Origin of the sequence: Emticicia agri (assembly GCF_004168285.1) — a bacterium.
Taxonomy (GTDB): Bacteria; Bacteroidota; Bacteroidia; order Cytophagales; family Spirosomataceae; genus Emticicia; species Emticicia agri.
This window is the reverse complement of the sequence record NZ_SEWF01000017.1, coordinates 57,672-115,342: the sequence shown is the minus strand read 5'-3', so window position 1 is coordinate 115,342 and position 57,671 is coordinate 57,672. Positions and strand designations below refer to the sequence as shown.

The window sequence follows — 57,671 nt, the reverse complement described above, 5'->3', positions numbered from 1 at the left end:
ATTAACTTTCTTTGATAAAACACGATTTTTGCACTGAATTGATAGATATGAAAGGTTTTTGGTAGAAACATATTCAAATTTTAATGTTTCTTATTTGAAAAATTTTATTCTTATTTTTTTTGGCATGAAAACTGCTTAAAATAGTACAAAATAACTGATTTTAGGAGGGGAGAATTTTTTTTTTCAATATTATGATACTTTCTTTGGAAAATACAAAAAAATAAAATAAAATTTGTAATCAGTCTATCCTTAGACTGATTACAGCAAAAGTTGTTTTAGAAAGTCGTAAGATTTTATCTTACGATTTTTCTTTTTTATAGACTGCCTATTACTCATCAATAAAAAAGCCAAAGCCCTGTTTTTATACAGGCTTTGGCTTGCTTTGTTTTCTGGCGATTCGGATTGGCAAAGCTAAAAAATCAGCTCACTTTCTATGATTAGCAAAAGTCATTTGAGAAAATCGTCGGGTCAACACAAGTCATCTCATCTACAAAATTTAGTTTTTTATTTTAAAAAAACAACAATTTGTCGTATTTTTTTAAGTACTTCTTGTTAAGTTTTATGCAAGACTGTAGGAGCTACGGAAGGAATTGGTATATATACGTATTCTGTCTTTGAATAGTTATAAATATGCTATCAAACCCGTTAATTTCTATGGGTATGCTGCCTATTCAAATCAGAAATTTATCAAGTGAAACGAAACCTTTTTTATTGAACAGTTGTAACTTATTTAATAGGAGTAAAACCTCATGACAACTTTTCTACCATTGAGTCTTTAGCCTATTATTACTAATTTTATATGAATAAATACCAACTTGCTGAAATTAATATTGCCCGTATGAAAGGGGTGAATATCAATGACCCCGTGATGAAGGAATTTGTTGATAATTTAGATGCCATTAATGCGCTGGCTGAAAACAGCGAGGGTTTTGTATGGAGACTAAAAGACGATAACAATAATGCTACTAACATTAATCCTTATGACGATGAGCGGGTAATTATCAATGTATCGGTATGGGAGTCAGTAGAGACGCTTGAAAGATATGTTTATAAGAGCCTGCATACTGATTTTCTGAAACGCAGAAAAGAATGGTTTCATCATTTCGGGAAGGTTTATACAGCCCTATGGTGGATACCTGCCGGACAATACCCAGCAGTAGAAGAAGCAGTAGCAAAACTGGATTACCTGCAAAAAAATGGAGCATCTTCTTTAGTTTTTGATTTCAGAAATAGATTTTTACCGGATACTCAGTGAAAGGGGAGGCTATCAAGTAGAGGCTACTATGTAATTAGCTGTAATCTCTAAAATTCAGAAAACTTTATATACAAACGCTAAATCTCACAATGAAAAACCTGATAATAAGACCTGCACAAAAAGAGGAAATAGACATACTTATAACCTTTGAACAAGGCATTGTTGAAACCGAACGCCCGATGGACAGCACCTTGAAAGACGATGAAATCCATTATTACGATTTAACCTATTTAATAGAAACACCCATTGCTGAGGTGGTAGTAGCTGAAATAGACGGCCAGTTAGTGGGTTCGGGTTATGCCTTAATAAAAGAAGCCAAGCCTTATCAGAAACATACACATTATGCCTATCTCGGATTTATGTACGTAAAACCCGAATACAGAGGGAAAGGTGTAAATAAGGCTATTTTAGAATCGCTCAAACAATGGGCTATTAATAAAAATATCAGAGAGATTCGTCTGGAAGTATATCAAGAGAATATAGGGGCAAAAAAGGCGTATGAAAAAGCAGGATTTAAAGGCAATTTATTAGAAATGCGTATGAGTTTAGAGTAGATACTGAGGAGGTCAATGATTTTAAAGCAATTCAGATGGAAAAAGATTTTATACCAGTTGACAAGCAAAATGCCTCGCATTATTTGTGGGGAGATAGTTGTGATAGCTGGGTATTGGTTGACAGTGCAGGTTTATCGGTCAAGCAGGAGGCTATGCCCGGTGGTACGAGAGAAAAATTGCATTTTCATACCAAGGCCCAACAGTTTTTCTTTATTCTGAAAGGTACCGCTACATTTTATCCGGCAGGAGAAAAGATACTGGTGAGTGAGCAAAAAGGTTTGCTGATAAAGGCGGGTACTGAGCATTATATTGCCAATGAAACGAATGAGTTGCTTGAATTTCTGGTGATTTCTCAACCAACTACCAATAACGACAGAACCACACTTGAATAGCCTGAGCGTATATTCAACAAAAGTAAGAAGAAAAGCCAAACAGGAAACAGAGGGGGGCTGACAGATTTATTAAACGAATCGGTTTCTTGTTCACTTGATATAGAAAAAATCTGTATAAAAGTAAAAGCTGTTGGCTTTGTTCACAATGCCAACAGCTTTTGTTTATGGTTTGCCTCTTTATGCTAAAAATCAGCTGTAGAATTTACTATCAAAGACCTATAGATGATGCTTTTATTAACGCCTCCACCTGTACCCATTACCACGTTATCGGGGTAGTTGCCACCTAAAATAATTACTCTTCCATTATTAGGTGTATTGGTTTGAGCCTGAGAAAAATTGTAATAGGGTCTGGTTGTTAAGCCTGTAGTATTGCTAGCTCCTCTATACATATATCTGGTACCAGTAGCGTGATTATATAAAAACAACCCTCCGTTTCCATAAACATTATCAACTCCCCCTGCTCCCCAATCTTTATACAATTGCGCTTTTCTTAAAAGAATTTGCCTGACCCCACTGGCATCTAAATAAGAATTGGCCGACCAGAATGCCGCAGCCATACCGGCTGCATTTGGCGTTGCACAACTGGTACCGCCAAAATCGCCACCATAAACAAAGGTAGTTGTATTGGTGGGTGCACTTATTTTTGGAGCTAAATTACCACTATTGGTAGGCCCCTGGCTACTATAACCTGCTATAATGCCCGTTGTACCCGAAGCAGAGCCATACGATAGTCTGGGAACAGCACCCACCGAAAGTACATTGGCATTGGTTGAATTGGAAGGAGAAGTATTAGAGCCTGCCTCTACTGCATATTGATAGGCTGAACCATCGTCATGGCTGAATATTTCGAATACAGGAGAGGCACTGCCAATCTTACGGACAGCTATACCTATACTAACAGACGAACCAGTGCTATTAGTCCAGCCTGCCGCCTCAAAAGTAAGACCTGAATTAGTGCTTGAGGCAAGAATAGCATTGTCAGAGATTCGATAGATATAAACATCATAATCAGAATTAGCTACAGGATTCCAGGCTAAAGTAACACCGGCATAACCACCATTAGGTACTGTTCTGGTATTTAGTTCGTCTGTCCCGGAAAATTGATGCCATCCATTACCATTACCATCGCTGAAATTACCTTCCCAATGCGTATCAGCTCTATTGCCACAAGAGGTAAAGAAAAGTATGCCATTGTTGCCTGCGTCAGCAGCAGCAGCACAGGCAGCACCTGTATTGTCAGCCCAACCGGTATTATAAGTAGATAACGACATAGAAATTACATCAACTCCATGTGCTTTGCATAACGTTACAGCAGCACCTTTTTCTGTATCATTGGCTACATCATATAATTCATAGACTGAGTCTGGTGCATGGTCGAATACCGTTTCAACACAGGCCGTGCCGTGTACTGAACCAACACTCATAGCCGCTACTGTATTTATCTGGGAGCCACTACGCCACATATAGGCAGGCGTAGGACAGTGGCCGTTAGTAACAGCAGAAGAAAGACTTCCAAATCCTGAATCAAAGATGGCAATCCTGATACCAGAACCTCCTACCGATGAATAACTATCAGAGTTCATCAAGGTTGGCCCCTGATTGTCATGGTAAATTTTCCGTACAGCAAACATGAAATAGTCTTTGTCAAGTTTACTACCCAGGGTCATTATTTCGTTTGCTTTCAGCCATATACTGGCCCGGTTTTTCCATTGCGTTTCTACTTTAAACCCAAGTTTTTCCAGATATTCAACACTGATTTCGTCTTTTATTTCTTCGGCGGCATAATCGTTTTTATAGACAATTTCTACATTTACGTATTTTTCTCCTAACTCATTTTGTCTGGTACGTAATCCGCTATCCTGCATTCTAAGTTCAGCATTGGCCACACTTGTAAGAGCTATCTGCCCAATCTGGTATAATGAAGCATCAATTCTTAGATTTTCGGGAACATTTTGTAGTGTCGGGGCATTTGTTAAAGTCTGTGCATAACTCCCCATGCAGATGCTCATACTTATTGCTATGATGAATTTTTTCATGGTTGGTTACATTATTATTTTACACCTAAAAGAACTAACACCAAGCCTGTATTATTATCTAAGCCAGTAAGCGCTTTACCAATAATAGCTCCCTGGGCTTTTTTATAATTTGAGACTTTCATGGCATAGCCGGCTTTATCCGAAGTAGTCAGTAAATCGCCGGGTTTGATAGCCGCCTTAGAGGCGTCAGCTTTTACATATACACGGCCATTAATAGCAATCGGATAATCGCCGCTTACGGCCTGATTGTCTTTCTGATGGAGCATCAACCCTGCTGATACACCATTAGCCCCACTTACAATACCTACCACATTTTTATCATAAGCTTTGCCGGAAATGCCAAGATTACCGCTATTATCGCTTAAAACAGATACTACTGTGCCTGCCTCTACTTTTTCTTCAGCTTTGATATTAAAGTATTCGGCTAAATCAGCCCCTCCTTTTATCTGAAGTTCATCAACCACAATTCGGCTTTTGCCACTACCACTCCAGTCGCCGTCTATTTCAAGGGTTCTTGCACCTGTTGATGGGACATAAAAATTCATTTCTCCGGCGCTGGCTGCTGCATCAGAGGCTCTTATCTCTACCGATTTTACGCCGGTATTAGTGTACATAATCATTTCCCCGGCACTTCCTGTTCCAAGTGCTTTAACCAATACTTTATCTGTTGAGCTGGTTTCTAATAGTAAATTCCCATCTCTTATATTTAATTTTTCTGATGGTGTAGAAGCTCCTAATCCTACATTGCCATTACCTACGGCATTAATTACGTAGGGCAAGTTATTATATTCTATTCTCCAATAATTAGAGGCCTCGCTTGCGCTATTCAGGTAACTTTGCGCAACCCATCTGTTCGAATTTTCATCAGTTGTCCAGTTTATTCTTGAGAAACTACCACCTGTTGAATTAATTCTTATATGCGGATTAACATCACTACCTGCATGGTTAATATGCAATTTAGCTACCGGGCTAAATGTGCCAATACCTACTGATTTGTTTACTAAGTCGAATGTCGCCACATTTACACTGTCGCCAATAAAATTAAATTTATCACCTACGTCTGCATATTGCAATCCCCAATCTGTGTTGAAGGGACTATGTTGAAGCACCATTTTTGGGGGGTTTGAAATACCAGTTTTGAAGATATTTACTACTGGTTTTGTGCCAGAGTTAGAAAGGATATTACCTTCGTTTGTATCACCGGGCAAAATTGTTACTGATTGGGCATCTGAAAAATAGATAACACCAAAATAACATAAAGCGAGTAGAAATGATTTTTTCATAAGAATATTGTAGATTTGAGTAAATACTTGCACAAATATTCTATAATGTTTATCGCATTTGCCGTTATTATTTATTAAATGGCAAAAGTATTTACTTAATGGTTGAAGAAAAGTGAGGTTTTGTCGCTGTATTAAATTGGTTCATCTGGTTTTAAACAGATATACTGAAAGTTATAGTGTGGTTATTAAGGCTAAAATAAGGTATTGTCTTTAGTAAAGTCAGCCCATAAAAAAGGTAAAGACGCAAAAATAGCGTCTTTACGAAGTAAACAAACTTTTAAAACAAAACTACGAGAATTATAAAGAGAAAGTTTTATAGCATATTGTTTAATTGGCTAAAGCAATACTATGAAAATAGTATTGCTCATTCAGTATAAAATTAGGTTAATAAAGGAGCAAATCACGTTTGCAACCTGCTTCTTTTGTAAATATAAAAAAGTTAAAGCGGTTTAGTAAATTTCAAGAGATTTTTCTTTGAAAAAATTATTAAAGGGTTTTGTTGCCCTAAGAATCCTATACTATTGACAAAGTTGTTCAGGATTTTAATTTCTTTTTAAAATTGAGATGTTTTGAGGGGTCTAAATCATTAGTACTGCATCATTTGCAAACACATGAAGCTAAAAGAGGGAAATAGGCTGAAATTGAGCAGTTTTGCTTGATAGAGTCAACAGATAGAAGTAAATTTAGGTATAATAACGATACAGCCTATACGCTAAATTATATAAAGTTTTAAGGCAATACAGCACTTTCGGCATCGCTTAGAATTTTCGCTAATGTCTTTTCATCTATCTTAGACAACTTTTCTAAGGCTTTTATATAAATATCATTTTCATTGATTCGCTCAAAGTCTCCGTTTACAAAGTGGCCTTTGTTTTCTTTCTTCAAAACACTGAGAATAGATTTAGGATTCATATTAATTACTTTCATTTTATCGCCGTGAAAAACTAAGTAATAAATTTCTTTATTGCCGATTTCTCCATCATATTTCTGATTACTTCTGCCATAGCCACTCCCGGCAATAGAATTATTGATTAATACAGGAACTAAACTACGCTCATATCGTTTCAAAAACTTTACCTTCCCGCCAAAGAGTTGCTCATAATACCGGTCTTTAATATTTACAAATTCGTGTCCGGCAAGTGTGAAATTTATTCTTCTGAGTGGTGTGATTTTGTCTGCCAATTGAGCCAGAATTTCATCATTTGCCAGATTTAATAGAACAGGTGCAGTAATCGGGGCAGTAGAGCTATCAACAGAAAAAGTAACAGGCTGAAAAGTATCGATAAAAAACGGACTGCCCAAAAAAGAAACTGAACGAGGTGCCAGGCTCGACCCTGAGTCTCCTGTCTGGGCTTTTACCTCAACTGTTGTTACTTTTTTCCCATCTATTATTTCTACTTTGGGCATCTGTGAGCTTAAAAGAACATTGAGATTTTGGGCATAAGTGCCCGAAAATGCCATAAAAGCTATCAGCAAAAATAGTATCTTGTTCATACGTTTTTTCGTTTTTATTGTTTTAACCAGGTGAATGCTTCCTGAATATATCTTTGCTGGTCTACATCGGTAACATCAGGTTCAATTTTTTTGCCGTAAATTTTCTTTGTTCTGTCAACCATAGTCGAAACCGTCAGAAACAGTACAGCTCCGTCGCTCATATTGTAGCTCTGGTTGGCTGTTGAAAGTCCACAGGTGGCCATACCAAAAAATTTTGTCTCCGGTCTGGCTTTAAAAGCCACAGCTATTGCTTCTCCCGAGCTTGCAGTACCCTCATCAATAAACACAGCAACTCTCGGATTAGGTTTTTTCAAAATATAAGGATTACTCATCTGAAAGCCGAGTGTATTGCCATTTTTGTAGCCCCACTCAATAATATTATTTAGCGGATCAATAAAATACCCTGCTACTCCCTCGCCTAAAATAGGACCAATCCCACCCATCATTGGCCACATATTGCCACCACGGTTTCCTCTCAGATCTACAATCCAGCCTTTGAGTGACTCACTATCTGCCGCTTTAATAGCATTCTGGATAGCCTGTGCAAAATCATCGGCTTGCTGTTGTGTACCTGAAAACGCTCCGACTTTCACATATCCTATTTCCTTATCTGCAGCAGGTGTAACTGGTATGCTACCGGCACAGGTAGGATTATTTGCGCCAAAGGTATATGCCCCCTTGGCATTTATAAAGAAGCTATGATTATCTTTCAACTGGGTAAGTGCAACATAAATAGCTTCAGACGTCTTAATATCATTTACATCTTTCGCTCCCTTGGCTGTTTCCAGTACAGTTTTTCTGAAAACAGCCCAGTCAATGTTTCTTTTGTTCACAGAATAAGTCTGCATAATTACCATTAGTTCATTAAGATATGCTTCAATAGCAGAATTTAATTTTAATGGCTCGGGTTCTTTTTGGCAAGCATTGTTTAGCAGAACAACCGATACAAGAATAAGCAATAAGAGTTTTTTCATACGTTTTGTGTCATTTTCAGTCACGGAATATAGAGGCTTTGTTGCCCTTATAATATCAGAGTGAAAAAATACAACAAAAAGTTGAATCAATCCAAATTTTTTATTTAACTCTATTGACTATACTTCTGATTTTCCAGCTTAAAACGCTTCATTTATCAGTTCATGATTCACCATTGCTCCGGCTGCCGATCCTGATGCTACGGCCATTGCCACCGAGCGCATAGGGTTTGAGTTATCACCACAAGCAAAAACATCTGCCACATTTGTCTTCTGAAAATTATCAATTTTTATTAACCCATTTTCAGTTAGTTCGCAACCTAACGCCTCAGGAATACCTGAATGTTGTACAAATGCAGGTCGTGAATAAATTGCATCAAGGGCAATAGTTGAGCCATCTGTCAGAGCCATTTTCTCAATTTTACCTGCTGTATGTATCAACCTTTCTATGGGCGTATCCACAATCTTTATCTGATGTTTTTTAATCTTTGCCTGTTGTTCTTCACTGAGTGTTGATGCCCCATTCGTAAAGATAGTCAGGTCTTTTGTCCAGTTATTAATTAATTGTGCATAATGAAAAGCAGCATCACCATTGGCAATAACACCCGTTTTCTGGTGATGTATTTCATAGCCATGACAATACGGGCAATGAACAACTGAAATACCCCAACAAGCTGCAAAGCCCTCTATATCAGGCATCAGGTCTTTCAGACCCGTAGCAAATATTAATTTTTTAGCATGAAAAACCACTTCATTTTCTACGTCAACCACAAATCCTTTGGCAGTTTTTGTCGCATGAGTAGCTAACCCTTTATAGAATTGTACAGTCTTGTAAGCAGCTATCTGAGCCAAAGCAATATTGGCTATTTCCTGTGGCTTTTGTCCATCTTGGGTAAGAAAATTATGTGAGTGAGGGGTTTGGCGGTTACAAGGTTGCCCGCCATCAATCACTAAAACCTTTCTGAGAGCACGCCCTAAGCTCATAGCTGCCGATAACCCCGCATAGCTACCACCTATAATCATTACTTCAAACTCCTGACTATCTGCCATTTTACTGGATATGTTTTAAAACTATTGAATCATTATTGTATAAATATTCTAATAATTTCATAAATGCAATATTGTTGCAAATGGTTCCTTTGAAGATACTTAATTTTTCATCTATATGATAGATTATAGATTAAAAGATATGCTTGTATTGAAAAGCTGATAGCGACCTAAGCAAGCCTAAGCGTATAGAAAAATAAAGGCAGAGTAAGTAAAAAGGGGGTCTGGCATACTATTTTAGCATGAATTGATACATAACAAACCATAAAATTCATGTACAGATTTTTGATTTTTCTTTTCCTGCTGTTGTCAGCTACTACTTATGGGCAAAAAGTTGCCAATTTCTCCTATAAAAAATTTAGTGCCAAAGACTTTGAAGCCTATGGTTTCTGGGTAAATGCCAATCAGGTAGGCGATATTAACTATTCTTATAAAACACCTGAAGGCGATATAAAAAGTATGAAATTGCAGTATGAGGGTACAGATATGCTAAAGGGTGAAAAGGCATTTAAAGTCCTTTTTCCAAATAATCTACGCTTATATGTGATTCCGAGAAAAAACAATACTTTAAAAATTGCAAGTCTTGACGGCAAATATTCCAAGACTTTTACCTGGCTATATGAAGGTCCGGTTGAGGGTAGGGGTACTTTTTGTGAACCTTGTGCAGAAAATGCCGAGGAAGCTACAAAGTTGTTGAAAGCGTATTATCTGAAGTAGGTACTTACTAAATTATATAGGAGCGAAGCATGAAGACTTATTCATGCTTCGCTCTATTTTCTTTATTTAGTATTCAGAATAAGTACAGATGATTTCAGGTTTCCCAAACCTATTATCATAAATTTATTCTCACTCATTTTAGCTAAAGCCGTAAATTTGAAAGCAACCGAACCACCAAAGGTTTTAGTCTCCCGGTTTTTCCAGCCATCATTTGTAATATAAATATCGCCGTAAGGAAAGAAGCCCATATCTTCATAGTGCATTCCTACGCCTATGGCCTGCTTCTGATTAATAAAATACATCTTGAATACATCAGGTATTTTCCGGATAGTATAATCGTTTTTTGAGTTTACATAAACTATAGTAGTATCTCCTTTCAGGACAGGGGTATTATCTGCAAAATAGATTTCATGAAACTGATTATCAACAGACGCCTTGAATGGTAGCCAGTTTTTACCACCATCTTGTGTGGTATAATAAGCACCTTTAGACCCGGCAATTACTCCTTCATTACCGTATCTGAAATTGACAGAAGTGCCTGACACCCCATCCGGTAAAGTGTATTTAATTATACTCTTCAGGTTATGGTCAATTTTCCATAAAGCCTTGCCTCCTTCAAGCATATAGGCATTCGACTCCGCAGGAAACGAAATAGATAGAGGTTCAATCGCCGCACTTTCTTCAACTATCTGCCATGTTTTGCCTGCGTCTTCAGATTTCAAAACCACTCCTCCTGAATTGTCAGCACCAATAATATACCCTACTCTTTTATTGGAACTGAATTGAATACTTTTCAGAAACTTAGTAGTTGGCGATTCAAGTTTAGTCCAGTTTTTCCCTCCATTGGTAGTTCTGAAAATATTTCCACCATTGGTAATAGCAACACCTGTAGAGTCGTTGGCAAAACTTAAGTCCATAAAATTACCCACAGGCAAGTCTGATTCTATCTGCACGAGCTTGTCAAAAGAGAGGTTTCTGGCAGGAGCAGGTTCCTGACTATTACAACTGATTAACAGGAGCCATAAAGTGGCTAACAAAAAAATGGTTTGTTTCATGAGTATTCATATGCTTGTTTAGCTATGAGATACTTCAGAGCCATAAAACGTTGCGACGAGCAGGTGTTTTTGTATGGAATTTTAGGTAACGGTAGGGGTAGGGGTGCAAAAGATTATTGGGCATCATCCTTTTATGATAATTCCGCTATCCACGATAACTCATGCGTTTAAGCAATTTTAGGTGCGAGACAATACCACCCCAATAGGTTGTTTGATTCGGTTGTATATGGTGTTCTTGCAAAATGGCATATAAAATCCTGTTAAGTTGAGGATAATGTATATGATGATAATGAGGAAATAAATGATGTGCAATATGGTTATTAAAACCTCCAAGAATAAAATTAGCTGTTGAACTGAAAGGGTGCATATCATTAGAACTCTTAATCTGATTCATTAACCATGAGGTATTAATATACCCATTAGCGTCAGTTTTAGGATATTGCGTTTCTTCTACATGATGGGTCATAAAAAAAGTAAACAGCAAAAACAAAGATTGAAAAATATGCATACAGAAAAAGCCAGTTAAAACAACAGACCAATGTTGCAGAGAAAAAAGAATAGGCAATAAAAGAACGAGACTGATGTAGCATATCTTTTGTAACCAGAATAAAACATGATACCGGAACCCTTTATTAGAGGTATAGCTGTCTTTTGAAAAAAGAATAACAAAATCTTTGATAAATATCCAGAATAAAGAATAAGTAGTATAGGCTAAAGGTGCATACCAATGTTGATATTGATGATACCAATAATGCTGACTATCAGGAATGACACGAATCAATTTTGAGATTTTCAGGTCTGAATCATAATCTTCTACATTAGGGGCATAGTGATGCGAATTAATATGTCTTTGTTTCCACGCTTCTGCATGTGCACCTACAATTGTATAAATAATAATAAAGCAAATATTGTTGAGGTTTTTGCTTTTAAATATAGTATTGTGCGAAAAGTCATGAGAGAAGTTAAAGGCCAATAAGAGAGAGGCAAACCCATAAAAAATAAAGCAAAGAATAAAGCTAACAGGATTGATAATTTTATATAATGCTGTGTAACTTATGCCCATCAAAAACACATAGAAAGCAAATTTTAGCCATATAGTAAATAGAAAGTTTGTCTTATCTATAACAAGTTTTTCGGCAACCTGTGCATAGATAATTTTTAGCAACTCACTGTCTTGCGGAATATGTATATGCTTATCTCTCAAATGGTATAGGTTGAGTTTTTTGCTGAGTTCCCATTGCCTTCAGGAACCTGAAATGAGATTTCAGAGATTCTATATAAGGCATTTCCATGTAAGTTATCTGGTGTTTGATAGCCAGTTCTCTGAAAATCGGTAAAATATCCAGATAGTGAACATGACAGATATTGGGCAATAAATGATGCAAGGCGTGTGCATTAAAACCACCTAATGTCCAGTTGAAAAAAATGCTATCTGCATTGTAATCAACAGAGGTACACATCTGCAATTTAGGCCAACTCATATCCAATTGATTATCTTTATCAGGTGAAGGATGTGCTACATAATCAGATACATGAGAAACGCCTAAAACACCAACAAAGAGCAATGAAACCATAAAATGGTTGAGTAGGAATGCTAACAACACATTACTCCATCCAAATGGCAAAAAATAAATTGGAATCAGAATCATATAACCTATATAGAGCAGCTTATAGATAATTAATCTGACAATTTCGATGGGTGGAATTTCTATTTTTATAGTTCTGCTTGAGTAGTTAAACAGCATGAGCGTTTCTCTGAAGAAGAACCAATTAAGGGAGTAAAGAAGATATAAAAAAGGCGCATAAATAAATTGATATCGATGAAACCATTTGATTGGTTGACTTTCTGTCATACGAAACACAGGGTTATTCAATACATCGATATCGCTACCCTCAATATTGGTATATAGATGATGTGACTCGTTATGATTTTTACCCCATACATAGGCATTGTTGCCTTGTAGATTAAAACTAATCGAAAAAAGAAATTTATTCCAGAACTTACTCTTTACAGCTACTCCATGTGCGGCATCGTGTGATATATTAAATGCAGTAAGCAGAATAGAAAGCCCCATGAGCAAATAAAAAATATAAAATGAGGTAAGCGAAGTGCTGGTAATCATGAGGGAATATAACAAAATATCAAGACTGAAATACATAAAAATCTTGAATAACATGATATGATTTCCAGTCTTATGAATCTCCTTTTCTGCAAAGTACAAGTCTATCCGCTCTATTAGTTCTTTATAAAATGCAGATCCCTCGTCTTTCGAGAATTTAAGTTTGTTCATGCGCTTAACTATTTAAACGTATAGCGTTTTAGTTAAAGGAATATTGTATTTCATTGAAATAAAGTTTGTCAGAACGGTATAGATATTCTTGTTTCTTTCTTAATCTAAGAAAGATATGCTTTAGAAATTAACAGAGTCATATCATAGTTTCTCACCATTTAATTCTCCAAACCCACCATTCAAAAACTAAACCCTGCCATCCAAGCATTTTTAGTTGAGCAGCGCTATATTTTCTATGACCTTTGTGGGGTCAAAAATAAAAACAGAATAGCACAAACACGCCATGAAAACTTTTTATAACAATCCTCTAAAGAAATTTCTTAACTATCCTATTGCTTGTATGATGTTTCTTTTCGGGATTATAAATTTAAGAAAACTGCTGAAAAACTTATAATATGGATTGAATTAGCTATTACTTTTAAACAGAAAAATAAAGGTTTTCTACTATTATTTTTCAGATAAAATTTTTTAGAATAAATAATTTTATTTGAATTTATGGAATTTTCAGATATTTTTGAAAATATGGACATAGATGAAAATTAATTAATGTCCCATTCAAAATATCACTTTTTGGCATTTTGGGTTCTTACTATCCTGATTTGATTAAGCAAATCATTTTTGCGCTCTCTCGGGATACTCAAACTTTTAGTAGAAGACTTCATCCATAATTCAGAGGCATCAAGCTTTTCAAGATATTTAAGATTAATCAAAAATGTTCTTGAAAGTTTATAAAAATTGGGGAAAGAAAAATGTTGAGACAGGTACTTCAGATTCATGGCATAGATATCTTCAGAGCCATCAACAGAGTGAATAATGACATAAGAACCACTTGCTTCCAGATAAGTAACCTCAGCAATGTTTATTTTCTTTAATTCTCCCTGTTTGACAGGTAAAAAAAAGTCTTGATTGATAACAGTTTGGTCGGAATTTACATTAGTATAAAAATATTGCGCTGCGAGCTCAATTTGAGTGATTAACATTCTTGGCTGGATGGGCTTTACCAGATAAGAAAATGGAACTGTCAGTTTGGCACGTTTAAAAACCTCAGGGCTATCATTTCCGGTTAAAAAGATAATAGGCAAAGGTTGTATTTTATTAATCAACTGGGCTAAAGCAATTCCATCTAAATTTGAATTGTCAAGATTAATATCTAAAAGTACCAAGTCCGGTTTATTATTAATAAGCAAGGCAAGTGCTTCATCAGATTGTCGGGCTATGGCAACCACTTTAAACCCGGCAGGCTCAATAGTCTCTTTAATTACCTGGGCAGTTAATACATCGTCTTCAACAATAAGGACTTTTAAATTTTCTGAAGTCATAGCATTGTATTTTAAAATGGTATATAAGAAAGTTATATTAGCTGAGCCTGTTTTTAACGAATCTGAAAACTTAGCTCGAAATACATTCCCTTTTTAAATAATAGACTATAAGAGCCATATAATTGCATCACCTGCATCTGAATGAGCTGTAATCCGAACGACTTCGGTTTATCAAGATTTACTTTTTCTGAAAAGTCAGTTTGCCCATTATCCTCTATAATCATGGTCAATATTTCTTTTTCAATACTTATATTAATTGCGTATTTCGGCGAAGGATTATTGGGGAACGCATATTTGCAGCTATTGGTGGTGAGTTCGTTGAGTATCAGCCCCAGAGGTAGTGCCTGGGTTGGAGTCAGGTAAACATCCGGTATATTAATTGATAATTCAACATTTTTGCAGTCAAAACTATGTAGTACAATCTCTGCTACCTCTGCAAGAAAATCAGGTAAAGGAACCATTGCTAATTGATTACCGTTGTACAAAAGTTTGTGGAGGGTTGTCATGGCCTCTACCCTAAGCTGAATCTCTTCAACGGCCTGCTTTACTTTGCTATCTTTTAAACGATTGCTTTGCAAGTGTAACAAATCTGACAATGCCTGTAAATTGTTTTTTAATCTATGGCTTTGCTCTCTTACCAATACTGCATTTTGATTACTGACCTTGCGATACTTTCTAAAAAGAATATAGAAAACAATAGCAGAACCTAATAATAGTAAAGAAAGCGTAACAACTATATAAAAAAGGTTGTTCTGGCGTTTAAAATTCTCGGTTTGTAATACTAATTCCTGTTTTTGGGCTTCGAGCAATAATTCCTGGTTACTTGATTCATTTGCGCTACCTAACAACTTTAATAAACTGGCTCTGTCGTCTGATAACTTGCGCTTTTCTAACTCTGTTAATTTTACCTGATAGTTATAGGCATTTATCCAGTCGCCTCTTTTAACAGCATATAAAGCATTACATGCTTGCAGAAGTATATTTACCTCCATACTTAAAGGGCATTTTTCATGAAACAGACGATCGGCTTTGTCGAGCAATAATTTTGCTTCTTCCAAATTATTATTTAAAAGTTTAGCTTTAAAATGATGAAGCGTGGCAAGCGCCAAAGTAGTATATTTATCTTCTTCCGGCTCTGAATCTAATTGTTTGTATCCTGCTTTGGCATAATTGTCAAAGTCTTCCAGATGTATTTGCCCTTTATCGAGGCCGATTTGTTTAATGGCCTCTTTATCATCTGTTAATTTAGCTAATGCTTCGGCCTTGTTTAGGTAAAAAACAGCACTGTCGAGATGCGTAGCTACTGTAATTCCGTTGGTAGTAGACCAGTTATAGGAGTGCAACTTTGCCAGATGAACGTAAGCAATAATTAATCCTTTCTGAGAATTAATTATCTGATGAATACTGATGGCTTTGTAGCAATGAAAAAAACTCTGGATATAGTTGCCAAGGCTTTGTTCACACTCTGATAGCCTGACGTGAATTCTGCCTGATTCATATATCAAGGGTTTTTTCTCTAAAATGTTCAGCGACTTAATGTACCACATCTTAGAGCGGAGGTAACTCCGTTTGGTATTAAATTCCCATTTACCTAATAAATAATATGCCTCGGCCAATAAGAGTGAATCTTTTTTAAGGATGGCATCCCGGTACACATCTTTTGCATAAGTTAATTTTCTTTCTTCAATTTTTGATTGCCCAAAACACTGATAAGAACTCAAGAAAAAACTAACATAGCCTATTAATAATAAAAAAAACACTTTGTAAAATAGCACTGACAGAATCTTATAAAATTCATGAAAACTACAATTCACAAAATCAATCTGCTGTTTCATGGATAGATTGTTACAATTCAAAAAAAACGTTCTTTTCTTAAAAAAGAATCTTACTCTTTGCAAGTAAAAATAGGTTAATCTACGCACAAAATCCACATAATTTTATTTAAAGGCGAATTCTGGAAATTTTGTTTTTCAGACCAGAGCAGGCTTTACAAAAGCATTTCTTCATTTCATCAACAGATAAATACATTTCACAAACTCTATATCTCTTCTTTCACAACATCACTGATATTGCAGTCATTTCTATTTTTAAAAACACTGGTACAATAAAGATTGTGTCAGTTAAGATTTTTTGAATGAAAATTAAAAGCACCTGGGAATTCTTTACTATTTAATTGCTAAAGTGACTATGAAGATTACTGAAAAAATTACCCTTAACCCCGAAGACATTACCTGGTTTGAATCAGATATTAATTATACGAAAGTGAATCTGACAAACGGGCGACAGTTGATTATCTCTTACACCCTGAAAAAAATAGCTGATCAGGTAAAGTCTTACTCAAATTTTATACGTATCCACCGCTCATTGCTGGTTAATAGCAACCATATCCACTCCATAGAAATTTCTGATAAAGATATATTTATCTATGTTTCAGGTAATCATAGATTACTTGTTTCGAGAAGGAAGAGAAACTTGTTGAAGGAGATTGCCCTCAATCTATGTTTGCATTAGAAGTACTTATATACAATCGTTTAATTAATCATTCATTATAAATTAAAAACATCATGAAAAGACATTTCCTTTGGTGTATATGCTTGTTGAGTAGTGTAGTATCGTTTGGGCAATTGCAAAATCTTAATGAGACAAATTCTATTCATAGTTTTGAAAGTACTACTCAAATATCATCATCTAATTCTTTAGCTTGTCCATCTCCCTGGGCGCTATCAAACTAAAATTTGTTATCAACATCAATAAGTTTAGGATGGGAATGTAATGAACAGAATGCATTGTTTGAATTACAATATAAATCCGTTAGTTCATCAACCTGGACAACAATTACTGATATTCCAAGTGATGGTAATGGTCAGGGCGGAAATGTTAGTTTAACAGAGTTATTACCTAATACGACCTATCAATGGCGGGTAAAAACCATTTGTGAAGTGGAAAGCCCTTCTGCTTATATTGAGGGGACAAACTTTACTACTGTGTGTCCATCTCCCTGGGCGCTATCAAACTATAGTTTGTTATCAACCTCAATAAGTTTAGGATGGGAATGTAATGAACAGAATGCATTGTTTGAATTACAATACAAATCCGTTAGTTCATCAACCTGGACAACTATTACTAATATTCCAAGTGATGGTAATGGTCAAGGTGGAAATGTTAGTTTAACAGAGTTATTACCTAATACGACTTATAAATGGCGGGTAAAAACCATTTGTGAGTTGGGGAGTCCTTCTGCTTATGTTGAAGGTACAAACTTTACTACTGTGTGTCCATCTCCCTGGGCGCTATCAAACTACAATTTGTTATCAACTTCAATAAGTTTAGGATGGGAATGTAATGAACAGAATACATTGTTTGAATTACAATACAAATCCGTTAGTTCATCAACCTGGACAACAATTACTAATATTCAAAGTGACAATAATGGGTATGGTGGTAATGTTAATCTAATAGGTTTGTCACCTAATACGACCTATCAATGGCGGGTAAAAACCATTTGTGAATTAGGAAGTCCTTCTGCTTATATTGGTGGTACAAACTTTACTACTATATGTCCGATGCCATGGGCACTATCAAATTATAGCGTTGCGTCAACCTCAATAAGTTTAGGATGGGAATGTAATGAACAGAATGCATTATTTGAAGTGCAATATAAACCTACGAATTCATCAACCTGGACAACTATTACTAATATTCAAAGTGATGGTAATGGCTATGGCGGGAATGTTACTTTAACTGAACTATCACCTAATACACCTTATCAATGGAGAGTAAGAACTACATGCTCATCAGGAAGCCCTTCTGCATATATAGGAGGAACAAACTTCACAACTCTCTGCGCAGCTCCAACTGGCTTGGGAACGGGGAATACAACACTCACTACCACAAACTTAATCTGGCTAAGTGTTAGTTCGGGTATTAGCTATGAGATTCGCTATCGGGTACAAGGAAGTAATACTGCCTGGACAACCCAGACGGTGAATGCCCCAACACCAACGCCTAATTCTACTATTATCCATCCAATCAGTGGGTTGACAGCACAAACCAGTTACGAATGGCAGGTAAGAACGCTGTGTTCTCCACTCAATACAGCCTTTAGTAGTCTGAATAATTTTACAACCAATTGCCCTTTGCCTACAAATCTGACTACTACTGATATTACTTCTACCAGTGCTAAACTCAACTGGAATGTAGGCATGAGTGGCGTAACCAGTGAATTGCAATGGCGATTAACAGGTAGTAATACATGGACAACCATTAGCAATATAGCCACCACTTCGTATCAGTTAACAGGTTTGACAGTAGGAGCTTCCTATCAATGGCAGGTACGTGTCAATTGCTCACAGAGTGTTAATTCTAGCTATGCCACTCCTGTTTCTTTTTCAACTATTTGCCCTTTGCCTAATAATCTGGCTATTTCAAATTTAACGGCCACATCAGCACAATTGAATTGGTCTGGCGGCTATGCAGGGGGTACCTATTCTTTGCAATGGCGCTTGCAAAGTAATGGTTCATGGACAACAGTCAACAATTTAACTACCTCATTGTATACACTGTCAGGGTTAAATGCCAATACAGTATATGAATGGCAGGTGAAATTGTTTTGTACACCAACTGTAAGTACTGCTTACGCAGGACCAAGTACTTTTTCAACACCTACTACTTGTACAAATATGTTTTCTATAAAAGATGGGGCATGGAATGACCCATCGATATGGTCATGTAACAGACTGCCTACTAACGCTGATATAGTGCAGATTAAGCATATTGTTACAGTACCAGCAGGATATGTAGCACAAGCACAACAAATTACTTACGCACAAGGGCCAACAGTGAAATTCCTGCAGGCTGCTCAATTAAACTTTTTACATTAAGAACACTCATATTCAAATATTTATACAATGAAAAATATCATCGTTTTAACATTATTTATACTTTCTGTGACCAATACAATGGCACAGATAATTGAAACTCCGGCCAATAGTATTCTGGCTGTAAAGAGTGGTATTACCATTCCTGATACAAGTTCGTATCGTATCAATGGGTCGTCTATTTTAAAGACAAAAAATACTTCAAATGTTATTTTAGGTTTTAATGCAGCTAATACTATTATAACAGGGCAAAATAATGTTTTCTTGGGAAGTAATTCAAACGGAACTACCTCTGCTATTTCAAATTCAGTGGCAGTAGGGGTAAATGCCAAAGTTGCCATCAACAATGCTATCGTTTTAGGAGATACTGCCAATACCAATATAAAGGTTGGTATTGGTACAGCCGCCCCTCGTTACCCGTTAGATGTAAAAGGGGTAGTAAATATGCGTATTGGTTTAAATTCACCCTCATTAAAAATCAATGACCGTGAGTTTTTAGCTTTAGATGCAGACGGGTCATTTTTGCTTTCTGATTTCCGAATCAAATATAATCACGAGAGAGAGTGGTCTGATAAGGTATTTGAAAGTAATTATCAGTTAATGCCTATAGGAGAGGTAATGAATTTTGCCAGAGTGCATAAACGTTTGCCTAATGTCCCTTCTGCTAAGGAGGTGGTAGAAAAGGGCGTAGAAATGAATACAATCATTGCCAAACTATTAGAAAAAGTTGAAGAACTAACAATCTATACGGCTAATCAAGCTGAGGAAATTAGCTTATTAAAAGGAAAATTAGCGGCATTAGAAGACAAAAGTAATAAGAAATGATTCTGAATTTTCACCTTTATTGGATAATATAATATTTTCAAAATATTCTGAAATTTCAAATAAAAATAAAATCCTCTCTTCGCAAGAAGAAAGGATTTTGTTTTTTAAAAGTTCCCCTTCAGGGGTTAGGGGCCTCTTAATCCTCCAACCCCGTCGTATTCGCAGGCTTCTCAAAAGTCCACTCCGTACGAATCAACTTCTTCTGAGCCGGATAAACCTCATCCAAAGTATTCGCATCATACACACGGCCATTCTTGATAACCATTTTCAACGTATTCGAATTACGGATGTTCTCCAATGGATTCTTATCCATAATCAACAAATCAGCCAGTTTACCTTTTTCGATACTACCTAAATCCTGGTCTAATCCAAGGGCTTTTGCACCCAAAATAGTAGCCACTTTTAAGGCATCATGGTTTTTCATGCCCCCACTTTGCATCGACCACAATTCCCAGTGATACCCTAATCCCTGAAACTCTCCGTGACTACCAATCCCTGCCAAAGAACCACTTTCCACCATCGATTTCATCGATTTCGCATGTTTCTGGAACACGTGTTCTTCCGGCAAAAACCACGTACTTACCCGACGAGTTTTCTCTGCCAGTTCATCATACGGCATAAAATGCTGCATCTTCTTGTCATGATATGGATTCTCAGTCTCAAAATAATAGATTTCAGCAAAAGGCCCGCCATACGATACTAATAGGGTAGGTGTAACCGCCATTTGCGAGTAAGCAATACTTTTCACCACATCGTTATACAACGGATACACCGGAATCGCATGCTCATGACCCGGATAACCATCAATCATATTGGTCATGTTCAGCTTATAGTTCAGACCACCCTCGGTAGTGGGCATCAATTTCTGATCTCTCGCTGCCTTAATAATCCACTGGCGACTCTGGCGATTCCCCGTCAGATACATCTTGATATACTTCGAATTATAGTATTTGCTATACTGTTTCAAAGCATTAATCGCCCCCGTTGAATCTTTGATATTATACGCCCAGAAACCAACACCCGGCCCTGTTGAATAGATTCTCGGCCCGGCAATCTTACCCGCTTCTACCATATCACCGTAAGTAAATACATCGGTCGTAGCCGTTTGAGGGTCACGGGTAGTCGTTACACCATACGCTAAATTAGCAGCATAGACCCATACCTGATTTTTCTGGATACCCCACTGCGGCCACATGTGTGCGTGCGTATCCACAAAGCCTGGTATGACCGTTTTCCCTTTTACATCTATTACTTTGGCCTTGCCCGTCCCTTTCAGCGTCCCGCTCTTGCCTATTTCCTTGATACGGTTGTTTTCAATTAATATATCGCCATTTTCTATCACCTCATTGCCTTTCATCGTAATTACACGAGCGCCTTTCAACAAGACTGCTCCCGTAGGCATATCACGGCTGAAATAGATTTTTATCTCAGTTTCCTGTGGTTTATACTTCGGCTCTTCTTTTTTCACGGCTGCTTTCTTCGCATCTTTTACTTTCACGCTATCGGTTTTAATCTTAATAGTGTCCGATTTTGCTTTGTTCAACGAATCTGCCTTGCGTTTCTCTTCGGCTTTTTTAGCCACTTTCACGCTATCGTCAAAAGTCTTGGCTCTTTCTAAATCGTATACGATATGATAACGTCCCAACGACCAATGCACTTTCTTCGAATCGCTCGACCACGACGGAAACTCTCCGCCCAGTTCAGTCAGCTTTTTAGCCGGAAACTGCGCAGACCCCACGTCTGCCACCGAGATATTCACTGTTTTACCCGTCTTCGGTACATTCAGCGTATAAATCTCGTTATTAATCTGTGCCAACGCCTGGTCGCCGTCGGGTGCCATAATAATCTGCGAAGCAGGCGAAGGACGGTTTACTTCCATAGCCTGAGCCGCTTTTTCTGAGAGCATACAGTTATGCGCAAAATCTTCACCTTCAATGCTCATTCCGTAAGTGGTGATACCCGTTACTTTTACATGCGTTTTTTCGTCCGTACCATCCCATTTAATAGACTGCAAATCACCATCACCACCGCTCAGATAAATGCGGTCTGTCTGGCTGCTCACAAAGTGCGGCGTAGAGCGGTTACGGGCTTTGTCTATCACCGTAACAGCACCACCATTGGCATCTATCCAGCAAATATCGTCTTCCGAACCATTGGCCACAGGCCCGATAGACGATTTAAAGGCTTGTAAACGAGTGCGAATGAACACAATACGGTCGTTTTTTGGTGTCCAGACTGGTTGGGCATATAAGGCAGACGATTGAGTCAATTTCTGCAAATTAGGTGTGCCTTCTGCATTTACTTTGTATAGATTACCTCCTTCCGGTGTCCAGGTTGTAAATACCAGATTCTTGCCATCGCTCGACCAGGCCGGTTGAGCTTCGGTGAAATCGTTGGTCGTAATCAGGCGAGGAGTGCCATTCGGATAATCTGCTATATAGAGACGATTCAATGCCGTAAAGGCTAATTTCTTCCCATCAGGCGAAGCAATCGCATCACGAATCTGAGTAATCAGGGCGTGGCTGGTATCTGAAACCGGGTATTTAAATTCCAGTTGAGGCCCCATTTCAATTTCCATATCCACATTAAACGGAATCGCCACAGGCTTCTCACCATTCACCCCGATTTTATAAATCTTGCCGCCATAAGAAGCCAACACGGCTGAGTTATCAGGCGTAAACGACATACCCGGCAAAACCCCCATTGTAGCGATTGACTCCTGATCATCCCGTTGGATAGGGTAGGCCAGCCATTTTTCGTCGCCGTTTTCTAAATTACGTAGCACCAATCCTGTTTTATCTTCGTAGCGCGTGCCGTATACCATCCATTTGCCATCGCCCGAAAGCGTAGGCGTAAAGGCCGAGCCATATCTTGAGGTAATGGTAGTGCGTTTGGCATTGTCACGATCGTAGACACCAATCTGGTATTGCGGCATCATGGCATTATAATTCCATGCACCACTGCGTTGCGAGAAATAAATATAACGGCCATCATGACCCACCGTTGCATCAATCGTTTTCAGGTTTGCAGGTGTGTCAATCAATTGTACCCCTCCGCCACCATCGTGGTGTACCATCCACAATTGCACGTTCATACGGCCTTTCGAATAGACAATGTATTTGCCGTCGGGTGTCCAGTCGGCCGAAGTAAAGTTCTGGTCACGGTCTTTGGTTACCTGTACTGTATCTTTTTTCTCAAAGTCGATGTACCAAACATTGTCTGACCCTGTGCGGTCAGAGATAAACAACAACTTTTTACCATCCGGACTAAAGCGAGGATGTGTATCAAAAGCCATCCCTTTGGTTACATTCGTAGCCTTGCCACCTGCAAACGGAATCGTAAATAAATCGCCCATCATATCAAACACAATCGTTTTGCTATCGGGACTCACATCGACCGATAGCCACGTGCCCTCGGTGGTGTTGGTGCGTAGCGTGCGGGACGCTTTGAGCGGTAAATCTTTGTAACGTATATACTTGGTCGTGTCTTTGGTTTGTTTGGTAGTATCTTGCAGGGCAGAAAGTAGCCGCGAATAGATGCGACCTTTAGAAGCAAAGACACCAGCCACCACACAGCACCCAATGCCAATACTAAGCAGGGCTGATTTCAGGGTAAATTCAGGTTTCATTTAAAAGAAGTTTTTTTAGAAGTGTTTTTTGGTAAAAATATTAAAATTTTTGGGGATTTGGGTGGGGAGAAAGGAAATAATATAACTAAAAAGCATGCAACTTCAATATGTTCGCCAAAGTCAAATATGAATAGCCTCCAATCGGGCGATATTTATAAATTGAGGGCTATTTAAAAAATCATCAGGGTCAAAATTATTATTATTTAAAAGTACTTGTGCATATTTTTGAGAGCGAAAAACGGTTTTTAAGTCAATTATACCCATAGTCGGACAGTTCAATAATATTTTATATTTTTCCAATATTAGCTTGCTTATAGTTGTTATCGAAAAAGCAATATTTATGGCGTTAGTTAGCTGTATTTGTTTATAGTTTTTGAAATCAGCTAATCCAAAATATTGTTTAGCGTCTCGAAAATTGAACTCGATTTGGAAACGCAAAGCGTAAAATTTGATAATAGTGAGTGTATCTAAATTCATATCGTTTGTAAAAACCACAGTTCTTGATTGCCTTTGTGTGAGTTGATGAATATGTATCATAACCACAACATTAAGCAAGCAATTAGTCATTTTAGGCGTATAAGCCTTGAATTAATAGAGATTTGTTTTGACATGAGATTCTTTATCTTCGATAGTCTTGACAAAAGATTTTGCATCAATTTTGTTTAAATCAACCATTGTTGCTTTGGTTTTAGGTCTTCCTGTGGAGGTAAGGCAAAATTGGGTGAGCGTTTGACTTAAATTTAGAGATAATTAGTAAGCTGTTGTCCAAGGCTAAAAGCAGATAGCTTTCATGCCCATAGAAGCCGTCAAGTACCAAATGAAAACACTGTAAATCAGGCAATAAAACTTTTAACTGACTACAAACAAGTGCTAAAAAGGTTTTCAAAACTTGATAGGATGCTCCTTGTGACTCTGATTTAGCTTTGTTTTTTGAGCCTTTCGGTCTACCTTTGAGTTTTGAGACCTGGATTTTTGCTAATGCTTTTGATAGCTTGTTCTTTTTAGCAGATGCTTCAGCTTTGGGGTCGTTTAGTAATTGCTTAACCCCTATAATGTAAGAGGTTTCACTGGCAATATCAATGATACTGATAGCTAAGAAACTGATAGATGGGATGACCTGATTGGCAATGGAGGAATAAAATAAACCTATCCCATAGGTCTTTTTGCCCGATTTTGTCTTAACTGTTTCATCTGCTGCTAAAAGATATGGCTTGCCTTTTGATAAACTAATTTAAACAAAAGTAGATTTACCAAAAGCCAATTTACCTCTTTTAAGGCGTAGAAGTGTTGTACTGTCCGATAACTCAATGAACTAAAGCGTGAAACTGATAAAGTCGTCACAGAGTTAGATAATCCTAAAATACTTTCAACGATGAAAGCAAAATGTTGTAAATTCGTCGCACTGAACTGCCCGTCAAGTACGTTTAATAGTTAGGTAATAAATGGCACCGCATCGTCGGTCCGATTTTACAAGATGTTTGGGTCGGGAAAACTTATAACATTTTATAGAAGTGCTTTTGTCCTTTTAACTATCACCAATGGCGAACATATTGTATAGATGAATTATAAATCAACAAAAAAGCCTCATAATTGTCTAATTACAAGGCTTTTACTATTTGTGACCCCGGAGAGGCTCGAACTCTCGACCCATTGATTAAGAGTCAATTGCTCTACCAACTGAGCTACGGAGTCAATGACTATTTTATATTTATTTTGTTTAAACTCTCGACCCATTAATTAAGAGCGAGTAGCGCATACCGGGCGACGCTCGCTCAATTGCTCTACCAACTGAGCTACCAAGCCGTGCGGTCTCCAACCTTGCAAATTTAATTTTTTTTGAATTGCCTCTGTCAATTCTACTAAAATTATTTTCGGTTTCAGAAGAGTATCTCAAAAAACTGCTAACTTGCTTGTATTACTATCTGCTAAAAGACTTATGCAAACGTTGACACATTACCGCACTTGTAATCTCTGTGAAGCCATGTGCGGGCTTGAAATAAGCGTAGAATCCGGGAAAGTAACCAAAATAGAGGGCGATAAAAATGACCCTTTTAGCCGTGGACATATATGCCCTAAAGCAGTAGCATTAAAAGATATCTATGAAGACCCCAATCGATTGAAATTCCCGGTTAAACGTACCGCAGAGGGTTGGCAACAGATTTCCTGGGAAGAGGCTTTTGAAGAAGTTGTCAACCGGATAAAGGATATAAAGTCAAAATATGGAAATAATGCCGTAGGAATGTATCAGGGGAATCCATCGGTGCATAATCTGGGTACTTCTATGAATTCTCCGGCTTTTGCTAAATCTTTGCACACAAAAAACCTGTTTTCTGCTACTTCTGCCGACCAGTTACCCCATCATTTTGCTGCATGGCAAATGTTCGGACACCCTATGTTAATGCCTGTTCCAGATATAGATCATACAGATTATATGCTCATTATTGGCGGAAACCCGATTGCCTCTAATGGCAGTATTATGTCGGTGCCCGATGTGGCTAATCGTTTAAAAGCTATTCAGAAAAGAGGAGGTAAAATAGTAGTAATAGACCCAAGATTTACGGAGACAGCTGCTAAGGCTGATACGCATCATTTTATCCGCCCCGGTACAGATGCTTTTCTTCTGTTAGCCATGATTCAGGTTATTTTTGCCGAAAATCTTTATAATTTAGGCAAATTATCTGAATTTACTGATGGAGTAGAGACCTTGAAGGAAATAGCTTCATCATTTACTCCCGAAAGAGTAGAAAAGCAAACAGGTATTGCAGCCACACAAATCCGGCAATTGGTTTATGATTTTACGCAGGCAAAAGCGGCTGTTTGTTATGGTAGGGTAGGGGTATCAGTGCAGACATTTGGTAGTATTGCTCAATGGCTCATTAATGCTATCAATGTATTGACAGGAAATTTAGATAAGACAGGAGGGGCTATGTTTACAAGCCCGGCAGTAGATTTTCTGGCAAGGGCCAAATCAGAAAATAAATTTAATCGCTGGCAAAGCAGGGTCAGAAAGTTGCCTGAATTTTTGGGTGAGTTACCTGTGGCTACTATGGCAGAAGAGATGCTGACCGATGGAGAGTCACAAATAAAAGCCATGATTATCAGCTGTGGTAATCCTGTACTTTCCACGCCTAATGGAGGGCAGTTAGATAGAGCATTCGAGCAATTAGAGTTTATGGTGGCTATTGATATTTACATCAATGAAACTACCCGTCATGCCCATATTATTTTACCCCCTGCTACCGGATTAGAAGTTTCCCATTATGACATGACTTTTCATGTTCTGGCAGTCAGAAACACAGCCAAATACTCAGAAGCCTTGTTTTCAAAGGCAGATGGAGCTAAATACGATTGGGAAATTTATCAGGAATTAGCGCATCGTTTAACCCACTCATTAGCTACTCCTTTTACTCCTGAACCACCCGAAATAAAATTAGATATGGGTTTAAGGTTCGGGCCTTATCAACTCTCTTTGCAACAGCTAAAAGACAATCCTCATGGAATTGATTTAGGTGCTTTGAAGCCCAGTTTGCCACAACGGTTATTGACCTCTGACAAACGAATCAATATTGCTCCCGAACTTCTGGTTAAAGATATAGACAGACTGCAACAATCGTTAAGAAATACTGGAATGCAACATGGCTTTAATTACCTGTTGATTGGCCGAAGACACCTGAGAGATAATAATTCGTGGATGCATAATTCAGAGCGATTAGTGAAGGGCCGGAATAGATGTACTTTAATGATGCACTCAGCCGACGCACAACAATTGAATCTGGATAGTCAGTCGATAGTTAAAGTGAGTTCAAGGGTTGGATGTGTTGAACTACCCGTTGAAATTACTGACCACATGATGCAAGGGGTTGTAAGTATGCCACACGGCTATGGACACGCCCGCAAAGGAGTACAATTAGATATAGCGGCCAGATATGCAGGTGTAAGCATCAATGATTTAACAGATGAATATGTTTTAGATGAACTGACAGGCAATGCGGCTTTTAATAATGTAGCCGTAAAAGTGGAAAAAGTAAGTTGAAATAGTTAAAAATACAGGCAAATTTGCACTCGTTTCTCTATATTTGTACCCAATCTTTTCACTTATCTAACCTACTAACTGCAATGCTTACCTCCCTTTCTAACTTTGCCCGTCGTTATGCTTTGGGGCGAAATGTATTGATTTTCTTTTGTCTGCAAATGCTTATTTCTGCGGGAATTCTTCCTTATATGCAAGGTAAATTTGACCCTACCGGTATAGTGGGTGTTTTAGACTTAATGTTTGGTTTTACGCCTGATGAAGCTTATGATAAATTAAATGCGTATGGAGAGGAAGGAAGAAAGTATTACTTATTTGCCGAAGCAGTAATTGATATTATTTATCCTATCATTTACACTATTACCAATGTTCTGCTATTAAGCTATGTATTTAAAAAAGGTTTTGCCCCTAATAGTTTTATACATCAATTAAATATATTTCCCATTTTAGCCACTATCGGCGACTTTGCAGAAAATGCAGGCATTATTGCCATGCTTAATGCTTTTCCGGAAAGAGCTGATGCCGCAGCCAGTTTTGCCTCTAACGCCGGAATGTTCAAGTGGATAGCTTTTGGTATGAGCATCGCCTTGTTTCTGATAGGTGTTATTGCATGGATTGTTAAGGTAGTAAAGAAAAAATAGGAGAACGGAACATGGAAAACGAAACACGGAGAAAGTACAAAAATTATTACTTTTTCCATTCTCCTTTCTCCAAAAAAAAGCATTTTATCACATAATTATAGAAAAACATGGAGTATAGAAGATTTGGACGTACCGACTGGAACGTCAGCGAAATAGGGTATGGTATGTGGGGATTAGCAGGGTGGACTGGCTCCGACCAGGACGAGGTAGGGCAGTCGCTTGACCGTTCGGTTGAATTAGGCTGTAATTTTTTTGATACAGCCTGGGGTTATGGTGCAGGAAAAAGCGAGGAGATTTTAGGGAATGTATTGAAAAAATATGCGCAGAAGCGCCTCTATTTTGCTACCAAAATTCCACCTAAGAACTTTACATGGCCTTCAAAATCTCATTTTTTATTAGAAGATTGTTTTCCGGCCAGCCACATTATCGAATATACAGAAAAGAGTCTGAAAAATCTGGAAGTTGATTGTATAGACCTGCAACAATTTCATGTGTGGGAAGATGCCTGGGCTAATAACGATGATTGGAAAGAAGCCGTTACTAAACTCAAGCAAGAGGGTAAAGTAAAAAACTTCGGTATCAGTGTAAATCGTTGGGAGCCAAATAATGTATTAGAAACCCTGAAAACTGGTTTAATTGACACCGTACAGGTGATTTATAATATCTTTGACCAGAACCCGGAAGATGAGTTATTCCCATTATGTAAAAAACTGGATATTGGCGTAATAGCCCGTGTGCCATTTGATGAAGGTACCCTGACAGGCTTATTGACTAAAGAAACAACATTTCCTGCCGATGACTGGCGTTCGACTTATTTTGTGCCTGAGAACCTGATTCCAAGTGTAGAACATGCTGACGCATTAAAACCATTGGTACCTGAAGGCATGACGATGCCCGAAATGGCTTTACGTTTTATCTTAGGCAATGATGATGTGCATACCATTATACCGGGTATGAGAAAAATACGCCATGTAGAAGCCAATATCGGTACCAGTGATGGCAAGAAATTAGACGAAAATCTTCGCTTAAAACTCAAAAGCCATCGTTGGGATAGAACCCCAACAGAGTGGTCGCAATAAAATTGGAGAAGGGAGAATGGAACAAGGAAAACGGACTTTTATGGCGCGAACCGAGCGACGGGCGCTTCCAGTTCGCCGTATGGAAACTAAGTAAGGTTAGCGTACGACAATAATCTTAGTCTAATAAAGGACTAAAATTTTCTTCCTTGTTCCGTTCTCCTTTTTCCTTTCTCCAAAAAAAGTATGTTTTCAACAACAATCATCGCCTGTATAGCTGCTTTTTTTGCAGGCTTTATCGATTCTATCGTAGGGGGTGGGGGCTTGGTGCAAGTCCCTGTTTTGTTTATTTTATTTCCCGGCTATTCGGTGCCGCAGATTATTGGTACCAATCGCTTTTCTTCTTTTATGGGTACGGCTGTGGCAGGGTATCAGTATGCTAAAAAAGTAAAGATACCCTGGAAGACTGTCATTTATTCAGGTATTGGTGCCGCTGTGATGTCATATACAGGCGCATTGTTGTCAAGTATGATGAGCGCTCGTATTCTGAAGCCTACCATTCTGATTTTAATGACTGTCATAGCTATCTATAGCTATCGTAAAAAGGACTTGGGACAGGAAGAAAAACTCCGATTTAGCTTACAAGTCATTCCTTTCTGCGGATTGCTGATTGGTATGACAACAGGTTTTTATAACGGTTTCGTAGGGCCGGGTACGGGTAGTTTGTTAGTATTTGGCTTTGTAAGTATTATCGGCTATAGCTTTTTATCGGCCTCAGCTATTTCAAAAGTAGTAAATGTAATAGCAGATATAGCTTCTCTGATTTTCTTTATCAGCAAAGGATTTGTGATGTTTCAGATAGCTTTCCCGATGATGATTTGTAATATGGCAGGGTCTTATGTGGGAAGCAAAATAGCTATTCTGCGAGGAAATGCCTTTGTACGAGTGATTTTTCTGATTGTAGTTTTTGGATTGATTTTTAGATTTGGGTATGATGTGTTGCAAATACTCCAATAATGAAGTTCTCAAACTGCAATGCTCTAAAAATCCCCCTTTATTGATTCCAACAAATCACTCCACACTCCAAATATCTTCTTGAGCCTTAAAATCGGTTAATTACTACTTAAAACGCAGTTAAAATGTCATTAAAATTTGCACATTAAATTTACATTATTTCAAGATTTTATATATTTCTAATATTGTAATGTATTGATTATCAATCTATTAATTTAATATAGTATATTGTATTTATTAGAAATTGTTGAAGCATCAATGAGACAGCCGTATCAATATTTGAAAATGGTTTAGTAGCTTTGCAGCACGTATGAAAATCTTGAATAGAAATAGTATAGTAAGCCCGCTATTCCAATTATTTGGGATGGTTTGTGGCCTATTCTTAATTACTTCTATTTTTGTTGAAGGCAGTAGCTATACATCTGAAAATGAAAGAATCAATAGCTCATCTTTCAGTACAAGTCACGAGCATACTGGCAACATAATTTTTCAGGATTGGGAGTCAACGCTTCCATACGATTTTTTATCAATCCTGAGTGCCGGAGAAGAGGTAGATTCTTCTGATGAAAGTTCGGAAGATGATTCTACAGAAAGCGGTTTCCCGCTACATATCTCACGTTTTAACTTTAATTTCTTAGAGAGTTCGTTTATAAATTTTAATTTATCTCTTCAAAAACGAATTACTATTCCCTTTTTCTTACTACACCATTCCTGGAAGATTCCATTTAGTCAATTGGTTTCTTACATCCTGTAAGTAAAAATCTATATTTTTTAAGGCATTATTCAGTTTGAAATTTCTTTCAATCAATAGGCTTTACCATTCTTATTTTTAAAATATTCATGAAATATTCAATCATTTTTTTAGCAATCACTGCTTTGTATATGGCAGGTTGTAGCCACGCTGAGCATACAAAAGAAGAAGAGTCTGAGTTTGTAGTAAGTAGCCCTATAAGGGTTGATACTTCTATTAATAAAGAGTACGTCTGTCAAATCCGGGCCAGCAATCATATCGAACTGCGCTCTTTAGAAAGAGGATATCTGCAAAAAATATTTGTTGATGAAGGCCAGCATGTCAGACAAGGACAACCGATGTTTCAGATTATGCCTCTAATATATGAAGCAGAAATGGAAAAATCGAAAGCTGATGTAGAGTATGCTGAAATTGAGTACCAGAATACCAAAATTCTGGCTGACAAAAACGTGGTATCACCTCAAGAACTGGCCTTGGCCAAAGCAAAACTTGACCGTGAAAAAGCAGACTTAAAATTATCAAGTACTCACCTTGGGCTAACTACTGTCAATGCGCCTTTTAGCGGTATCATGGACCGATTTCATATACGTTTGGGGAGTCTGGTAGATGAAGGAGAATTGCTCACTACACTCTCTGACAATAGTAAACTCTGGGTTTATTTTAATGTTCCGGAAGCAGAATATCTCGACTATGCTACCCGTATCAAAAAAGAAGGACCTCAGAAAGTGAAGCTACTGATGGCCAATAATGAGGTTTTTAACCATGATGGTCTTTTTGAGACGGTTGAGGCAGATTTTAATAATGAAACAGGAAACATTGCTTTCCGGGCTACATTCCCAAATCCGGAAGGTATTTTAAGACACGGCGAAACAGGTACAATTCTATTGCCTTCTTATCTTAAAAATGTTCTTCTGATTCCTCAGGAAGCTACTTTCGATATTTTAGATAAAAAATTTGTGTTTGTGGTAGATGAAAAAGGTACTGTTCAAACCAGACAGATAACAACCGGAATTGAAATGCCTCACATTTATACGGTTACGAGTGGCTTGTCTCCAAATGATAAAATTATAGTTGAGGGGTTGCGTAAAGTTAAAAACGGAGACCATATCAAAACTAAATTTAAACCTTACAGGGCGGTTGTTGAAGACTTGAAAAATCTTCATGCAGAGTAATTATTCATTTCATCGACGGCCTTATTGGTTTCAGACAGTGCGACGATTCGCAATCAGTAAGGTATCGACAAAACGCAGAAAAAATGTTTAGTAAATTCATAAAAAGACCAGTCCTGGCAATAGCTATGTCGCTGGCAATCGTCTTTTTGGGAGTATTGGCGATTTTCACTCGCCCCATATCCCAGTTTCCTGAAATAGCTCCGCCTCGGGTAAATATTTTCATTGAGTTTCCCGGCTCAAACGCTGATGTACTGGTAAAATCAACGCTGACCATCATGGAGCGTGCCATCAATGGTGTACCGGGTATGCAATACATGATGTCAGATGCCACCAGTGCCAGCGAAGCTACTTTACAGATTGTGTTTGAACCCGGTATTGACCCGACTATTGCGGCTGCCCGTGTAAAAACACGTGTAGACCAGGTTTGGGCAAACTTACCTGTTTTAGTTCAGCGGGAGGGGCTTATTATTACGCCTGTACAACCAAGTATGTTGATGTACGTCAACTTTTTCAGTACAGATAAAGAGTATGACCAGAAGTTTTTGTTCAACTATGCCGATAATCTGGTGGTTCCCGAATTACAACGTATCAGCGGGGTAGGTCGTTCTGAAATTGTGGGTAGCAGAGCCTTTGCCATTCGTGTCTGGTTGAATCCTGACAGAATGAGAGCTTACAATATTTCTGCTGATGACGTACTGAAAGCCATTGATGAACAAAGCGTGTTGGGTCGTCCGGGTCGTGTGGGTTTAAGTTCCGGTAAGGTAGCGCAATCGCTCGAATACGTTTTTACTTATCAGGGGTGGTTTAATAAACCTGAACAATATAAAGACATTATCATCAGAGCAAATTCGGAAGGTGAAATTTTAAAACTGAAAGATGTGGCCAAGGTGGACGTAGGGAGTGAATTTGTGGATATTTACACCAATAAAGATGGCTACCCATCTGCTTCATTAGTTTTAAAACAAAATCCGGGAAGTAACTCCAATCAGATTATTGCTGATGTGAAAGCAAAATTAGAAGAATTGAGAAAGAATTTTCCACCGGGAGTTGATTACGAAATCAACTATGATGTGTCAAGCTTTGTAAATGCTTCAATTGACCAAGTTTTACATACACTCGTAGAGGCCTTTATACTGGTTTCATTGGTGGTATTCCTTTTCCTTGGCGATTTCCGTTCTACGCTGATTCCAACGTTAGCGGTACCCGTTTCTTTAATTGGGGCATTTGTTTTCATGCAGTTTTTTGGGATTGGTATCAACCTTATTACACTCTTTGCCTTAGTATTGGCTATCGGGGTAGTGGTTGATGATGCCATTGTGGTAGTTGAAGCAGTTCACGTAAAGATGGAGGAAGAGCATTTAACCCCATTTAAAGCTGTACAGAAAGTACTGACAGAAATCAGTGGGGCAATTATTGCCATTACCTTAATCATGACGGCTGTATTCGTACCAGTCGCATTTATGACAGGTCCGGTAGGCGTACTTTATCGACAATTTGCCATTATAATGGCCTCATCTATTGTGCTTTCCGGAGTGGTGGCTCTTACATTGACACCTGTATTATGTGCCATGATTCTGAAAAATACACATGGACAGCCTCGGAAAAAGACACCTATCAATCGGTTTATCGATTGGTTCAATAAAAGATTTGAATGGTTGCTGGGCAAATACACCAAATTGCTGACTGTAATTGTCAATCGTAGAGTGGTAACCTTTGGTGTATTGATAATTTTTGCAGTAGGTATCATGGGTGTCAATACTGTTTTACCTGCCGGTTTCATACCGGGTGAAGACCAGGGACAAATTTATGCGATTATTCAAACGCCTCCCGGTACTACACTTGAACGGACGAACGCTATTTCGCTCGAATTACAAAAAATAGCCAAACAAACCGAAGGCGTGAAATCTGTAACAGCCATGGCGGGTTATGAAATCCTGACCGAAGGCCGTGGTTCTAATGCAGGTACTTGCTTAATCAACCTCAAAGACTGGTCGGAAAGAAAGCAATCTGTGACAGAGATTATGGAGGCGTTGGAAGAAAGAACAAAAAATATCGGGGCTGTTATTGAGTATTTCGAGCCACCAGCCGTACCGGGTTATGGTGCTTCATCAGGTTTTGCGGTTCGATTGTTAGATAAAGGTAGCGAAGTAGATTACCAGAAATTCGATGAGGTAAATAGAGACTTTGTTGCGGAATTGAAAAAACGAAAAGAACTCACCGGATTATTCAGTTTTTATTCTGCCAACTATCCACAATACGAAATACAGGTAAATAATGTATTAGCTATGCAAAAAGGGGTTTCGGTGGGTGCAGCCATGGAAAACCTGAATATTATGATTGGTAGTACCTACGAGCAAGGCTTTGTACGATTTAATAATTATTACAAAGTTTATACGCAGGCTGACCCTGATTTCAGAAAAGACCCCTCAGATATTCTGAACATGTTTGTAAAAAATGACAAAGGTGAAATGGTACCCTATTCAGCTTTTATGAGCATCAAAAAAACACAGGGGCCTAACGAGATTTCCAGATATAACTTATATACATCGGCGCTTATCAATGGAGTACCTGCTCCGGGTTATACGTCGGGTGATGCCATTAAGGCGATTCGTGAAGTAGCTGAATCTACCTTACCTAAAGGCTATGATATAGCATGGGAAGGCTTATCGTACGATGAAGCCCGTCGGGGAAATGAAGCAATTATCATTTTCATGGTGGTGGTATTTTTCGTTTATCTGGTTTTGGCGGCACAATACGAAAGCTTTATCATGCCTTTGGCTGTTATCCTATCCTTACCTCCGGGTATATTCGGCTCTTTTCTGCTATTAAAAGGCATGGGTTTGAGTAATGACGTATTTGCCCAGATTGGTTTAATTATGCTTACGGGTCTTTTAGGGAAAAATGCTGTGTTGATTGTAGAGTTTGCCATACAAAAGCGCAACGAAGGTTTGACAGTACTTAATGCCGCTATTGAGGGAGCAAAAGCACGTTTCAGACCTATCCTGATGACTTCCTTTGCATTTATTGCAGGTTTGATACCACTGGTCAGGGCGCATGGTGCCGGTGCAGTAGGTAATAAAACCATTGGCTCATCTGCTATGGGCGGGATGCTGTTCGGAACAATTTTCGGGGTCTTAATTGTGCCTGGGTTGTACTATATTTTTGGCAAATTGATTGATGGGAAAAAATTGATTAATGACGAAGCTGTAGTAACACTGAGCGAAGACCTGGTAGAAAGACAAACGGAAATTGGTGAACAAAGTAGACTTAGAAAGTTAATTTCAAAAATTCTGAAACAAAATGAAGAACAAAAGAATAAAAAGGTATAGTGTCTTTCTGGCTCTGATTATTGCGTTGGGTAGCTGTAAGGTAGAAAATTTGCCAACTAAAACAGTTACCAACTCATTGCCGGACAAATTCGAAATCAGCGGAGATACTACTAAAGCTGAAAATATTCTTTGGAGGAATTATTTCAATGATAGTAACCTTGCCGCCCTGATTGATGAAGCTCTCAAAAATAACCAGGAGTTGAATATGATGCTTCATGAAATCGAAATCAGCCGCAACGAAATCATGGCAAGAAAAGGGGAGTATCAGCCGTTTGGTTTTTTAACAGCAGGTTTAGGTGGTGAAAAATCAGGACATTATACATGGAATGGCGTTTCGGAAGAAGATGCGAAAACAAGAACAGATAAATTGCCTAAGTATATTGGTGAACAGGCACTTATGGGTACGTTCTCGTGGGAAATAGACGTCTGGAAAAAATTGCATAATGCCAAAGATGCGGCCGTAAAACGTTATTTGTCTGGGATAGAAGGTAGAAACTTTGTGGTTACAAACCTTATTGCCGAGATAGCCAATTCTTATTATGAACTGGTGGTATTAGATAACCAGCTGGAAATCGTACAGCAGAATATTGCACTTCAGAAAGATGCGCTTGAAATGGTAAAGGTACAGAAAGCGGCTGCACGTGTCAACCAGTTGGCAGTGAATCGGTTTACGGCACAGGTATTAAATACCGAAAATCTTAAATATGAGATTCAACAGCAGATTGTAGAAACCGAAAACCGAATCAATTTCTTAGTAGCAAGAAACCCTCAGCCTGTCAAGCGTAATTCTGCCAATTTGAATGATATTCAGTTTTTGAAGATTTCTGCCGGGATTCCCTCACAGTTATTGAGCAATCGCCCCGATATTCGTCAGGCAGAGCAGGAATTAGAGGCGGCGAAATTGGATATTGCTGTGGCCAAAGCCGCTTTTTATCCTAATATCACGCTTCGGGCAGGTATTGGTTTGCAGGCATTTAATCCTATTTATCTCATTAATCCTAAATCTATTGCGGTTAATGTGCTGGGTGATTTGATTGCTCCTTTAATCAACAAAAATGCGATTAAAGCCAATTATTATAATGCCAACGAAAAGCAGATTCAGGCAGTTTATAAATATGAACAGACAGTACTGAACGCACATCTGGAAGTAATCAACCAATTGGCAGGTAATAAAAATTACTCTGAGAGTTATGCCACAAAGGCCAATCAGGTAGAAATTCTGAGTAGTTCTATCGAAATTTCCAATAACCTTTTCAAATCAGCACGAGCCGATTATACCGAGGTTTTATTGACACAAAGAGAGGCTTTAGAAGCAAAAATGGAATTGATGGAGATTAAGAAAAAACAATTGAATGCCGAAGTAAATATTTATAAGGCGTTGGGAGGGGGCTGGAAGTAGTTGACTGGAAAGTAATAATCTCATCATTCATTATTCAATTGATTGTAAATTTTAGGAGACAGTGTACAAAAAAAGGCCCTCGTTTGAGGACCTTTTTTTTATAAATCACTAAAATCGAAACTTTCTAAAAACTTGGTGGTAAAATGACCCGATTTAAATTGCTCGTCTTCCATGAGTTTAATATGGAATGGAATGGTAGTTTTTACACCCTCAATTACAAACTCCTGCAAGGCTCGTTTCATACGGGTAATTACTTCTTCTCTTGATTGACCAGTTACGATTAGCTTAGCAATCATAGAGTCGTAGTTTGGCGGAATGGTATAGCCTGCATACACGTGGCTGTCAACTCTCACGCCGTGCCCACCCGGTAAATGCAGATTAGTGATTTTACCCGGTGATGGACGGAAATTATTGCCCGGATCTTCGGCATTGATACGGCACTCCATCGCATACAATTTCGGGAAGTAATTTTTTCCTGAAATTGGTACACCAGCCGCTACTTTTATCTGCTCTTTAATTAAATCGAAATCGGTTACTTCTTCTGTAATCGGATGTTCTACCTGAATACGGGTATTCATTTCCATGAAATAGAATTTGCCGTGTTTATCTACCAGGAACTCGATAGTTCCTGCTCCTTCATAACCAATAGCCGCAGCACCTTTGATAGCTGCCTCACCCATTTTCTCACGTAATTCCTGCGAAACAATCGGTGATGGAGTTTCTTCTACTAATTTCTGATGGCGGCGTTGAATAGAACAATCACGTTCTGATAAGTGGCATACTTTACCATATTGGTCGCCCACTACCTGAATCTCGATGTGGCGGGGTTCTTCTACAAATTTCTCTAAATATAGACCATCATTCCCGAAAGCGGCTCCTGATTCCATTTTGGCATCGTCCCAGGCTTTTTCAAACTCGCTTTCGTCTTTGATGATACGCATCCCACGACCACCACCTCCGGCAGTTGCTTTCACAATAACCGGATACCCGATTTCTTTGGCTATTTTCTTGCCTTCTTCCACTGATTCTAACAAACCTTCTGACCCCGGAATAACAGGTACTCCTGAGTCTTTCATGGTAGCTTTAGCCGTAGCTTTATCACCCATGTAATTGATTTGCTCGGCAGTAGCACCAATAAACTTGATACCGTATTCGGCACAGATTCTTGAAAATTCGGCATTCTCTGACAAGAAACCATAGCCCGGATGTATCGCATCGGCATTGGTGATTTCGGCAGCAGAGATAATATTCGGAATATTCAGATACGATTGTTTGCTTACAGCGGGGCCAATACAAACGGCTTCATCGGCAAAACGTACGTGTAAACTGTCGCGGTCGGCAGTTGAATAAACAGCCACGGTTTTTATGCCCATCTCTTTACAGGTTCTGATGATTCTCAGGGCAATTTCGCCACGGTTGGCTATAAGTATTTTCTTGAACATAAAGTTTCAATTAGGAATTGTAAGCGTTTTCGGCTATTGAATCAATTAACAAACTTTGCAGAAAAATGTTATGAAACTTATTCTATAAGTCAGGCCTATCAAGGCTCTACTAAGAACAATGGCTGGTCAAACTCAACAGGTGAGGCGTTATCAACCAATATTTTTACAATTTTTCCGGATACTTCTGATTCAATTTCGTTGAATAGTTTCATTGCTTCAATGATACAAACAACTTTGCCTGATGAAACTTCATCACCTACTTCTACAAAAAACGGCTTATCAGGGCCTGCAGAACGATAGAAAGTGCCAATCATTGGCGATTTAATGGTAATGAGGTTGCTTGCGCTGGCAGCAGCAGGTTTTTCAGCAGGTGCGGCAGGTTGAGTAACAGGTGCTACTGCAGCGGGTGTTGGGGCAGAAACAGGAGCCTGAATAACAGGTGCAGGTGCTTGCTGAATGGCTACAGGTGCTACGTTTGAATAGCGTTTAATAGCTAATTTTAACTCCGATGTTTCGATATTTACTTCATCTAATCCTGATTGTGCAATAAAGTCTATCAGTTTCTGAATGTCTTTTGTTTCCATGAAGGGTAAAGATTTGTCGTTTCTAATTGAGTTTTAGTTTATCTGATTCCGGGAGTTTTTTTATAACTAAGACCCCTTTCCCTAAATCCCTTTCCCCAACAGTGGGGAAAGGGACTTTTATTTTTTCTCCCCTCTCCACAGTTGGGGAGGGGAAGGGGTGGGGTTATGCTCCTACAAAAGTAAACATAAAGACGACACCCACAAAGAAATCCGGAACGCTCACGTTTGATTTCAGAATTAAAAAATTCTTAAATCAATTTTATTCACTCCCTATTTCTGCACAATGCGATGTCGTCTGTTATTAGTATTTTATTTCTCTTTTACTCTTGAATCGTATTCGTAAGTACTTGTATTTACACGAATCAATTCGTCGTTTTCAATAAAAAGAGGTACTTTTATAGTTGCTCCTGTTTCAACAGTTGCCGGTTTCGATGGGCTGTTAGCAGTATCGCCTTTTACACCGGGCTCTGTATAAGTTACTCTTAACTCTACATAAGCAGGTAATTCTACACTTAAAATAGTTTCAGTTTCAGCATGAACCAGAATATCTACTTGTTGACCTTCTTTTAGCAGGTCGGCTTGTGGAACCAGTTTATCTTCAATATTTACCTGTTCAAATGTTTCGGTTTCCATAAAATTGAAACCTGTTTCGTCTTTATAAAGAAATTGATATTGTCTTTTTTCTATACGTGCCGTTGTAACTGTTACACCAGAGTTAAAAGTATTATCAATTACTCTTCCGGTGCGTAGGTTTCTTAGTTTTGTTCTCACAAAAGCCGGACCTTTACCAGGTTTTACGTGTTGAAACTCTACAATTGTATAAAGGTCATTGTTCCAATCCAGACAAAGGCCATTTCTAAAATCTGCTGTTGTTGCCATTACTAATTAGTATTCAAACTTAATTGTCAAAATATATTTATCGTTCAAAATTAAAGACCAGACTCACAAAAGGCATTAGTGGAACATCGTATTTGAAACGTCCGAACTCTACATCTTTACCGTTTCTGCGATAGCGTGCGTTATACTGGGTGAATAAGAAGTTTACACCTACTTTAATTGTAAATTCTTCCTGTGGTCTGAAACCAATATAAACCTGATTAGTGGTTGTTCCTCTACCCCCCAAGGCTAAATTCAGGCGTGGCGGAGAAGCACTCAGTGAGTCTAATTTTTGGCCACTGTTGTTTTTTATAGTCAAAGAATCTCTTGTTTTACCAAAAGCGAATCCTATTAAATCAATATTGGCACCTATCAATACTTTTTTTGCCTGAAACTCCAGAATAAGCGGAATGTTAAAGGTATTTACATTGGCACGTGGGTAAGGAATAAAACTTACTTTCTCATTTTTAGCCTCTGTACCTGTATAGGTTTTACCTTTAGCAAAGAAAGAGGTAACTCTGAAACCTGTACCAATAGCAAAGCTATTTTTTTTACCCATTACCAAGGTTTGACTATACATAAATGTCGGTACTGACGTTTTTTTGTCAAAACCATAGCCTAATGAATATTGCTCAACTACCCTCATCTGCTGGGCAAATGTGGATTGTAACCCTAATAAGGTTATTGTTAGTATCAGTAATTTTTTCATTTTACTGCGTTGTGTTAGAATAGTGTTATGATTGCTTTTACTTTTTTAGTACGCCCATTTAATATAGGCAGAACCCCACGTAAAGCCGCCACCAAAAGCCGCTAAAATCAGATTATCACCTTTTTTCAATTGTTTTTCATAATCAAAAAGGCAAAGCGGTATAGTTCCGGCAGTTGTGTTTCCGTATTTCTGTATATTCAGCATTACTTTTTCATCACCAATGCCCATACGGCGGGCAGTGGCATCAATGATACGCTTATTAGCCTGATGTGGTACTAACCAGGCAATATCGTCTCCGGTCAGCTTATTACGCTCCATGATTTCTGCCGATATATCAGCCATATTGGTTACGGCAAATTTGAATACAGACGGCCCTTCCTGATGAATATAATGTAAACGTTGGTCAACAGTTTCATGAGAAGCAGGGAAGCGGCTTCCACCACCTTTCATAATCAAGTGATTTTCTCCTGTTCCGTCAGAACGAAGCAGAAAATCCATCAGCCCATTTTCTTCGGTTGTAGGCTCAAGCATCACGGCTCCGGCACCATCACCAAACAATACGCAGGTGGTGCGGTCGGTATAATCTATGATAGCAGACATTTTATCTGCCCCGATAATAATTACTTTTTTATATCTGCCCGATTCGATGAATTGTGAACCAATAGAAAGGGCATACAGAAAACCTGAACAAGCAGCCAGAATATCGAAACTACCAATAGTAGGTATCCCCACCTGGGTACAAACCAGATTGGCTGTTGACGGAAACATATAGTCTGGTGTTACCGTTGCACATATTACTAAATCTACTTCTTCGGGCTGGGTATTGGTTTTTTTGAGGAGACCTCTAACTGCTTCAGAAGCCATATGAGAGGTGCCTAATTCTTTGTTAAGTATATGGCGTTCTTTGATACCTGTTCGGGTGGTTATCCACTCATCACTGGTTTCTACAATCTTAGATAAGTCTTCGTTAGTCAAAATATCTTCTGGCAAATAGCCATGAACACCTGTGATAGCTGCTCTAAGTTTCATTGTACAATTTTTTCCAACCCCAAACAGAAGGAGAAATTCAGATTTCTTTTCGTTACTGGGGTTAGTTTATCAGTATGAAAAGTATTATTAATTAATAAAAAATAAGCCTGTAATCTTACAGATTACGGGCTTATCTATTTTCGTATGCTTCTACTATTTGCTCGGTTACTTTTGAGTCCACCTGACGCTTGGCCAGAAGAATCATGTTTTTGATGGCTTCAGGGCTTGAGATACCATGTGCCACAATCACATTACCTTTGATACCAATAATCGGGCTTCCGCCGCCTACTTCGTAGTTCATGCGGTCAATCAACGGGTCTTTAATGCCTTGTTCTGCTGCGTAGTCATACAACGACTCGCCCATTTTAAAAATCACGTTTCCTGTAAAACCTTCTGTAACTATCACGTCTGCTTTGCCATCAAACAAATCACGACCTTCTACATTACCGATAAAGTTTATTTTTTTGCTGATTTTTAATAACTGATAAGCTGCCTGAACAACGGTTGACCCTTTTTGTTCTTCTTCGCCGATATTCAGCAAAGCTACTTTAGGACGTTCGATACCAAATGAGAATTTGGCGTATAACGAACCTAACTCTGCAAACTCGGCTAATACTTCCGGTTTACAGTCAGCGTTGGCACCTATGTCGAGCATAAGGCTGTAACCACCATTTTTCAGAGGGAAAAAGCCGGCAATAGGAGGGCGTTGGATATTGCCTACTGTTTTTAATGTAAACAGCGACCCTACCATCATGGCGCCTGTATTCCCTGCACTACAAAAAGCATCTACCTGCTTTTCTTTTAAAAGTTTAAACCCAACTCCAATGCTGGAATTGGGTTTTTGAGAAAATGCTCTTGTAGGATGCTCACTCATCTCGATAATGTCATCGGCATTAACCATTTCAATAGCATGAGCAGGATATTTTAACGTTCGTAAAATATCTAACATCACTCCCTGCTTGCCTACCAATACGAGTTTCGTACCTTCAGGCAAATGGTTAGCAGCTATTACGGCACCTTCGATAATGGCTTTGGGAGCAAAATCTCCTCCCATAACATCAACGGCAATTTTCATAAAGGAATGGCTTTAGTGAATAAATGTTTGCTTGTTTCGGAATATCAGCAAGGTTTTACCTTATTCAAAAATACCGGAATCAAGTAATTTACGAAAAATCTTATGCTTTTTCGTAGCTTTCAACCACTAATTTACCTTTGTAATATAAATTTCCTTCAAATACGTGCGCACGATGACGTAGGTGAATTTCACCTGTAGTGGCATCTACTGCCAATGCCTTTGTTGATAAAGCATCGTGTGTTCTACGTTTATCTCTTCTTGTTGTCGAATGTCTTCGTTTTGGATGTGCCATTGTTCTGATGAATTAAACTAACACCGTCTTTCCCAAGCCAGCATTAATATTTTTTGTACTTATATTTATCTTAATTTTGTCCTTCTTTCGGATTCTTCAGCGATAAGAGAGCCGCCCAACGTGGGTCTATATGCTCTTCTTTTTTTTCATCTTCTTCTGCTCCTTCGTCTGTCGAATATATAAATTTATCGTCCTCGTCGTCTTCTTCATTTCTGAACCGGGGGTGTAATTTCTTCATTGGAAGCGAAACCCCGATAAAGTCATACATGTGCTGGGCAAGGTTAATAGTTGCGGTATGTTGGGGAATAATCTCTATTTCGTCGGTGATTTCTTCGTGTCGGTCTCCAAATTTATAGATATATTTTTCTTTTAAATGAATAGGTTCCTCGAAAGGTTCCAGACAACGATCACACGTCAGTTCTACTACTCCTTCAATATCAAAAGACAATTGCATAAGAGCCGAGTTTTTATCAAGTACTACCTCGGCTTTAAAATGACCGCTTGTAATAATATCCTGTTCAAAAAACTCGAAAAATTCATTACCTCCTTCAAACTCATAAGTGTATTGCTTATTATTTTCGAGGCCCTGAATATGAATGTCATATTTTGATATTACCTTGCTCACGTTTTTACAGAAAGGTTGCAAATTTACTGCTAATTTTGGAATTAAGAAAGTTTTTAGAGAAAATGCTTAAAATTCTTAGAAATCATCGTGCGTTTTTTATCCTGTTCTTCCTGTGGTTGATTATTCTGGCCTGTTTACAGATAGCTTTCTCGCCTACTGAAATGACGTTCTGGGTCAATAGGCATCATAGCCCTTCTCTTGATACTTTCTTTTGGTTGATTACGCTTTTAGGTGAAGATGGCTTCTGGTTGATACCTTTACTGGTGTACCTATACCAATATTTCAGCGGAAAAAAAGACGTAAAAAACAAAGCAATAATGCTTATAATTATTTGGATTACCAAAGGAATTATATCAGTTGGGTTGAAAAATATTTTTAATCTGCCACGACCTATGGAGGTCTATGAAAATAGCGGGCGAGCCATTCATCTTGTCAGAGGTCTGGAAATACATCATTGGCAGAGTTTTCCGTCGGGGCATACATTTACAGGTTTTGCTTTTGCCTGTTTTTTTATGCTGGTAGCCAGAAACAATGCACTTGGTTTTTTATGGCTGGGTCTGGCAATGTTAATAGGGTATTCAAGAGTATATTTATTTCAACATTTTCCAAGAGATGTTTTTGCAGGGAGTATATTGAGTGTGGCTGTAGTGTTGGGGATTATGCTTATTGTGGGGCGAACGTCTCGTTCGCCGTTAAAGCAATTAAGGAAGGAAGAATAGTGTTAATAGATAGCCTACTGGTTAGTTGATAAACCAACTGCGAGCAAGATGCTCGCACCACATGAGCCACAAGTTTATTTTCGATTATCCTCACCCAATACCATACTCAGATAGCTACTATATCGGCTCTCAGCAATCGTGCCTTCTACTACACCATCTTTGACGGCACATTTGGGTTCATCAATGTGCAGGCAGTTGTGAAAACGACATTCATTTAACAATTCCCGCATTTCAGGAAAGTAATGGCTGATTTCTTCTTTTTCCATATCTGCCAGTCCTAATTCTTTGATACCAGGTGAATCAATGATAAAAGTCTCAGGGTTTATTTCAAACATTTCTGCGAAAGTGGTAGTATGTACCCCTTTATTAGCAAAGGTTGAAATTTCGGAAGTACGTAAATCTAAATCAGGCGCAATGGCATTCACTAAAGTAGATTTACCAACACCCGAATGACCGGATAGCAATGTTACTTTCCCTTTCAGCAACTCGTTGAAAGTATCTACCCCAATATTATTAATGGCTGAGGTAAACAAACATTTATATCCAAGGCTTTCGTATAGGTCGGCAAGTGCTTCCTGATAAGCTATCATTTCATCATCTAAAATATCCAGTTTATTAAAGACCAGCACTGTAGGAATACGGAACGATTCGGCTGTAACAAGAAAGCGGTCAATAAAACCCAGTGAGGTTCTCGGAAAAGTTAGTGTGGCAATCAGTATCGCCTGATCGAGATTGGTAGCTAATAAATGACCATGTGCCGTTTTATGTACCGATTGGCGGATAATATAATTTTCTCGGGGAAGTATATCGTAGATAATAGCTGTATTTTCAGTTTCATTCTCAATCTCATACGCTACTTTATCACCCACAGCAATAGGGTTTGTTACCTTTAAATCTTTGATTTTAAACTTTCCCTTTAGCCGACATTGCAAAATATGTCCCTCCTCGGTACGAACTTCATACCAGGAACCTGTGGAACGCATGACTAAACCTATTTTCTGGCTCAAAACTTGCTATAATTTAATTAATTATTCTTTTAATACAATATAAATTAAAAATGCTTAAATTAGTCTTAAAAACTTAAAATTTTTTATTTTTCGTTCTCTTTTAGATTTGCTCTTCTCTAACAAAGCGATAAGTAGTAAACAATTATATACTGCTAAATTTTCGGGCAATTTTCGCTATTATCTACTAATTGTATAGGATAAAAAAAGAAAATTTACCATTAAATAAATTTTTAAGAAATTTTTAAGTGTTTATCACAACGTTTTGTTCGGTTCTTACGTTTATCAGTTATAGAATCATCTATTATTTAAACAAATCTTATACAACCATGAAAAAGGGAGTTTTATTCGGAATCGCTGCTGTAGCTGTGGGAGTTGTCGTTTTTTCTTTAACCAAGAAAACCAAACCAACATTACCTTATTACAGACCTTATGTAAGATAATTTTGCTTATATGTATTGTAGTCAAAAAAATTTTACTCACATATCATATTCTCCTTTATGCCTGTTTTTGTATAAAGCAAGTACAGAGAATCTTTTGCCTATATTTTAAGGGCGTATCTATACGCCCTTAGCGTTTTCTTATGGGTTATTCTTCTGGTACTCTGCCCTTAATTTTGTTTTCTCAATCGGCACAACACCCACTGATTCACAAACCAGACCTCCTCCTAAATTTGATAATTCTGCAATAGTTTTTGGCGACAATTTCAGTCCTAAACAGATAGCGGCTATACTTACTACTGTATCACCTGCCCCCGACACATCAGTAATGCTTCTTAAATGTGCTGCTACATGATGCACTTCGCCTTGAAAATCAATGAAAACACCTCTCTCAGAGAGTGTCAGAAAAATACCATTAACACCTAATGTTTTTTTTGCTTCGGCCACTACTGCTTTAATGTCTTCTAACTTATCGGCATTGAAATCTATTTTCAGGCCTTCTTTCAGTTCTTTCAGATTTGGTTTAAACAAGTCTGTTCCCTGATAATGGGTAAAGTTACGCTTTTTGGGATCAACAATAGTAGGTATCTGGTGTTGCCTGGCAAAAGCCACAATCTCCTGAATACTTTGCTGGTCTAAAACACCTTTATCATAATCTTCAAAAATCACTACATTGCACGATGGAATCAGCGTTTTGGCTCTTTCTATTAACTGGCTTCTTTCATCTGCGTTGATAAGCGTATCCATTTCAGAATCTATTCTTACCACATGCTGCGACCCTGCCATAATCCGCTGCTTTACGGTTGTTACCCTGTTCGGGCTTTGTATAATACCGTCAACAGGTAAAGCACTGTTCTTTAATAATTCAATTAAATCTTTCGCTTCAGGGTCTGCCCCGATTACTGAACATAAAACAGGCGTAGCTCCTAAAGACTTTATATTCATGGCTACGTTACCTGCGCCTCCCAGACGTATCTCTTTGCGCTTTACATTTACTACCGGTATAGGAGCTTCCGGTGAAATTCTTTCTACTTTTCCGAATATATAAGAGTCTATCATTACATCACCTATAATCAAGACCCGCAGATTATCAAAAGAATCAAAAATTTGATTGACTGTCATTCAAAAATGGATTTCGTATTGTCTGATAGTTATTCACAGAATAAAACGGCCCGCCGTTGCGGTCGGTGTCTAAGATAACAAAGGAGTTATTTTATAATATGTGTCGGACTTAAGTCCGACAATGAATGTAAAAACCCTTGTTTCTTTAGCCGACGAATTTTATTCGCTGTCATTACAAATTGGAATTGCAAAAGTAAGGATTTTAAACGATTTTTTTTTAAAATCATACATTTTGGCAGAGAGATTGCGTTATTTGTAAGCAATTATTTTTGAAGTCAATAGTATCAAACATTGAAGAATTGATACATAAAGATTACATTTGCCATACCGACTACCAACAAAACTATGCGTTATAGTATCCTTTTATTAGCTGTACTGAATTCTTTTTTTGCAAAGGCACAAACGCTTGAGCAATTGGGTTCTGCCATCAATACCGAGTTTAATGAGTTGAATCCTATTATCTCACCCGACGATAAAACGCTGTATTTTGTAAGGGTTAGCCATCCTTCTAACAGTTTTGGTACAAAAGGTAGCCAGGATGTATGGTACTCGGAAAAGAGAGATGATGGCAACTGGACAATTGCCCGCCGGATGCCCAACACCATTAACAAAGACCAATACAACGATTTGTTCAGCATTACACCCGATGGGAATAAGATTCTGATTTCAGGGGTCTATCATAATGGTCGTAGAGATAATATGGCAGGTATATCTATGTGCAAAAGAACAAAAACCGGATGGTCGGAGCCAGAGCAGATCGTGATTCCGAAGTTTGATGAAATCTGCAAAGGGCAATACCTGACAGCCTGCTTATCGAACGATGGAAGAACCTTGATACTGGCGTTTAGTGAAAAGAAGAACTCAAAAGAAGATAATCTTTATGTATGTTTTTTAGGAAGAGACGGCAAGTGGTCGAAACCTGAGAGCTTAGGGGCTGATATTAATACCGGAAGTACTGAAACAACGCCTTTTCTGGCCTCAGATAACTATACTTTATACTTTGCTTCAGACAGAAAAGAAGGAGGATTAGGAGGCACTGATATATGGGTAGCCAAACGCAAAGACAGAAGCTGGACGAAGTGGTCGAAACCTGTAAATTTGGGGGATAAGGTAAATACTGATGCCAATGAGTATTCTTTTTCGGTAGCTGCCTCGGGAGAATATGCTTATGTAAGTACCAAGAAAAACTCGGTAGGCAAAGGCGATATTGTTCGTTTTAAACTACGTGAAGAGAAAAAAGAAGCACCTGTAGTTGCAGGGGTTCAAACTTCTACTGATAAATCTGCAGAGCAAAAGAGTTTAGATGATGGCGGCACACCTATTGACCCCAATAGCCTTGCCCCAACGCCTGTGGTAATTGTGAGTGGTAGAGTAGTAGATAGTAAAACCGGAAAGCCTATTCCGGATGCTAAGGTGATTTATAAAGTGCTACCTGACGGTGATGAAGGAGAAGCCTATGTTAACCCAATTACACAAGAATATAAGATTGTGTTACCTTATGGAGCTAAGTATAGCTATAGAGCCGAAGCACCAGGCTCTATAGGTATTGAAAAATTTATAGACCTGACAAAGGTAGAAGTGCATAAGGAAATAAAAAACGATAATATAATAGTGGCAGCAATAGAGGTAGGAGTAGAGTTACCATTAAACAATATCTTCTTTGAATATGCTAAAGCTACTTTGCGCCCCGATTCTTATCCTGAATTAGACAGAATTGTTGATACTATGAAAGAAAACCCTAATCTGGCTATAGAGATTCAAGGACATACAGATAATGTGGGTTCTAATGAAAGTAACCTGAAACTATCGCAGGATAGGGCAGAAGCTGTAAGAAAATACCTGCTTTCCAAAAAGATTCAGGCGGCACGTGTAACGAGTGTAGGTTATGGCGAGACCAAACCGATTGCTACCAACGATACAGAAGAAGGCAAAGCACAAAACCGCCGTGTGCAGTTGGCTATTGTGAGGAAGTGATATGTCTAATTGTCTGAACTTTTATTGTCTGAACTATGCCGCGATGGTGTACCGTTTTAGCTGATTGACCCGCGCGGCGTCCGCTGATTTCGCTGATTAGTTCATGAAATTAGCATAAGCAATCATTAATTTTAATCAAAATACAGTTTATTCTACCTCTGAAAATCAGTGAAATCATAAAATCAGCGGACGCCGCGCGGGTCAATCACAGTTCAAGACTATCTACAATATCACAGTCCGATTCCCATAAATAAAAACCCTGTCATTAAAGACCAGCTTCAAGGCTTGGGTCAGTACTGATTTTTCTACTTCTTTGCCATCACGTGCCATATCAAGGTAAGTGTATTTATGGTCAACGTCTTTAATATTCTGGGCAATAATTGGCCCTTCGTCTAAATGATTATTCACAAAATGGGCGGTTGCCCCTATGATTTTTACACCTCTTTCATAGGCTTGACGGTAGGGGTTTGCTCCAATAAAGGCAGGTAAGAAAGAATGATGTATGTTGACTATTTTATTGGCATAATTTGCCACAAATTCGGGTGAAAGAATACGCATGTATTTGGCTAAGACCACATACTCAGGTTGGTAAATCTCTAAGGTACGTAAGATTGCTTCTTCATGTTGTTCACGGGTTTTATGCTCATGGCTTACATAATGGAATGGAATCCCGAATTTACTCACCAAAGGTTGAAGAACATTATAATTACTTACAACAGCCAAGATATTGGCATCTAATTCGTCGAAATTATAACGAATCAACAAATCGGATAAACAATGATGCTCTTTGGTGCATAGCACTACTATATCTTTTTTCTTTTTAGGATTTATCCTCAGATTAATAGCTGTAGAAAGAATATTCTCTCTCAGGTCTTTCAGTACTTTCTCAGGGTCTAATTCCTGCGGAGCTACAAATTCTGTACGCATAAAAAACTGTCCGTCAGGACTTACATACTCGTCTTGCGATAAAATATTACATTCGTTTTTGTATAGTACACTTGTTACCAGAAAAATAAGACCTTTGGCATCGGGTCCATCCATTAAAAGAATATGTTTAATCATAAGTTTTTCTACTAATAATCTAAAAGTTATATACCCATAAAACCCTGCAATATAATCACAGCACTTATTTTATCAATGTTGCCCTTCACTTGTCTGTCTTTTTTCTTCATTCCTCCGGCAATCATGGTCTGAACTGCCATTTTTGAAGTAAATCGCTCATCTTGCAAATGAACAGGTATATCCGGAAAATGTATTTTCAGTTCTTCAATCAATCGGTTCACAAAGCTTGTTCCATGTGTATCAGAGCCATCCAGATTTTTGGGCATTCCTACTACAAAGGCTTCTACTTCCTCTGCTTGAGTATATTTTTTCAGATACGCAATCAGCGTTTCGCTGGGTACAGTTTCTAAAGCCGAAGCAATAATTTTCAAAGGGTCGCTTACAGCTAAACCTGTACGTTTGGCTCCGTAATCGATGGCAAGTATTCTGGGCAATTAGTTGCTAATTTAAAACTGTTAAAATTAAACTTTATGAATTAAAATGCATTATTTTTTACAAAGACAAGGAACCAAAACCGGAGTTTAGCATAGCTAAATGAGGATTTTGGTAACGCAGTATTTGTGAAAAAGAATCATTTTAAACTAAATGCGTTTGGCTTCTTCCCAAAACACATCCATTTCAGCCAATGTCATATCTTTCAGGTTTTTATTGGCTTCTTTGGCTTTTTGTTCAAGGTATTGAAAACGCTTGATAAACTTTTTATTGGTACGCTCTAAGGCTGTTTCAGGATTCAGGTTAATAAACCGGGCATAGTTTACTAAAGAAAATAACAAGTCACCAAATTCAGCCTCAGCTTTTTCGGCATCTATCACCTCTTCTTTTTCAGCATTGAATAGTTCTTTAAATTCCTGCATTTCTTCTTCTACCTTGCCCCATACCTGACTTTTTTCTTCCCAGTCAAAACCTACCCCTCTGGCTTTTTCCTGTATGCGCATGGCTTTTACCAAAGCAGGTAAAGATTGTGGTACCCCACCTAATACCGATTTATTGCCCTCTTTTAGTTTCAGTTGTTCCCAGTTTTGCTTCACCTGCTCTTCGTTTTCTACTTTTACATCGCCATAGATATGAGGATGGCGAGAAATTAGTTTATCACAGATACCATGTAACACATCGGCTACATCAAAATCTCCGGTTTCAGAGGCAATTCTTGCATAGAAAACCAGATGCAGCATTATATCTCCCAATTCCTTTTTTATTTCGGGCAGGTCTTTCTCTAAAATCGCATCAGATAGTTCATAAGTTTCTTCAATAGTCAGATGGCGCAAGGTATCCATAGTCTGTTTTTTATCCCACGGACATTGCTCTCTTAACTCATCCATAATGGTCAATAATCGGTCGAAAGCCATGAGTTTCTCCATGCGTTCAGGAGGAAATACCAAAGGGAGTTTATTGCTCATAAATCTATTATAGAAATTTTCGTAAAGTTCGGGAATAAAAAACAAAAAAGCCACCTGAAAAAAGCAGATGGCAAAATATTACTTCAATTAATCAATCTTATCAGGTTTTCCATTTAATAGCACAACCAATGGCTTTGGTAGTAGGGGTTACCACAGGTTTTCCCAATAGTAAACTATTTACAGCATCGCTTACATAATGCTTGGTTACATTGACAGGGTCTTGGGGGTTATCGTCAATTGCACCAATATAATGTACTATTATTTTGCCGTTTTCTTTATTCAATACGAAAGCATGAGGGGTACGCATGGCACCAAATGCTTTGGTAATAGTTTGGGTATTGTCGGTCAGATATGGATAAGTATAACCCTTCTCTTTGGCTCTTGCCTGCATATTTACAAAAGAGTCTTCTTCATAAGCTTCGGGGTCGTTCGGGTTAATAGCAATAACCGGATAGCCTTGTGAGGCATATTTTTTATCAATAGCAATTACACGGTCTTCGTAAGATTTGGAGAATGGACAATGATTAGAGATAAAAACTACAATAAAGCCTTTGGCCGATGCGAAATCATTTAAAGAAACCGTTTTTCCATCTACATTCTTTAATTTGAAATCGGCAACGGCATCACCAATACCATAACCTGCTAATCTTTTTATTGAGGTTTCGGGCTGATCATCAGTTATAGCAAATGATGGGAGAGAGAGAAAACCCAATCCTACCAGCAAACTCAAAACCAACCCAATTTTCTTTTTCATGTTATGTGATTTTTTATAAAAAACCTGCTTAAACAAACGTACGTGTATTAGATTTATTTTAATACCGATAGTTTAAATTTAATCACCAGACAAATATAAAAATCTTTTGGGAGATAAGCACTGAATATGTTTGATAGTGTTTTGAGTAGGTTATACCGTATCACGATTTTTTAAATCTTTAGGTGGACTATCACACAAGATTAAGTAGTTTTTTATCTATTACTATGAAACGACGATTTGAAAAATCGTGATACAATTATCATAAACCTTTCAGAATAGCTTTATGATGATGCCCAATGTGATAGTGCATAAAATAATATATTTCCCGGATTGTCATGAGTTTTAAAACAGGATGCCTGATAACAATTTCATCTAATTCTGTTTCTGACCATTCGTCTAAATAATTGGCCAGTATTTCGTGATGTTTAACGAAACTGTTAATCAGAATCGTTTTTGATGGGTTTTCGGGTAGAATCGGAACAAATGCACCACTGGCTTTGATACCTGTACCTAAGATAGTCAGGTAAGCGTTTACTACCCCATCATAATCTAAGTTCGGACGGTCAATCTTACCGAATTGTCTGACTAATACTTCCTTCGGAAAAGCTAATCCCTGATTAAAACCTTTGGCTGATTGTGTAAGATGCAGCATGTTTTCAGCAACTGACCATTTTTCACCAATAGGAGCAAAAAACTGAGTTTCTTCTATGCTTTCGGTTTCATTGGCAAGTTTGCCGAAACGTTCTTTCAAGGCTTGTTGTAGTTCTGGTTTTGTCATGATTGTAAGATTTAATGATGAAAATCATGGGAACGTACACGGCACGTTCCCTGACCTATTACCTGTTAACGCACTATTAAAATCTTCAATGATATATTATACCAAACGTTCGTTTCTTTATCCGAAAAAAATATAATGGACTTGGTTCTCTATTTCTTGCTTATTTTAATTTCAGCATAGAACGGTTAAAAGCATCATAGAGATACTGTTTATCACCATACAGTTTTGAAAACATGACTGCACCTTCAAATTCCATAATGGTTAGCTGAGCCAGTTTGAATGCCGTTTCCGGGTCTTTCTGGGTCATAAAAATTTCTTTCAGAGCGGTTGTCCACTCATTCATGATATTTTTTAATACTTCATGAAATTCAGGTATCACACCTACGGTTTCGAGCGTAGTATTTCCTATCAGACAACCTCCCTCTTTTTCTAAAAGCAACCTCCCCATTTTTTTCAGAAGTTTTCCCATGCGTTCTTCAGGGGTAAGACTTGTATCTTGTGCAATCGGAAAAACCCTTTCTTTCAGGTAATTGTAAATCCACACCAGGAGGTCTTTCATCAGCATTTCTTTACTCGGAAAATAATGGTAAAGACTGCCTTTTAATAATCCACAGTTTTGAGCAAGGTCTTGCATAGACGTATTATGATATCCCTTGGTTCGGAAAACATCTGACGACTTTAGCAAGATTTCTTCTTTTGTTACTTTCTGAATAGGCATTAAAATCTGATTATAAAGACCATTGGCGCGTAGCCGGACAAATGTACAAAGAGTTTTTATTTTACCAAACGATTGGTAGGGAAAATTTAAATTTGATTTATACCATTACAATAACGATATTACCTTTCATATGGTAAATAAGGGTTGTTTTCATAGAGAATATGCCTTTCATCATATATAAAGATTAAAAAATTGGCTGAGGAAACCATATTTTTCATAAAACCGTTTTGTTTTCATTCGGTTTTACAAACACTATCATAACGAGATGAATAGAATTTTTGGACTTGCCCTGGCGGCAGTCGTATTTGTACTGATAGACTTATATGTCTGGCAGGCAATTAAATTGGTGATGCGTTCATCAAGTGGGCTTACTCAACGGATAATTGGCTATGGGTATTGGGGTTTAACCATTATTTCAATCATTGCCTTTATAGGAGTCTTTACCTATATGCCTGCTGCACCCCCGGTTAAAGCCAGTTTCAGGACATTTGTGATGGCAGGCGTCTTTATTATCTATATATCAAAAGTATTTTCGGTATTGGTACTATTTATTGACGATATTATCCGCTTTTTTAAATGGATTGCCTCGTTTTTTCAAAGTACATCTGCCTCAAAACCATCTGCGGTTACCGATAATCTACAACCTGTCTCTACGGGTATTAGCCGTTCGGAGTTTTTAGCTAAATCGGCTCTGGCCTTAGGTGGTTTACATTTAGGTGGCATGACCTGGGGTATATTGTCAGGTGCGCATGATTATCATTTAAGAAGGGTAACACTCAATCTGAAAAACTTGCCGAAGCAATTTGATGGAATGACCATTGCACAGCTTTCTGACATTCATTCAGGTAGTTTTTTTAATAAAACAGCAGTAAAAGGTGGCGTAGAAATGTTGATGAAAGAAAAACCGGATGTGTTTTTCTTTACAGGTGACCTGGTAAATAACATTGCGCCGGAAGTGAAAGACTACATTGATATTTTCTCTAAAATTAAAGCCCCATTGGGTACTTTCTCTACCCTTGGTAACCATGATTATGGAGATTATACTGATTGGGCATCGGCAGATAAAAAACGACAGAACTTAATAGATTTAATGGGTGCTCATAAAACAATGGGTTGGGATTTGTTGATAGATGAACATCGTGAATTAAAAGTAGATGGAGAAAAAATAGGAATTTTAGGTATTCAGAACTGGGGTGCAGGTGGATTTGCCAAATATGGTAATTTAGAAAAAGCAAATGCTAATACTCAGGATTATCCGGTTAAATTGTTGCTCTCGCACGACCCAAGCCATTGGAGAAATCAGGTTTTACCAAAGTATAAAGACATTGATGTGGCTTTTGCCGGGCACACCCACGGAATGCAATATGGTGTAGAATTAGGTAATTTTAAGTGGTCGCCGGTACAATTGCGCTATAAAGAGTGGGCAGGTTTATACGAAGAAGGAGACCAGAAACTCTATGTGAACCGTGGATTTGGCTATATAGGTTATCCGGGTCGTTTAGGTATTTATCCTGAGATTACAATTTTTGAATTGAAATCTGTATAAAACAACAGGGCGAATACCAATTCAGATATTCGCCCTGTTACTATTATGACTTCTATTATTAGCTAAGCAGGTTCCATTTGAATAGGCCAATTCTGGCAAACATGTATAGAAGAGATACTCTTAGTACTCCTAATCCGTATTTGGAACTTCTGACAAAATTGATAGAAGAGGCTTCTTCAAAATATTTGGTGGGGCAAGTAACTTCTGCTATTTCGTAATCTTTCCAGAATATCTGTGCTATCATTTCATTATCGAAAATAAAATCATCATCACATTTACTGAATGGTACAGTTTCCAATACCTGTTTTGAAAATGCCCGATAGCCGGTATGATATTCGGAGAGTTTTTGTCCCATTAACAGGTTTTGTGAAAAAGTCAGGAAACGGTTGGCAATGTATTTATACATGGGCATACCGCCTTTTAAGGCACCTTTGCCTAAAATTCTTGACCCAAAAACTACCGGATAAAGGTCTTCGCCAATAATACTCACCATAGCTCTGATTAACTTTGGGGTATATTGGTAGTCAGGATGTACCATTACTACAATATCTGCCCCTATGTCAAGGGCTTTGTTATAACAGGTTTTCTGGTTTCCACCATAGCCTTTATTTATATCATGTCTGATAACATGATGAATGTTTAATCGCTTGGCTACTTCGGCGGTATCGTCCGGGCTGTAATCATCAACTAATATTACTTCATCAACAATATCAAATGGAATTTCTCGGTAAGTACGTTCAAGTGTTTGTGAAGCCCGGTAGGCAGGCATTACAATTACTACTTTTTTGTTATTATACATAAATTATTGAGTTTTCGGTGCTAATTTGCAGCCGATTTTTGGTGAAATATCACCATTTTAGAATTGGGTTGCAAAATAGTGTATGATTCTTCTGATTTCCAAGAATAAATTATCTCACAACTCATGATAAACAGGCAAACAAAATGCCAATTAATAACAATTAACACACGAAATGCAGATTTCGTATTAGCAAATTTCATATGTCATTATCAAGTGAGACTATATTTTTTATAGGGTTTTCGATTTTTGTTGCATTTGTGATGGCTCTCGATCTGGGAGCATTCAGTAAATCTAAAAGCCATGTGGTAAGTTTTAAAGAAGCTGGTATCTGGAGTGCCGTCTGGGTTTCGCTGGCCATTGCCTTTTTCTTTTTTCTTCGCCAGTATGGCTATCTGATTCATGATATTAGTGATGTAACGCATCTACAGGATGTAAAGGAAAAGTATTATGAGTCGTTGAAACTCCCGCCGAATTTTGAAGCGGCTTTAAGGACTTTTCAGAATAGCATGGCGATTGATTATCTAACGGGTTATCTGACAGAATATTCGTTATCAGTTGATAATATCTTTGTATTTATTCTGATTTTCAATTCGTTCGGCGTTCATAAGAAGTTTTATAAGAAAGTGTTGGTATGGGGTATTTTAGGCTCTATTGTTTTACGCTTTATCTTCATTTTTATCGGAGCTGCCCTGATTCAGGAGTTTGAATGGATTCTGTATATTTTTGGCGCTTTTCTGATTTATACAGGAGTTAATATCCTGCGGAATAAAGAAGAAGATGAAGAAATAGACCCGGCAAAACATCCGGTGGTAAAGTTTGCTTCTAAATATTTTAATGTCTATAAACGCAATGTGATTGACCATTTTTTAGTCTATCATAAACGATTTAAGAAATGGTATATTACGCCATTGTTTCTGGTGATGTTAGTAATTGCAGGTACTGATGTGGTTTTTGCGGTTGACTCTATTCCCGCTATTTTCTCTATTACCAAAGACCCTTATATTGTATTCTTCTCTAATGTATTTGCCATTATGGGGCTTCGCTCTATGTTTTTCTTCCTGGCAAGTATCATGGGTCTTTTCCGCTTCCTGAAATATGGCTTAGGTATTTTATTGAGTTTTATCGGTGTCAAAATGCTTTTACATCATCAGTTATCAGCAGTTGGGTTTACTAATGTTCACTCGCTGTTGGTTATTGTGGGTATATTAGTGGTAAGCATAGGAGCAAGTGTGGTGTTTCCGGAGAAGAAATAATACTATATACTTTTGGAAGACTTTAACACGGAATGTCAATATCATTCCGTGTTACGGCTCCATAGTCTTTCAAATTTCCAACCTTTGGCACGCAGGCTGATTGGCAGATAAGCGTGGGCATCTTTTGGCGTAATGCTCTCATAATACAAATCATCGTCTGTTAAAATAAGAGATTCGTAAGTGCCCGAGTCTTTTACTGTAATGTCTGCGAAAGGTAATTCTAAATAAAATCCCTGATTTTCACGTACCAACTGATTTTTCAATAGCCATCGGGTATTGAATTTTTCTGTTGTATGCGGTTCTGGCGTATAATCTCCCTGCGATACCTCTAAGGCATATTCGAGGTATTTTTTTAATAACTTAGGCCCTTGATTCTG

50 protein-coding genes and 1 tRNA gene (1 of these 51 only partly in view) are annotated in these 57,671 nt (G+C 38.0%); 19 read left to right on the top strand and 32 right to left on the bottom strand.

Going from position 1 to position 57,671, the window contains the following annotated elements; translation table 11 throughout:
* Window positions 1-799: 799 nt before the first annotated feature.
* From EWM59_RS13330 to EWM59_RS13320, 3 genes are all read left to right on the top strand, one after another.
* Window positions 800-1,255 (top strand): DUF3291 domain-containing protein, encoded by a 456-nt coding sequence (locus tag EWM59_RS13330; protein ID WP_130021474.1) that lies wholly within the window; start codon window positions 800-802, stop codon window positions 1,253-1,255.
* An 89-nt stretch (window positions 1,256-1,344) separates the two neighbouring features.
* Window positions 1,345-1,809, top strand: coding sequence for a GNAT family N-acetyltransferase (locus EWM59_RS13325; protein ID WP_130021473.1), 465 nt, complete (start codon window positions 1,345-1,347; stop codon window positions 1,807-1,809).
* A 35-nt stretch (window positions 1,810-1,844) separates the two neighbouring features.
* Window positions 1,845-2,201 carry a cupin domain-containing protein gene (locus tag EWM59_RS13320; RefSeq protein WP_130021472.1) on the top strand — a complete coding sequence of 119 codons (357 nt, stop codon included), beginning with the start codon at window positions 1,845-1,847 and terminating at the stop codon, window positions 2,199-2,201.
* 182 nt (window positions 2,202-2,383) lie between these two features.
* On the opposite strand, the gene EWM59_RS13315 is transcribed toward EWM59_RS13320, so the two are convergent.
* The 5 genes from EWM59_RS13315 to EWM59_RS13295 form a co-directional block, all read right to left on the bottom strand.
* On the bottom strand, window positions 2,384-4,237 hold the full coding sequence (locus EWM59_RS13315; RefSeq protein ID WP_130021471.1) for a S8 family serine peptidase: 1,854 nt from the start codon (window positions 4,235-4,237) through the stop codon (window positions 2,384-2,386).
* A 14-nt stretch (window positions 4,238-4,251) separates the two neighbouring features.
* The gene (locus EWM59_RS13310; RefSeq protein WP_130021470.1) at window positions 4,252-5,520 is read right to left on the bottom strand and encodes a hypothetical protein; all 1,269 of its coding nucleotides are present in this window, start codon (window positions 5,518-5,520) and stop codon (window positions 4,252-4,254) included.
* Between the two features lie 729 nt (window positions 5,521-6,249).
* Window positions 6,250-7,014 (bottom strand): hypothetical protein, encoded by a 765-nt coding sequence (locus tag EWM59_RS13305; protein WP_130021469.1) that lies wholly within the window; start codon window positions 7,012-7,014, stop codon window positions 6,250-6,252.
* A gap of 14 nt (window positions 7,015-7,028) precedes the next feature.
* Window positions 7,029-7,988 carry a S41 family peptidase gene (locus tag EWM59_RS13300; RefSeq protein ID WP_130021468.1) on the bottom strand — a complete coding sequence of 320 codons (960 nt, stop codon included), beginning with the start codon at window positions 7,986-7,988 and terminating at the stop codon, window positions 7,029-7,031.
* Between the two features lie 138 nt (window positions 7,989-8,126).
* The gene (locus EWM59_RS13295; RefSeq protein ID WP_130021467.1) at window positions 8,127-9,035 is read right to left on the bottom strand and encodes an NAD(P)/FAD-dependent oxidoreductase; all 909 of its coding nucleotides are present in this window, start codon (window positions 9,033-9,035) and stop codon (window positions 8,127-8,129) included.
* A 270-nt stretch (window positions 9,036-9,305) separates the two neighbouring features.
* Here EWM59_RS13295 and EWM59_RS13290 point away from each other — a divergent pair, with 270 nt between their 5' ends.
* The gene (locus EWM59_RS13290) at window positions 9,306-9,749 is read left to right on the top strand and encodes a hypothetical protein (RefSeq protein WP_130021466.1); all 444 of its coding nucleotides are present in this window, start codon (window positions 9,306-9,308) and stop codon (window positions 9,747-9,749) included.
* 62 nt (window positions 9,750-9,811) lie between these two features.
* Here EWM59_RS13290 and EWM59_RS13285 read toward each other — a convergent pair whose 3' ends face one another.
* The 5 genes from EWM59_RS13285 to EWM59_RS13265 form a co-directional block, all read right to left on the bottom strand.
* A complete protein-coding gene (locus EWM59_RS13285; protein WP_130021465.1) occupies window positions 9,812-10,804 on the bottom strand; it encodes a YCF48-related protein in 993 nt (330 codons plus the stop codon).
* Between the two features lie 145 nt (window positions 10,805-10,949).
* On the bottom strand, window positions 10,950-12,008 hold the full coding sequence (locus EWM59_RS13280) for a fatty acid desaturase family protein (protein WP_130021464.1): 1,059 nt from the start codon (window positions 12,006-12,008) through the stop codon (window positions 10,950-10,952).
* Window positions 11,998-13,095, bottom strand: coding sequence for a fatty acid desaturase family protein (locus tag EWM59_RS13275; RefSeq protein ID WP_130021463.1), 1,098 nt, complete (start codon window positions 13,093-13,095; stop codon window positions 11,998-12,000). The genes EWM59_RS13280 and EWM59_RS13275 overlap by 11 nt, the downstream gene beginning before the upstream one ends.
* Before the next feature lie 563 nt (window positions 13,096-13,658).
* Window positions 13,659-14,414 carry a response regulator gene (locus EWM59_RS13270; protein ID WP_130021462.1) on the bottom strand — a complete coding sequence of 252 codons (756 nt, stop codon included), beginning with the start codon at window positions 14,412-14,414 and terminating at the stop codon, window positions 13,659-13,661.
* Between the two features lie 53 nt (window positions 14,415-14,467).
* Window positions 14,468-16,249, bottom strand: a complete 1,782-nt coding sequence (locus tag EWM59_RS13265; RefSeq protein ID WP_130021461.1) for a sensor histidine kinase — start codon at window positions 16,247-16,249, stop codon at window positions 14,468-14,470.
* A gap of 352 nt (window positions 16,250-16,601) precedes the next feature.
* On the opposite strand from EWM59_RS13265, the gene EWM59_RS13260 reads away from it, so the two are divergent.
* From EWM59_RS13260 to EWM59_RS13250, 3 genes are all read left to right on the top strand, one after another.
* Window positions 16,602-16,925 (top strand): LytR/AlgR family response regulator transcription factor, encoded by a 324-nt coding sequence (locus EWM59_RS13260; protein WP_130021460.1) that lies wholly within the window; start codon window positions 16,602-16,604, stop codon window positions 16,923-16,925.
* Between the two features lie 224 nt (window positions 16,926-17,149).
* Complete coding sequence (locus EWM59_RS13255; protein WP_130021459.1) at window positions 17,150-19,294, top strand: fibronectin type III domain-containing protein; 2,145 nt, start codon at window positions 17,150-17,152, stop codon at window positions 19,292-19,294.
* A 27-nt stretch (window positions 19,295-19,321) separates the two neighbouring features.
* A complete protein-coding gene (locus EWM59_RS13250) occupies window positions 19,322-20,116 on the top strand; it encodes a hypothetical protein (RefSeq protein ID WP_130021458.1) in 795 nt (264 codons plus the stop codon).
* Between the two features lie 136 nt (window positions 20,117-20,252).
* Here EWM59_RS13250 and EWM59_RS13245 read toward each other — a convergent pair whose 3' ends face one another.
* From EWM59_RS13245 to EWM59_RS13230, 4 genes are all read right to left on the bottom strand, one after another.
* Window positions 20,253-23,744 (bottom strand): amidohydrolase family protein, encoded by a 3,492-nt coding sequence (locus EWM59_RS13245; protein ID WP_130021457.1) that lies wholly within the window; start codon window positions 23,742-23,744, stop codon window positions 20,253-20,255.
* Window positions 23,745-23,864: 120 nt separating this feature from the next.
* Window positions 23,865-24,281: a transposase gene (locus tag EWM59_RS13240; protein WP_262709274.1), complete on the bottom strand. Its 417-nt coding sequence runs from the start codon at window positions 24,279-24,281 to the stop codon at window positions 23,865-23,867.
* Between the two features lie 151 nt (window positions 24,282-24,432).
* Complete coding sequence (locus tag EWM59_RS28780; protein WP_130021492.1) at window positions 24,433-24,975, bottom strand: transposase; 543 nt, start codon at window positions 24,973-24,975, stop codon at window positions 24,433-24,435.
* 388 nt (window positions 24,976-25,363) lie between these two features.
* Window positions 25,364-25,436, bottom strand: a tRNA-Lys gene (locus EWM59_RS13230).
* Between the two features lie 244 nt (window positions 25,437-25,680).
* Here EWM59_RS13230 and EWM59_RS13225 point away from each other — a divergent pair.
* The 8 genes from EWM59_RS13225 (at window position 25,681) to EWM59_RS13190 (ending at window position 37,096) form a co-directional block, all read left to right on the top strand.
* Window positions 25,681-27,777, top strand: a complete 2,097-nt coding sequence (locus EWM59_RS13225) for a molybdopterin oxidoreductase family protein (RefSeq protein WP_130021455.1) — start codon at window positions 25,681-25,683, stop codon at window positions 27,775-27,777.
* 83 nt (window positions 27,778-27,860) lie between these two features.
* Window positions 27,861-28,415 carry a hypothetical protein gene (locus EWM59_RS13220; protein ID WP_130021454.1) on the top strand — a complete coding sequence of 185 codons (555 nt, stop codon included), beginning with the start codon at window positions 27,861-27,863 and terminating at the stop codon, window positions 28,413-28,415.
* A 107-nt stretch (window positions 28,416-28,522) separates the two neighbouring features.
* Window positions 28,523-29,494, top strand: coding sequence for an aldo/keto reductase (locus EWM59_RS13215; RefSeq protein ID WP_130021453.1), 972 nt, complete (start codon window positions 28,523-28,525; stop codon window positions 29,492-29,494).
* Between the two features lie 183 nt (window positions 29,495-29,677).
* Complete coding sequence (locus EWM59_RS13210) at window positions 29,678-30,448, top strand: sulfite exporter TauE/SafE family protein (RefSeq protein WP_130021452.1); 771 nt, start codon at window positions 29,678-29,680, stop codon at window positions 30,446-30,448.
* A gap of 307 nt (window positions 30,449-30,755) precedes the next feature.
* Window positions 30,756-31,199, top strand: a complete 444-nt coding sequence (locus EWM59_RS13205; protein ID WP_130021451.1) for a hypothetical protein — start codon at window positions 30,756-30,758, stop codon at window positions 31,197-31,199.
* Window positions 31,200-31,285: 86 nt separating this feature from the next.
* Window positions 31,286-32,368 (top strand): efflux RND transporter periplasmic adaptor subunit, encoded by a 1,083-nt coding sequence (locus EWM59_RS13200; RefSeq protein WP_130021450.1) that lies wholly within the window; start codon window positions 31,286-31,288, stop codon window positions 32,366-32,368.
* Between the two features lie 83 nt (window positions 32,369-32,451).
* Window positions 32,452-35,697: an efflux RND transporter permease subunit gene (locus tag EWM59_RS13195; protein WP_130021449.1), complete on the top strand. Its 3,246-nt coding sequence runs from the start codon at window positions 32,452-32,454 to the stop codon at window positions 35,695-35,697.
* Window positions 35,669-37,096 (top strand): TolC family protein, encoded by a 1,428-nt coding sequence (locus tag EWM59_RS13190; RefSeq protein WP_130021448.1) that lies wholly within the window; start codon window positions 35,669-35,671, stop codon window positions 37,094-37,096. Before EWM59_RS13195 ends, EWM59_RS13190 begins: the two co-directional genes overlap by 29 nt.
* Window positions 37,097-37,194: 98 nt before the next feature.
* Here the strand turns inward: EWM59_RS13190 and accC are convergent, their stop codons facing one another.
* The 8 genes from accC to EWM59_RS13150 form a co-directional block, all read right to left on the bottom strand.
* Window positions 37,195-38,538 carry an acetyl-CoA carboxylase biotin carboxylase subunit gene (gene accC, locus EWM59_RS13185; RefSeq protein ID WP_130021447.1) on the bottom strand — a complete coding sequence of 448 codons (1,344 nt, stop codon included), beginning with the start codon at window positions 38,536-38,538 and terminating at the stop codon, window positions 37,195-37,197.
* 98 nt (window positions 38,539-38,636) lie between these two features.
* The gene (gene accB / locus EWM59_RS13180; protein WP_130021446.1) at window positions 38,637-39,122 is read right to left on the bottom strand and encodes an acetyl-CoA carboxylase biotin carboxyl carrier protein; all 486 of its coding nucleotides are present in this window, start codon (window positions 39,120-39,122) and stop codon (window positions 38,637-38,639) included.
* A gap of 309 nt (window positions 39,123-39,431) precedes the next feature.
* The gene (efp, locus tag EWM59_RS13175) at window positions 39,432-40,001 is read right to left on the bottom strand and encodes an elongation factor P (RefSeq protein WP_116981840.1); all 570 of its coding nucleotides are present in this window, start codon (window positions 39,999-40,001) and stop codon (window positions 39,432-39,434) included.
* 37 nt (window positions 40,002-40,038) lie between these two features.
* Window positions 40,039-40,707, bottom strand: coding sequence for a hypothetical protein (locus EWM59_RS13170; protein ID WP_130021445.1), 669 nt, complete (start codon window positions 40,705-40,707; stop codon window positions 40,039-40,041).
* A 45-nt stretch (window positions 40,708-40,752) separates the two neighbouring features.
* Window positions 40,753-41,736 (bottom strand): beta-ketoacyl-ACP synthase III, encoded by a 984-nt coding sequence (locus tag EWM59_RS13165; RefSeq protein WP_130021444.1) that lies wholly within the window; start codon window positions 41,734-41,736, stop codon window positions 40,753-40,755.
* 130 nt (window positions 41,737-41,866) lie between these two features.
* Window positions 41,867-42,811: a phosphate acyltransferase PlsX gene (gene plsX / locus EWM59_RS13160; RefSeq protein WP_130021443.1), complete on the bottom strand. Its 945-nt coding sequence runs from the start codon at window positions 42,809-42,811 to the stop codon at window positions 41,867-41,869.
* 100 nt (window positions 42,812-42,911) lie between these two features.
* Window positions 42,912-43,103 carry a 50S ribosomal protein L32 gene (gene rpmF, locus EWM59_RS13155; protein WP_130021442.1) on the bottom strand — a complete coding sequence of 64 codons (192 nt, stop codon included), beginning with the start codon at window positions 43,101-43,103 and terminating at the stop codon, window positions 42,912-42,914.
* A gap of 70 nt (window positions 43,104-43,173) precedes the next feature.
* Window positions 43,174-43,728 (bottom strand): YceD family protein, encoded by a 555-nt coding sequence (locus tag EWM59_RS13150; protein WP_130021441.1) that lies wholly within the window; start codon window positions 43,726-43,728, stop codon window positions 43,174-43,176.
* Between the two features lie 62 nt (window positions 43,729-43,790).
* Between EWM59_RS13150 and EWM59_RS13145 the strand changes: the two genes are divergently transcribed.
* Entirely contained in the window at window positions 43,791-44,447 is a 657-nt protein-coding gene (locus EWM59_RS13145) for a phosphatase PAP2 family protein (RefSeq protein WP_130021440.1), read from the top strand.
* 74 nt (window positions 44,448-44,521) lie between these two features.
* On the opposite strand, the gene rsgA is transcribed toward EWM59_RS13145, so the two are convergent.
* Together rsgA and EWM59_RS13135 are read right to left on the bottom strand one after the other, a co-directional pair.
* On the bottom strand, window positions 44,522-45,430 hold the full coding sequence (rsgA, locus tag EWM59_RS13140; protein ID WP_130021439.1) for a ribosome small subunit-dependent GTPase A: 909 nt from the start codon (window positions 45,428-45,430) through the stop codon (window positions 44,522-44,524).
* A 602-nt stretch (window positions 45,431-46,032) separates the two neighbouring features.
* Entirely contained in the window at window positions 46,033-47,013 is a 981-nt protein-coding gene (locus EWM59_RS13135; protein WP_130021438.1) for a bifunctional heptose 7-phosphate kinase/heptose 1-phosphate adenyltransferase, read from the bottom strand.
* Between the two features lie 345 nt (window positions 47,014-47,358).
* Between EWM59_RS13135 and EWM59_RS13130 the strand changes: the two genes are divergently transcribed.
* Window positions 47,359-48,987, top strand: a complete 1,629-nt coding sequence (locus tag EWM59_RS13130; RefSeq protein WP_130021437.1) for an OmpA family protein — start codon at window positions 47,359-47,361, stop codon at window positions 48,985-48,987.
* A 222-nt stretch (window positions 48,988-49,209) separates the two neighbouring features.
* Here the strand turns inward: EWM59_RS13130 and purU are convergent, their stop codons facing one another.
* The 6 genes from purU to EWM59_RS13100 form a co-directional block, all read right to left on the bottom strand.
* Entirely contained in the window at window positions 49,210-50,049 is an 840-nt protein-coding gene (gene purU, locus EWM59_RS13125) for a formyltetrahydrofolate deformylase (protein ID WP_229239356.1), read from the bottom strand.
* Window positions 50,050-50,075: 26 nt separating this feature from the next.
* A complete protein-coding gene (gene ruvX, locus EWM59_RS13120) occupies window positions 50,076-50,483 on the bottom strand; it encodes a Holliday junction resolvase RuvX (protein WP_130021436.1) in 408 nt (135 codons plus the stop codon).
* 147 nt (window positions 50,484-50,630) lie between these two features.
* The gene (gene mazG / locus EWM59_RS13115) at window positions 50,631-51,446 is read right to left on the bottom strand and encodes a nucleoside triphosphate pyrophosphohydrolase (protein WP_130021435.1); all 816 of its coding nucleotides are present in this window, start codon (window positions 51,444-51,446) and stop codon (window positions 50,631-50,633) included.
* A 100-nt stretch (window positions 51,447-51,546) separates the two neighbouring features.
* Window positions 51,547-52,200 carry a thioredoxin family protein gene (locus tag EWM59_RS13110; RefSeq protein ID WP_130021434.1) on the bottom strand — a complete coding sequence of 218 codons (654 nt, stop codon included), beginning with the start codon at window positions 52,198-52,200 and terminating at the stop codon, window positions 51,547-51,549.
* A 259-nt stretch (window positions 52,201-52,459) separates the two neighbouring features.
* Window positions 52,460-52,978: a DinB family protein gene (locus EWM59_RS13105; RefSeq protein ID WP_130021433.1), complete on the bottom strand. Its 519-nt coding sequence runs from the start codon at window positions 52,976-52,978 to the stop codon at window positions 52,460-52,462.
* 160 nt (window positions 52,979-53,138) lie between these two features.
* The gene (locus EWM59_RS13100; RefSeq protein ID WP_130021432.1) at window positions 53,139-53,696 is read right to left on the bottom strand and encodes a TetR/AcrR family transcriptional regulator; all 558 of its coding nucleotides are present in this window, start codon (window positions 53,694-53,696) and stop codon (window positions 53,139-53,141) included.
* A 265-nt stretch (window positions 53,697-53,961) separates the two neighbouring features.
* On the opposite strand from EWM59_RS13100, the gene EWM59_RS13095 reads away from it, so the two are divergent.
* Window positions 53,962-55,242, top strand: a complete 1,281-nt coding sequence (locus EWM59_RS13095; RefSeq protein ID WP_130021431.1) for a metallophosphoesterase — start codon at window positions 53,962-53,964, stop codon at window positions 55,240-55,242.
* Between the two features lie 58 nt (window positions 55,243-55,300).
* Here EWM59_RS13095 and EWM59_RS13090 read toward each other — a convergent pair whose 3' ends face one another.
* Window positions 55,301-56,041, bottom strand: a complete 741-nt coding sequence (locus EWM59_RS13090) for a glycosyltransferase family 2 protein (protein ID WP_130021430.1) — start codon at window positions 56,039-56,041, stop codon at window positions 55,301-55,303.
* A 200-nt stretch (window positions 56,042-56,241) separates the two neighbouring features.
* On the opposite strand from EWM59_RS13090, the gene EWM59_RS13085 reads away from it, so the two are divergent.
* A complete protein-coding gene (locus EWM59_RS13085) occupies window positions 56,242-57,294 on the top strand; it encodes a TerC/Alx family metal homeostasis membrane protein (RefSeq protein ID WP_130021429.1) in 1,053 nt (350 codons plus the stop codon).
* Between the two features lie 41 nt (window positions 57,295-57,335).
* Here the strand turns inward: EWM59_RS13085 and EWM59_RS13080 are convergent, their stop codons facing one another.
* Window positions 57,336-57,671, bottom strand: partial view of an AAA domain-containing protein gene (locus EWM59_RS13080; RefSeq protein WP_130021428.1) — the 3' portion only. It continues 3,570 nt past the right edge of the window; only the last 336 of its 3,906 coding nucleotides appear in the window; its start codon lies beyond the right edge, outside the window; it ends in the stop codon at window positions 57,336-57,338.

Coding starts and splice junctions, on each gene's coding strand:
- EWM59_RS13305 (WP_130021469.1), bottom strand. CDS start 7,014: ATGAACAAGATACTATTTTTGCTGATAGCTTTTATGGCATTTTCGGGC.
- EWM59_RS13095 (WP_130021431.1), top strand. CDS start 53,962: ATGAATAGAATTTTTGGACTTGCCCTGGCGGCAGTCGTATTTGTACTG.
- EWM59_RS13100 (WP_130021432.1), bottom strand. CDS start 53,696: ATGCCTATTCAGAAAGTAACAAAAGAAGAAATCTTGCTAAAGTCGTCA.
- EWM59_RS13250 (WP_130021458.1), top strand. CDS start 19,322: ATGAAAAATATCATCGTTTTAACATTATTTATACTTTCTGTGACCAAT.
- EWM59_RS13170 (WP_130021445.1), bottom strand. CDS start 40,707: ATGAAAAAATTACTGATACTAACAATAACCTTATTAGGGTTACAATCC.
- EWM59_RS13270 (WP_130021462.1), bottom strand. CDS start 14,414: ATGACTTCAGAAAATTTAAAAGTCCTTATTGTTGAAGACGATGTATTA.
- EWM59_RS13090 (WP_130021430.1), bottom strand. CDS start 56,041: ATGTATAATAACAAAAAAGTAGTAATTGTAATGCCTGCCTACCGGGCT.
- EWM59_RS13215 (WP_130021453.1), top strand. CDS start 28,523: ATGGAGTATAGAAGATTTGGACGTACCGACTGGAACGTCAGCGAAATA.
- accB (WP_130021446.1), bottom strand. CDS start 39,122: ATGGAAACAAAAGACATTCAGAAACTGATAGACTTTATTGCACAATCA.
- EWM59_RS13135 (WP_130021438.1), bottom strand. CDS start 47,013: ATGACAGTCAATCAAATTTTTGATTCTTTTGATAATCTGCGGGTCTTG.
- EWM59_RS13320 (WP_130021472.1), top strand. CDS start 1,845: ATGGAAAAAGATTTTATACCAGTTGACAAGCAAAATGCCTCGCATTAT.
- EWM59_RS13290 (WP_130021466.1), top strand. CDS start 9,306: ATGTACAGATTTTTGATTTTTCTTTTCCTGCTGTTGTCAGCTACTACT.
- EWM59_RS13110 (WP_130021434.1), bottom strand. CDS start 52,200: ATGAAAAAGAAAATTGGGTTGGTTTTGAGTTTGCTGGTAGGATTGGGT.
- EWM59_RS13265 (WP_130021461.1), bottom strand. CDS start 16,249: ATGAAACAGCAGATTGATTTTGTGAATTGTAGTTTTCATGAATTTTAT.
- purU (WP_229239356.1), bottom strand. CDS start 50,049: ATGATTAAACATATTCTTTTAATGGATGGACCCGATGCCAAAGGTCTT.
- rpmF (WP_130021442.1), bottom strand. CDS start 43,103: ATGGCACATCCAAAACGAAGACATTCGACAACAAGAAGAGATAAACGT.
- EWM59_RS13300 (WP_130021468.1), bottom strand. CDS start 7,988: ATGAAAAAACTCTTATTGCTTATTCTTGTATCGGTTGTTCTGCTAAAC.
- EWM59_RS13145 (WP_130021440.1), top strand. CDS start 43,791: ATGCTTAAAATTCTTAGAAATCATCGTGCGTTTTTTATCCTGTTCTTC.
- EWM59_RS13275 (WP_130021463.1), bottom strand. CDS start 13,095: ATGAACAAACTTAAATTCTCGAAAGACGAGGGATCTGCATTTTATAAA.
- EWM59_RS13245 (WP_130021457.1), bottom strand. CDS start 23,744: ATGAAACCTGAATTTACCCTGAAATCAGCCCTGCTTAGTATTGGCATT.
- EWM59_RS13205 (WP_130021451.1), top strand. CDS start 30,756: ATGAAAATCTTGAATAGAAATAGTATAGTAAGCCCGCTATTCCAATTA.
- accC (WP_130021447.1), bottom strand. CDS start 38,538: ATGTTCAAGAAAATACTTATAGCCAACCGTGGCGAAATTGCCCTGAGA.
- efp (WP_116981840.1), bottom strand. CDS start 40,001: ATGGCAACAACAGCAGATTTTAGAAATGGCCTTTGTCTGGATTGGAAC.
- EWM59_RS13285 (WP_130021465.1), bottom strand. CDS start 10,804: ATGAAACAAACCATTTTTTTGTTAGCCACTTTATGGCTCCTGTTAATC.
- EWM59_RS13085 (WP_130021429.1), top strand. CDS start 56,242: ATGTCATTATCAAGTGAGACTATATTTTTTATAGGGTTTTCGATTTTT.
- mazG (WP_130021435.1), bottom strand. CDS start 51,446: ATGAGCAATAAACTCCCTTTGGTATTTCCTCCTGAACGCATGGAGAAA.
- EWM59_RS13130 (WP_130021437.1), top strand. CDS start 47,359: ATGCGTTATAGTATCCTTTTATTAGCTGTACTGAATTCTTTTTTTGCA.
- EWM59_RS13240 (WP_262709274.1), bottom strand. CDS start 24,281: ATGATACATATTCATCAACTCACACAAAGGCAATCAAGAACTGTGGTT.
- EWM59_RS13315 (WP_130021471.1), bottom strand. CDS start 4,237: ATGAAAAAATTCATCATAGCAATAAGTATGAGCATCTGCATGGGGAGT.
- EWM59_RS13310 (WP_130021470.1), bottom strand. CDS start 5,520: ATGAAAAAATCATTTCTACTCGCTTTATGTTATTTTGGTGTTATCTAT.
- EWM59_RS13195 (WP_130021449.1), top strand. CDS start 32,452: ATGTTTAGTAAATTCATAAAAAGACCAGTCCTGGCAATAGCTATGTCG.
- EWM59_RS13225 (WP_130021455.1), top strand. CDS start 25,681: ATGCAAACGTTGACACATTACCGCACTTGTAATCTCTGTGAAGCCATG.
- rsgA (WP_130021439.1), bottom strand. CDS start 45,430: ATGCGTTCCACAGGTTCCTGGTATGAAGTTCGTACCGAGGAGGGACAT.
- EWM59_RS13295 (WP_130021467.1), bottom strand. CDS start 9,035: ATGGCAGATAGTCAGGAGTTTGAAGTAATGATTATAGGTGGTAGCTAT.
- EWM59_RS13105 (WP_130021433.1), bottom strand. CDS start 52,978: ATGACAAAACCAGAACTACAACAAGCCTTGAAAGAACGTTTCGGCAAA.
- EWM59_RS13165 (WP_130021444.1), bottom strand. CDS start 41,736: ATGAAACTTAGAGCAGCTATCACAGGTGTTCATGGCTATTTGCCAGAA.
- EWM59_RS13220 (WP_130021454.1), top strand. CDS start 27,861: ATGCTTACCTCCCTTTCTAACTTTGCCCGTCGTTATGCTTTGGGGCGA.
- EWM59_RS13330 (WP_130021474.1), top strand. CDS start 800: ATGAATAAATACCAACTTGCTGAAATTAATATTGCCCGTATGAAAGGG.
- EWM59_RS13325 (WP_130021473.1), top strand. CDS start 1,345: ATGAAAAACCTGATAATAAGACCTGCACAAAAAGAGGAAATAGACATA.
- EWM59_RS13200 (WP_130021450.1), top strand. CDS start 31,286: ATGAAATATTCAATCATTTTTTTAGCAATCACTGCTTTGTATATGGCA.
- plsX (WP_130021443.1), bottom strand. CDS start 42,811: ATGAAAATTGCCGTTGATGTTATGGGAGGAGATTTTGCTCCCAAAGCC.
- EWM59_RS13260 (WP_130021460.1), top strand. CDS start 16,602: ATGAAGATTACTGAAAAAATTACCCTTAACCCCGAAGACATTACCTGG.
- EWM59_RS13210 (WP_130021452.1), top strand. CDS start 29,678: ATGTTTTCAACAACAATCATCGCCTGTATAGCTGCTTTTTTTGCAGGC.
- EWM59_RS13190 (WP_130021448.1), top strand. CDS start 35,669: ATGAAGAACAAAAGAATAAAAAGGTATAGTGTCTTTCTGGCTCTGATT.